The following is a 42963-nucleotide window of genomic DNA, read 5'->3' on the forward strand; positions in this document are numbered from 1 at the left end:
ATGAAGGTTCTCGCCATCCTGTCGCAGAAAGGCGGCGTCGGAAAAACGACGCTGGCGACATGCCTTGCCGTGGCGGCCGAGCAGGCAGGCAAGGAAACCGCGATCATCGACCTAGACCCGCAGGCGACAGCCTCGTTCTGGAAAGACGTGCGCCAGCTCGACACGCCCGCCGTCGCTTCAATCCAGCCGGTGCGGCTCGCGGCGATGCTCAAAGCCTGTGCCGACGGCGGCACGGAGCTTGTGGTGATCGACGGCGCGGCCGTCGCGCGCGATGTTGCCTACGAGGCTGCGCGGCACGCCGACTTCATCCTCGTGCCGACGAAGACGGCGGTGTTCGACACGATGAGCATGACGCACACGCTGGATGTGGTGCGGCAGCTCGATCGCGCCTTCGCCGTCGTGCTGACATTCGTCCCGCCCCAGGGACAGGAGACAGGAGATGCGATGAAAGCGGTTGAGGAGCTGGGCGCGGCGGTCTGTCCCGTGACGATCGGTAACCGCAAGGCGTTCTTCCGCGCGCAGGCCGCAGGCCAGGCGGTGCAGGAGTTCGAGCCGAACGGCCCGGCCGCAGCAGAAATCAATCGTCTATACGAGTATACGGCTATACGTTTATACGACAAAGTGGAGGTGGTGTGATGGCGAAGGGCAACACGCTCCAGGCGATGCTCGACCGCGCCAAGGTCGGCGGGGACACGCCAGCGACCCCCACCCCGATCGTTGCGCCAACCATTCCCAAGCCGGCGCAGGCCGGGCGGCAGGGGACCAAATTGATAGGCGGACATTTTGCCCCCGAGGTCAGCACGCAGCTTCGCATCCTTGCGGCCGAGGAAGGAACGACGGTGCAGAGCCTGCTAGGTGAGGCGCTGGACGACCTTTTCGTTAAGAAGGGCAAGGGCCGCGTCGCGCGCGGCGTATAGGAGTATACACATATACTACTATACTTGGATCAGCGAAAAGTGAGTTTTGGGGTAGCGGCTCACCTTTGCGCGGCGGGCGTGTTGAAATCCACCAGCACCGGGAATTCGGGAATCCCGCCACGCAGCTTGGCGCGTCGCACGATGCTGTGCTGGTCGATCAGGTTCTGTGCGTCGCGCTTGCCGCTGGACGTTTTCGGGAACCAGTGGAGCGCCACCCGTTCGACCTTGCGCCCGTTCTTGATCGGCGTGAAATCGACATAGAAGGGGCAGAGCTTGTTGATTTCCTCAACGGCGACCTTGAGGCAGTATTTGTTCAGATCAGCAAAGCGTTCGAGTTTGCCATCAGGCACGTTGAGCAGGCCGCGCAGCTCCTCAATCGTGAACTCCTCTTTCTGCTTGTATTCGAGGCCGATGCGCCGCTCGATCATCTCATAGAGACAGAGGGCGTATTTCGACTCGAAGCAATACATCACCTGCGTCTTGAGACGGGCATAGACCTGACTGTTCCGCAGTATCTCGATCAGCTCTTCCGGGATGCGGTAATGAAGGAAGCCGTCCTTTTCGAGGCTCTCATCGCTCGGGCCGAGGAGCTGGACACGGCGCTTGTAGCTCTTGCCGTCCTTGCGGATCGTGACGATCGCGATGGTCCCCATGAGACGCAGCAGCGAGCTTTCCACGCGCTCGTTTCCCTGATGCGTCCCTTTCAGTCCCGACTTCGCGATGCGATGGATGATCGGCTCGCCAATGCGCTCCCAGGCATTGGCAATCAGCAGGTTGTAGATACGACGATCGGCAAGGGTAAGAGGACTTAGCTCTACAATATCGACCAGCTCGCCGGGCTTGACGATTTCCCCGTAATTGGCGGGATCAAAAGGATTGCCGCGCCCCTTTTGGGCCAGTGTGCGGAACGACATATCGACCACGGCAGGTTGCGACATAGGCTTGACCAACGGTGAGCAAGAGGGACTTACTGCCTCACCTTAACCACGAAAAGTGAGCTAGGCAAATGTTCCGGCTCCCCGATGGAGCGGTAAGACGGCTACCCCAAAACTCACCGTCACTCCCGACCCTGTTGAACGGCTACCCCGAAGCTCACCGGACCCGGCCCGAACACTCACCTTTATCGGCCCCAAAGCTCACCGCACGCTACCCCGAAACTCACGCGACTCGACCCCAACGCTCACCGTTGGAAGCGTTTTCCCGCAGAAATCCGCGCCTTTTAGCGCCCTGAATCTTGAATAAGAAGAATTAGAGAATCTGAACTGGGAAGGGTGAGTTTTGGGGTAGGCCAGCCTGTGGATAACCAACGTCAGGATATAACAACGGAATCGGCCTATTGGCCGATGCGCTATTTGCTACGTGCCGGCTACGCCGTCAAAGGAACGGCGCAAGCGCCGCTGGCTAGGCGGAAAGAAATAGGGAAAGGGAGGGTCGGGATTACCCGCCAGGCCCGCCCAGGAACGTAGTAAGGGCAGGAAAGGAGCTTTTAGCTGTCACAGATACCGATCGCCGCAAATGTCGCCAGCAGGGTTTAAATTAGCTATTTCGTTTCCCGGCTCCATCCGGAGCGGTGAGGAGCTACCCCAAAACTCACTTTTCGCCGTCGCAGCGGTGTTCGTGCTTTCGAGGATCAATCACGCCGGATCGAACCGCCCGGTAAACTCGCGATCGGCATAGTAGCGCAGCCTGGCGGCGACGATCGGGCGCTGTCCGGCGAGGAACAGGAGCTGGCGATCGGGGCGGAGTGTGCGGACCTCATCCGGGGTGAGCAGGGCGCGGCCGACATGCTGCTGCCCGTAGGAGAGGCCGCTTTCCTCCGCGTCGATCGCGCGGCTCATGGTCTCGAACACGACGGTTTCCTGCCCCGCCAGATCGGAGACGAGCTTGGCGCTGTCCTGATCGTTGACCCCGAACACCTGGAGGATCGGCCAAAGCTGGACGCCGTAACCGGCCATCAATCCCATCGCGCGTTCGACCGGTTCGAGACGGCCTAGCGCCGCGAACTCATCGAGCAGGAACAGCACCGGCCAGGGCGGGCGACCCGGCGCGCGGGCCAGCTCTGTCAGGGCTTGCGCGACCATCAACCGCAGCCAGCGCGCATAGCTGGCGAGCCGATCGGGCGGCAGTACCAGGAACACGGTCGCGGGCGCATCCTTCAGCCCGGCGAACGTGAAATCCAAGTTTCCCAGGACCGCCGTCATGCGCGGAGAATCGAGGAAGTGAGTATGGCGCTGCGCGGCCGACAGTACGCCGGCCGCTTCGCGGTCGGATTTGCCGAGCTGACGATTGGCGGCGCGCGCGACCAAGCCACCTTGCGCCTGCATCGCGGCGAGCTGCGCCGCCAGTGCGGCCGGAGCGAGCGTCAGCCGGTCGCGCAGCGTTTCCAAGGTCCGCGTCGCGGGCGGTTCGGTGGCAACGATGAGGAGCAGGATACCGGCGATCAGCGCCTTGGCTTCCTCGTTCCAATGCGCGTCGCCGGCTTCGCCGGGCGCGTCGTGAACCAGCGCGTCGGCGAGCGTCATGCAATCGTCGGCAAGATCGAGGCCATGCGGGTCGATGCGATCGAGCGGGTTGAACGCAGCCGAGGCGAGGCCGGTGACACCGAACGGATCGAGGATATGGACCGCGCCAAAACGCCCACGATGGCGCGCGGCGATACGGGCGTTCTCGCCTTTGGGGTCGATGCAGACGACCGCGAACGGATATTCCAGCAGGTTGGGGATGATCGTGCCGACACCCTTGCCGGTGCGTGTCGGCGCGATCGTCAGCAGGTGCGCAGGGCCGGCATAGCGCATCGGCTTACCGGTTTTCACGTCGCGGCCGATCAGCAGGCCGTGATCGTCGTTCAGGGCTTGGGCTTCCCCGGCGGTGGCGAAGCGGGCCGAGCCGTGCGTATCGGCGCGATCGTCATAATCGAACCGGCGAATCAGCGGGAGGACGAACAACCAGATCATGACCAGCAGCACGGCGGAGCTGATGCCGATCATGCCGAGCTGAGCGACCGCGCCGTTCTTATCGATCTGGAAATACCAGATCGCGAGCCACAGCAGTGCGAACAATCCGAGGAACACCGCGAGCGCGAACAAAACCACGCCGATGATGTGACGGGCGAACCGGAAAGGAGCGAGCAGGACGCCCAGCAGTGCCCACATCGGATTGGCGCGGGCGGTGCGGGCGAGATTACGGGTGGCGCGACCGAGGCCCATGCTACCGGCTTTCGACGCCCGCGCTGGCCAAAGGCGTCACCGGCAAGGTGCGATCGGCGTCGGGATGATCGAGCAATCGGAGCAAGATTTGCGACACGAGGGGAGGGGCCACCCCCTCATCCAGCATCATGTCGAAAAACGCGTCCTCGTTGCGCGTCGGGGTCATGTTTTCGATGACGTGGTTGTGGCGCGAATCCTCGTAAGCCACGCGCCACTCGGCAACGTCGCCGGGCGTGCCGCGCACGTAATCCATTACCCGGACTTCCGCGCGGATCGCCTCGATATCGAAATCGCTCATTGCGCTTCGCTCCCTTCCGCTTCCGCATCGAACGCCCGCTTGCCGCGCCGCTTCCACAGCGCCAGCACGTCGCCGGCATCATCGCCTCGCCCACGCCCGGCGAGATCGAGCAGCGCGCCGTAGAGCGTGGCGCGATCGTCGTCGGTCAGCTCGACTAGGCCGGCTTTCTGGACCAGCCCGCCCAGCTCAATCAGGTGGCGTGTTCGTTCGCGGCGTTGCACGACCCAGCCCCTGCTATCCGTTCGACGTTCCGCCGCTTCCGCCCGTAGCGTTGCCGCCCGGTTCAGCCGAAGTGCCCGATCCGTCGATTGCAGCAGCGCCGCCACCTTTGCGCCCACGTCGCTGAAAGAAGGCCGCACCCTTCACGCGCCATGCCTCCTTTGCCGCAGTATCTTTTGATCCGATCGCATCGAGCAGCACGCCAGCGAGGGTTTCCGCATCAAACGCATCGGCGCCAGTCGCGGCAACGAGCTGGCCGAGCTGTTCGACCCGCTTCGCCTTGAGCGCACGGGCCTTGTCACCTAGTGCCTTCAGCTCGGCATCGTAATCGCGAACCTTTCGCATCGCCTTCACCCTTCCGCGTGTCGATCAGCAGCATCTTAGCGGTCTCGGCAGAGGGGTAAAGCTGGAACGATCTAGAAGCAGCACCAAATCAGTCACGAGAAGCGAAGCGGATTGTGAGTGCGCGCTTATACGTCGTTGCCGACGTGCGCTCAGAAATGCAATAAGCAGGGCGTCATGGCGATCTACCATTTTTCCGCAAAGGTCATCAGCCGCGCGAACGGATCGAGCGCCGTGGCGAGCGCCGCCTATCGTTTGGCGTCCGAGCTGCACGACGAGCGGCTAGGGCGCGATCACAATTTCAGCAACAAGGCGGGAGTGATCCACTCCGAGGTGATGTTGCCCGAGGGTGCGGCGGAGCGTTTAAACGATCGCTCGACCTTGTGGAACGAGGTGGAGGCAGGCGAGAAGCGCAAGGACGCGCAGCTTGCCCGCGAGGTGGAGTTCTCGATTCCGCGCGAGTTGAACGAGAAGCAGGGCGTTAGCCTCGCCCGCGACTTCGTGCAGACGCAGTTTGTCGATCGCGGGATGGTCGCGGACCTGAACGTGCATTGGGATCGTGCGAAGGACGGAAGCCCGAAGCCGCACGCGCATGTCATGCTGGCGATGCGCGACGTGGGGCCGGAGGGGTTCGGGAAGAAGAACCGGGACTGGAATAGCACCGAGCTGTTGAAGGACTGGCGCGAGGCGTGGAGCGCGCACGTCAACGAGCGCATGACCGAGCTGGGGCTGGAGGGCCGGATCGACCATCGCAGCTACGAAGCGCAGGGGATCGAGCTGGAGCCGCAGCACAAGATCGGTCCGGCCGCATCGCGCCGACCGGAGCAGGGGCTGGAAGCCGAGCGGATCGAGGATCACGCGCGCATTGCACGGGAGAACGGCGAGAGGATCATCGCCAATCCCGATATCGCATTGGACGCCATCACCCGCAGCCAAGCCACATTCACTATTCGCGACCTTGCGACGTTCGCGTTTCGGCACAGCGACGGCAAGGAGCAGTTCGACCAGGTGATGGGGGCAGTGCGTGCCAGCCCCGAGCTGGTTGCGTTGGGCAAAGACGGGCGCGACCAGGAGCGGTTTACGTCCCGTGCCATGATCGCGGTGGAGAACCGGCTTGAGCGCGCCAGCGATGAGCTTGCCGGGGCCGATCGGCACTTTGTCGCCGGCACCCACGTCTATCGCGCATTGGAGGCAGCCGAGGGTAGGGGGCTTACCCTCTCGACCGAGCAGCGGGACGCGCTCGGCAGGATCACCGAGCGCGACGGGCTGGCGTCCATCGTCGGCTATGCCGGCAGCGGCAAGTCGGCGATGCTAGGCGTCGCCCGCGAGGCATGGGAGGATGCCGGCTACACAGTTCGCGGCGCGGCCTTGTCGGGCATCGCGGCCGAGAACCTTGAGGGTGGGTCCGGCATCCAGTCCCGCACCATCGCCAGCCTTGAACACGCATGGGGGCAGGGGCGCGAGCAGCTAGGCCCCAGGGACGTGCTTGTCGTGGACGAGGCGGGCATGATCGGCTCGCGTCAGATGGAGCGCGTGCTGTCCCAGGCCCGCGATGCCGGGGCCAAGGTGGTATTGGTCGGCGACCCCGAGCAGTTGCAGGCGATCGAGGCGGGCGCTGCGTTCCGGTCGATCACCGAGCGCCACGGCGCGGCCGAGATCACCGAGATACGCCGGCAGCGCGAGGACTGGCAGCGCGACGCCACGCGCGCGCTGGCGACTGGACCTACCGGCGAGGCGGTTCATGCCTATGACAAGGCCGGCATGGTCCATGCGGCGGACACGCGCGACCAGGCGCGGGGGAAGCTTGTCGATGGCTGGGATCATGCGCGCCGGGCCGATCCGGACAAGAGCCGGATCATCCTGACCCACACCAATGCCGAGGTCCGCGAGCTCAACGAGGAGGCGCGGGGCCGCTTGCGGGCGAGCGGCGACCTTGGCGACGACGTGGCGGTGAAGGCCGAGCGCGGCGAGCGGCAGTTCGCGACCGGCGACCGCATCATGTTCCTTCGCAACGAGCGAGGCATGGGGGTTAAGAACGGGACGCTCGCGACGATCGAGCGGGTATCGCCCGAGGGGATGGCGGTGCGCCTCGATGATGGGCGCAGCGTCGCGTTCGACACCAAGGACTATGCCCATGTCGATCATGGCTATGCGGCGACGTTCCACAAATCGCAGGGCGTGACGGTCGATCGCGCCCACGTGCTGGCAACGCCGGGGATGGACCGCCACAGCGCCTATGTCGGCATGTCGCGGCACCGCGACGGCGTGCAGATCCATTACGGCCGCGACGACTTCGCCGATCAGCGCCAGCTTGTCCGCGCCCTGTCGCGCGACCGGGGCAAGGACATGGCCGGCGACTATGCGCGGCCGGAGCAGGCCCAGGCCCGCGCGTTCGCCGATCGGCGCGAGATCCGGTTCCCGGAACTCGCGCGCAAGGTGGTCGAGAAGGTGCGCGACAAGGCCAAGGGCATGTTCGATGGCTTCCGGCCGAAGCCGGCACCTGAGAAAGCGACGTCGCCGGAGCGCTTCGCGGCCGATCGGCCGCTCGCACCCTCGCAGGCCCGCGCGATCGAACGCTATGGGCGTGCCGCAGCCGATATGCACAGGATGCGCGAGAAGGGGTTGCCCGTGCTGGCGCACCAGGAGCAGGCGCTGGCGAAGGCTGGCGACGCGCTCGATCAGACCCGGCCCCACGCCGCGCGTGACCTTGCCAGCGCGATCGAGCGCAACCCCCGGCTCGCGCGCGACGCGGCTGAGGGCAACACGGGCGGTGCGGCCAAGGCGATGGAGACGGAACGCCAGGTCCGCATCGACCCGGAGAAGCGCGCGGGCCGGTTCGTGGAGCAGTGGCAGGGCATGAAGGACGCACGCGCCAGCATGGAGCGTGTCGGCGATCGTGCGGGTGCGGAGAGGCTTGGCAAGCGCATGGAGAGCATGGCGGGCGGGTTGCGCCGCGACCCGCAGCTCGAGTCCGTATTGCAGCGTCGCGCCCCCGAGCTGGCGTTGAGCATGGAGCGGGGCCGGTCGATCGGGCAGGAACTGGCGCAGTCGATTCAGCCTAGCCGCGACCGTGATCGTGGCATGAGCCGGTAGGTGACGATGGACGAGGATATTCCAGAGGGCGACGATCCGGCCGAGGCATTCGACCGGTTGCGTGCCGTGATTGAGGGCCAGGATCGCGAACTGGCGTTGCTACGCCGTGCCGTGGAGGGCTTGGCGGCCGAACGGGCGCATATCGACGCGCCGGACTATACCGAGACGCTGGGGCAGATGCAGCAAGGCGTGGAAGCCACAGCCGACCGGATCGCAGTCATCAACGACGTGATCGCGCGGAGTCCGGCGCTGGCGATCACGCCCGAGCAGATGGCGCAGCGGATCGCAGCAGCGGGCAACGTCGCCCGCCGTGAGGATCAGGCGGCGCTCGCCAAGGCGGGCGAGGACAAGGCCCGTGTCATGACCGAGCTTCGCGCCATCGCCGGGTCCGCATGGACTCGGGCGGACCAGAAGAACCGGCAGCTATGGTTCGGGCTGGGCGGGATGGCGATCGGCATCCTCGCATGGACGATCCTGCCCGGCCTCGTCGCGCGGGAGATTGCCCCGGCGAGTTGGCAATGGCCCGAGCGTATGGCGGCGCGGACGCTGAGCTTACCCATGTGGGAGGCGGGGCGGCGTATGCTGATCGCAGATTCCCCGAAGAACTGGAACGCGATGGTCGATGGCTGGAACATCGTTCAAGGAAATGAGAAGACCATCGACGGGTGCAGGAAGGCCGCGACCAAGGCGGGCGACCCAGTACGCTGCACGATCAGGATAGGGTCAGAGGAGAAACAGTAGGTATGACGCAAATGAGGAACTTTGATCCTAATACGATCATCGGGGAGTAGGTTTACGTTTGCACCGCAACCGGTTGGGCGTCTAATCCTGGTCGATGCAAGCTGAGAATGAGCATGACCGCATAGAGGCGGAGATCGACCGGACGGAGCTGAGCTCGGATCCGTTTGCCGCTGCGATGCGCGCGACCCGCATGCCGATGATTATTACGGACCCGAACCAACCCGACAATCCGATCGTGTTCGTGAATGATGCCTTCAGCAAGCTGACAGGCTACCAGCGCAGCGAGATTCTAGGCCGCAACTGCCGCTTTCTTCAAGGTCCGGATACCGATCCGGCAAGCATTGCCAAGATCAGGGAAGCGATAACCCAACTCACGCCCATCGAAATTGAGTTAGCAAACTACACGAAAGAGAAAACGGTATTCTGGAGCCGGTTGCTTGTATCGCCGGTATTTAATGACCGTAGCGAGCTGGTATATTTCTTTGCTTCGCAATTCGACAATACCGCCGCGCGCGTGGCGCATCTGGCGCTAAGTGAAAAGTCAGACCTGATCAAGACGCTGAACGATACTCTCGAACTGCGTGTCGCCGAGGCTGTAGGCGAACGTCTGAAGGCGGAAGACCAGCTTCGTCAGTCGCAGAAAATGGAGGCGGTCGGACAGCTGACCGGCGGCGTTGCGCACGACTTCAATAATTTGCTGACCGTCATTCTCGGATCAGCGGATATGCTTCGTCGGCCAGATCTACCGGAAGATCGGCGCAAAAAATACATCGATGCTATCGCAGACACTGCCGGCCGCGCTACGAAACTGACGAACCAACTACTGGCTTTCTCTCGTCGGCAAGCTCTCAAGCCCGAGATCTTTGACGCGGTAGATAGCCTGCGCGCGGTTCGCGATATGTTGGGAACGCTGACCGGATCGCGGATAAAAAATAGTATTGGAGCTGCGGGCGGACCCTTGTTTCGTGAATGCAGACCGCAGCCAATTCGATACGGCGATCGTCAACATGGCTGTCAACGCCCGAGACGCGATGGACGGCGAAGGCGATCTGAAGATCAAGGTCGATACCGTCGTTGGCATGCCCGCTATCCGCTCGCATTCTTGCGTGGAGGGGGCGTTTGTGACCGTCGCGCTCACTGATACCGGTTCCGGCATAGCGGCAGAGAAACTAGGCCGGATTTTCGAGCCATTTTTCACAACTAAGGGTGTCGGGGAAGGCACTGGGCTCGGCCTCAGCCAGGTATTCGGCTTTGCTAAACAGTCCGGCGGCGACATTCATGTGGCGAGCGTCGAGGGGGTGGGTTCGACTTTCACCATGTATCTACCGCTTGCGGATACACCTGACAAAAATGGCGGGCACGACACTACGGTCATGGGGTCTGCAATTGGAAAAGGTGCTTGCATCCTCGTGGTGGAAGATAATCCTGAAGTCGGCGAGTTCGCGACCGCGGCGCTTGGCGAACTGGGTTACAAAACAGCTCTCGCGATCAATGCGGAGAAAGCACTTACCGAATTGGCGGAGAGCGACGGCGGCTATGATGTCGTTTTCACCGACGTAATGATGCCGGGCATGTCCGGGATCGAGATGGGGAAGCAGATCAAGCGCCTATACCCACAGCTGCCCGTTATCCTGACCAGCGGCTTCAGTGATGTGTTGGCACAAAACGGAGCACACGGATTTGAACTGCTCCGCAAGCCCTACTCAATCGGAGAACTGTCCCGCGTCTTGGTCAAGGTTTCTGGCGGTTGAGCACTGGATATTCGACTCTGACAGTTTGCCCGATTTGAACGGGTATCGCTGCCGTTTGCTTGTTAGCCGATCGTTCATGGCCCAGAGTGTCACAACCGTTCGAGGCTGTTGAAAAAGTCGTCGATCGGAATGGCGCAGAATCTTTATGGGTTCGTGAGGCGACGAGGAATTGGTGATTGAGCTGCTCGATCAGGCTGGCGCTGCGCGGGTGGCGAGCAGTTGGAGGTTGTAGGCCGCTGCCGCCATGGTGAACTCCTCGGCCGCACCTTTGAGGCCTCTGAGCTTCAAGGATCTGAGATTGAGATTGCGCTTGAGGTGGCCGAACACGCGCTCAATGCGCTTTCGTCGCTGTCGCGAACGAGCGTAGGCTTCGGTGCTGGCAAGTGCGCGTACCTGGTCCCGCGCATCCTCGGAGACGAGGCGGGTGAGGCCCCTGTACATTATGAGGACACAGATTTCGGTAGGCTTCCAGAAAGCAGTTGCCGTACGGTTTGCCTACGCAATCGGTTTATGAAAGGTCGAAATCCGCACATTTCCGTCATTACTTTGCTACCTCCAGAACCGAGCGTTTTTGAAAGTAGCGCCTGTAATTCAGGTACTTGCCGCCAACCGTGAATCTGTGTCCGAATAATGTACGGAGGCCAAAATGCGGGCTTTCCTCAATAGAATGTCAGGCAGGTTCAATTGGGACATTGCAAACACGCTTAGCGTGTTAGCGTGTCATCCCGCCCTCTGCCGGAACCACCCCCAAGAGGCGCGTCCCCCACATCAATTAATCGGTTTATGACCCGATACGCCCGCAAAATTGGCTAGTGCGATCATTTAGAAGGTTGGGATCACGTCAGAACGCAGCATTTTATCGTCATTACTGCTAGAGGTATGGTCGCGCAAAACATGCGCAGAGGATAATCGCTATGACGAACGGTGCATCACGCCCGGCCGACCTTCCCTCTGCAAATGGGCCCCACGACGGTAAAGGATCGCCCACTGTCCAAGGACATACTCCGGCGGATGGATGCATATTGGCGGGCAGCCAACTATCTGTCAGTTGGACAGATCTATTTGCGCAGCAATCCGCTGCTCGATGAGCCGTTATCGATCGCGCATGTAAAGGCTCGGTTGCTCGGACATTGGGGTACGACGCCGGGGTTGAATATGCTCTACGTCCACCTCAATCGGGTCATCGTCGAGCGTGAGCTCGACATGATCGCGATCATCGGCCCCGGACATGGCGGGCCGGGACTAGTCGCAAACACCTATCTCGAAGGCTCCTACACCGAACGCTATCCCGCGATCGAGCGGAGCCGAGGCGGAATGGACCGGCTCTTCCGTCAGTTCTCCTGGCCGGGCGGCGTCCCTAGCCATGTCGCGCCGGAGACGCCGGGATCGATCCACGAAGGTGGCGAGCTAGGTTATTCGCTCGCCCATGCTTTTGGCGCAGTGTTCGACAATCCCGAGCTGATCGTCGCCTGCGTGGTCGGAGATGGCGAGGCGGAGACTGGCGCGCTGGCGGCGAGCTGGCACAGTAACAAGTTCCTGAACCCAGCGCGCGACGGCGCAGTGCTGCCGGTCCTGCATCTCAACGGCTTCAAGATCGCCAACCCAACCGTGCTGGCGCGGATCGGTCGCGACGAGCTGAGCGAACTGATGTGCGGCTATGGCTATGAGCCTCACTTCGTCGAGGGTGGCGACCCCGCTGAAGTACATCAACTGCTTGCCGCCACCCTCGACACCGTGCTCGACCGGATCGAGACAATCCAGGCGGAAGCGCGTTCGAGTGACGCGACCGGCGAACGGCCGCGTTGGCCGATGATCGTGTTGAAAACGCCAAAGGGATGGACTGGGCCGAAGATTGTCGACGGCAAACCCGTCGAGGGCACATGGCGTGCGCACCAGGTGCCGATCGCAGACTTCAAGGATCCCGAGCATCTTCGCCAGCTCGAAGAGTGGATGCGGAGCTACCGCCCCGACGAACTGTTCGACGAAGCAGGCAAGTTTCGCGACGAATACGCCACGCTTGCTCCGACCGGCCACCGCCGCATGGGATCGAACCCCCACGCTAACGGCGGGGAACTGATGAAGCCGTTGTCGCTGCCCGATTTCCGCACGTACGCGATTCCACAGTCGAGGCCCGGCGAAGTGAGAGCCGCCGCAACCGCAGCGCTTGGAGGCTATTTGCGCGATGTCATCGCGCTCAACGCCGGCGCTGCCAATTTTCGGCTGTTCGGCCCCGACGAGACCGCATCGAACCGCTTGCAAGCGGTTTATGAAGTCACGGGCAAAGCGTGGATGGCGGAGACAGAGGCAAACGACACCGATCTCAGCTGCGATGGGCGCGTGATGGAGGTGCTGAGCGAACATCTCTGCCAGGGCTGGCTAGAGGGCTATCTGCTCACTGGCCGCCATGGGCTGTTCTCGTGCTACGAGGCGTTCGTGCACATCGTGGATTCGATGTTCAATCAGCATGCGAAGTGGCTGAAGGTTACGCGCGCTATCCCGTGGCGCAAGCCGATCGCGTCGCTCAATTATCTCCTGACCTCGCATGTCTGGCGGCAGGACCATAATGGCCTTTCGCACCAGGACCCCGGATTCCTGGATCATGTCGCCAGCAAGAAGGCGGACGTGGTACGGATCTACCTGCCACCTGACGCCAACTGCCTGTTGTCGGTGGCAGATCACTGCCTGCGCAGCCGCAATTATGTGAACGTAATCGTCGCCGGCAAGCAGCCTGAGGCAAATTGGCTGAACATCGATGATGCGGTGCATCACTGCACCGCTGGCGCCGGGATTTGGGAATGGGCGAGCGACAGCATCACCGATGGTGGCGAACCGGATGTGGTGATGGCCTGTGCGGGCGATGTGCCAACGCTAGAGACGATGGCGGCGGTGATGCTGCTCCGCGACTATGTGCCCGACATTCGCATTCGCGTGGTCAACGTTGTCGATCTGATGGCGCTCCAGCCGCAGTCGGAGCATCCGCACGGGCTTGACGAGCGCGCGTTCGACGCGCTGTTCACGACCGACAAGCCGGTGATCTTCGCCTTTCACGGCTACCCCGCGCTGATCCACAAGTTGACCTACCGTCGCACCAACCATCACAATATCCACGTCCGCGGATATAAGGACGAAGGAACGACGACGACGCCGTTCGACATGGTCGTGCTTAACGAACTCGACCGCTACCGGCTGGCGCTCGACGCGATAGAGCGGATACCCCGGTTGAGCGACCGAGTGGCGGACGAGACGGCCCGCTACTGGGCTCTAATCGAGCGGCACAAACTGCACGTCTATGAAGAGGGCGACGATCTCCCTGAAATCCGCGACTGGCAATGGCGCCGATGAGCGCGAGGGGAGGCACGGGCGGGAACGACATCCTGACGCTTAACGAGGGATCTTCCTCACTCAAGTTCGGCTTCTATGAGGCCGGACCCGACGGGGTCGAAGAACGCATGGCAGGCGACGTGGAGGGTGCACAGCCGGCCGATATGTTCGACCGGATCGATGCAGCCCTGGACGGGGCGAGGCCCGCGGCGATCGGACACCGCATCGTCCATGGTGGGTCGGACCTGTTCGACCCTGTCAAAATCGACGCGAGCGTCCTGATGCAGCTAGAGCGGGCAACGACATTTGCGCCGCTGCATGGCCCGGCTGCGTTGTCGCTCATCCGCGCGGCACAGGCGCGTTATCCGAACGTGCCGCAGATCGCCTGTTTCGACACGGGCTTCCACGCGGATCTTCCCCAAGTGGCAGCGGTTCTGCCTATCCCGAAGGCATTCCGCGCAGACGGGGTGCGTCGATACGGTTTCCATGGCCTCTCCTGCCAATCTATCGTCAGCCAGCTAGGGTCGGACCTGCCAGAACGGCTTATCATCGCCCATCTCGGGAGCGGGGCCAGCATAACCGCAGTTCGCGATGCCAAGTCTGTCGACACCAGCATGGGCCTAACGCCGTCTGGCGGGATCGTCATGGCATCGCGTGCTGGCGATCTCGATCCGGGGCTACTGCTGTACCTCATGCGCGAACGGGGCATGGACGCGGCCGACATTGAGGATATCGTAGACCGACGCTCGGGGTTGCTCGGGATCTCAGGACTATCGCGCGACGTGCGCAAGCTACACGCCGTAGCCGCGACCGATGCCGACGCAGCCTTGGCAATAGAGATTTTCTGTCGCTCGGTCGCCAAGCAGATTGCCGCGATGATGGCGTCGCTGGGCGGCGCGGATATGATCGTCTTCACGGGCGGTATCGGTGAGAATGATGCCGTCGTCCGCTCTACGATTTGCAATGACCTTGGTTGGGCAGGTGTTCAAATGCTTCCTGCCGCAACAGGCAGACCACGTGTCATCGTGCGGACCCTGCCATCCCAAGAAGGCGCCGAGATAGCACGAGCTGTTTGGCGGCTTACAAGCACCGCGAGTTGCGCGCGCTAAGGCAACCGTTCGGTTGTGACCCGCGATCCCTTTGCGCGTCGCTGTACGATAAGCACCAAAAGGACAGGTAAGATTTGTTCATGCCAACTATTTTGCCAAGCGATCGATAATGGGGCAGTCGGGACGATCATCACCATGACATGAATGAGCAAGCTCAGTGAGAGCCCTGCGCATGATCTCCAAAGCACAAACCTTTCGGCCCAGCTCGGCAGCACGCGCCTCAGCTAGCGCTTTCACTTCCGCGCTCGACCGATCACGATCCGACCAGAGTCCCAGCAGCGTGCGGATTTCCTCGATAGGAAACCCGAGATCGCGGGCATTGGCGATAAACCGAAGGCGATGAACATCAGCGTCGGCATAGTCCCGGTAGCTACCGCGTCGAACTGGCGGGGGCACGAGGCCAATCTTTTCATAATAGCGGATCATCCGTTGCGAGACACCACTGGCATCCGATGCCGCCCCAATGTTCATAGCTTTACCGCGTTGAGCCGTAGCGCGTTGAGGACGACGGTAAAGGACGAGAGCGCCATCGCCGCGCCGGCCAGCATCGGCGAGAGCAGAATGCCCGCCACGGGGTAGAGCACCCCGGCCGCGACCGGCACGCCGATGCCGTTGAACAGGAACGAGAAGAACAGGTTCTGCCGGATATTCCGCATAGTCGCACGGGCGAGCTTGCGCGCTCGCACGATCGCCGAAAGATCGCCGCGCGTGAGCGTCATACCGGCGCTTTCAATCGCCACGTCCGTTCCCGTGCCCATTGCAAGGCCCACGTCCGCAGCCGCCAGCGCGGGGGCATCGTTGATGCCGTCGCCCGCCATCGCGACCTTGGCACCGGACGCTTTCAGCTCGCCGATGATGCGCGCCTTGTCTTCCGGGAGCAGACCGGCGCGAACGTCGTCGAGTCCGCCGACGGCGCGCGCGACTGCATCGGCGGTCGTTTGGTTGTCACCAGTCAGCATGATGACGCGGAGCCCCTGTTGGCGAAGCGTGGCGATTGCTTCCCCGGCATTGGCGCGAACCGGATCGGCGACCGCGAGCAGGCCGGCAAGAGCGCCGTCGATCGCCACCAGGATGACACCTGCGCCGTCGCTACGATGGCGATCGGCCGCTGCATCGAGTGGCTTGGGATCAGCGCCGACCCGGCTCATTTGCGCGGCGTTCCCGATCACGACCGAGCGGCCGCCCACCGTGGCGCTGACACCCAGGCCGGTTTGCGAGGCGAAATCGGCGACCGTCCCGAGCTGCAGTTCCCGTTCCTTGGCGGCGACGACGATCGCATGAGCGAGCGGGTGTTCGGATTGCCCTTCAACCGCGGCAGCGAGGGCGAGCATGTCGTTTTCCCCGACCGCGCCGACCGTCTCGACCGCGATCAGCGACGGCTTGCCTTCCGTGAGCGTGCCCGTTTTGTCGATGACCAGCGTATCGACTTTTTCTAGCCCCTGTAGGGCTTCGGCATTCTTGACCAGCACGCCGGCCTGAGCGCCACGGCCCGTCCCCACCATGATCGACATGGGGGTAGCGAGACCCAGCGCGCAGGGGCAGGCGATAACTAGGACGGCAATGGCATTGAGCAGCGCATGGGCCATGCGCGGTTCCGGGCCGACCAGCGACCACACCACGAAGGTTGTAATCGAAATCAGCACGACCAGCGGTACGAACCAACCCGACACCCGATCGGCGACCGCCTGGATTGGAGCACGGCTGCGCTGCGCATCAGCGACCATGCGGACGATGCGGGCGAGCATCGTATCAGAGCCGACCGCTCGGGCTTCCACGACCAGGCTTCCTGTGCCGTTGACCGTGCCCCCGGTGACGGTCGCCTCGACTTCCTTGAGGACGGGTGCGGGTTCGCCGGTGAGCATGGATTCATCGACCGAGGAGCGGCCCTCGACCACCACGCCGTCAACCGGGATCGCATCGCCGGGGCGAACGCGCAGCCGATCGCCGGTTGCCACGTCAGCCAGGCTGACTTCCTCCTCGGAGCCGTCCGATCGTACCCGACGCGCCGTCTTGGGGGCAAGATCCATGAGGGCACGTATTGCGCGCCCCGTCGCTGCCCTCGCTCGCAGTTCGAGAACTTGTCCGAGCAGCACCAGCGCCACCACCACCCCGGCCGCTTCGTAATAGACCGGGACCACGCCCCCGTGCATTCGGAAGGTCGGGGGGAAGATGCCGGGCGCGACCGTCGCGACCAAGCTGTAGAGGAAGGCGGCACCGACCCCGATCGAGATCAGCGTGAACATATTGAGATGGCGGGTGCGAAGCGAAGTCCATCCCCGCTGGAAAAACGGTAAGCCCGCCCACAGCACGATCGGCGCGGTGAGCGCGAGCTGTACCCAAGGCGATGCGGCAGGACTGACGACATGGACGCCGAGCATTTCGGCGACCATCGAGATCGCCAGCAGCGGCACGGCGAGCACGCTCGCCACCCAAAGCCGGCGCGTGAAATCGACCAGCTCAGGGTTAGGTCCGTCATCGAGCGACGGTTCTTCCGGTTCGAGCGCCATGCCGCAGATCGGGCACGTTCCCGGCCCTTCCTGACGGATTTGCGGGTGCATGGGGCATGTCCAGATCGCACCCGGCGTTGCCGTTGGCTCAGGCTTCGGCTTGTCGCCGAGATAGGCGTCAGGATTGACGACGAACTTGGTTCGGCACCCCGCGCTGCAAAAATGATAAGTTTGGCCGGCGTGGTCGGCGTGATGCGCCATTTTCGCCGGATCGACTGTCATCCCGCACACCGGGTCCGTGACTGTAGCCGCACTATCAGTGGCTTTGCCGCCGGAGCAGCAGCCGCCTGTTTTGCCGGTTTGATCGGCCGTCACTGGCGCGCCCGAGCAGCAGGACGAGGGCGAAACAGCCAGTTCCGCCGCTGGCTTTGCCGAGCAGCCGCAACCCCCGGCATGGGAATGGGAATGAGGGTCGTTCATGGGGTAAAACTCCTTCGACCCGAGGGTATGTAGGGTCTAACACCATGTCAGGGTCAAGGCCCGTTGTCGGCTATTCGCGATAGGGTCGCACTATATGCTACGCGGCAGGCGCGGCTTACCCTCGAATATGCGGGCCAGACGGCGATCATCGCGGCCTTACATGGCCGAGGCGGGGGGTGCGAGGGTGCCCAGCCACGCTACCAGTCCCAGGATCAGGATGATGCAGGCAGTTTCGACCGCCAGGCTGGCGCGTAACGTGCCGAGCGCGCCGCGGTGATCGTTGCGGGCAATGGACCGCGCGAGTGCCGGCGTAAGCCGGAAGCGGTTGAGGGAGGCAAGGCCCAGCATGAGGGCGAACAGGACCAGCTTTGCGATCAGCAGGCGACCGTAGGGTGTCCCGCCGAGGGTCAGGACATTGCCAGGTCCGACGAGCAACCAGGCGTTGACGAGGCCGGTGACGACGATCGTCCCCACCACGATCATTCCCATCGTCCCGAACCCGTGCAGGGCGCGGTGCGTCAGCATGAGATGAGGCCGATCGACTTGGGCGGGCGGGCGCGTGACCAGCAGGACGAGCCCCAGCAGCGCACCCACCCATACCCCGGCCGCGAGAAGGTGGAGAATATCGGCGACGAGGTGTACCCAGCCGATCGGGCCTTCGTCCATCGCGCCGTGCCCGGTCCATGCGAGCGTCGCGAGCGCGATACCCGAGGCGAGCGCGACCAGGCCGAGGCGGAAAGCACGCCCAGCCGCGACCAGGGCAACCACCGCCGCCACGACCAGCGCAGCCATGCGCGCTTCCCATGCCGTGCCCGTCGCGGACCCGGAGAGCAGCACACCGATCGCGTCGCGGTCGATCGGCCAAGGAGGCGTGCCCGCCATTGAGGCGGCGAGTAGCACAAGCGCGACGGCCGAAAGTAGCAGGCCAAGGACCGCGCTCCCGGCCAGCCAGGGCTTGAGCGCGAGCGTTTTCCCGCGCTCGCCGGCGCGCAGAGCGTAAAGACTGAATGCCGACAGGCCGAACAGCCCGCTCAGCACCCCATAGAGCGCGAAGCGGACCATGATCGGCCAGTCGGCATCCACCTTATTTCACCGCAAAAGCATAGTTTCCCGCGACCCGGTGCGTATCGACCGAGACGACGTGCCACGCGACGCTATAACTGCCCGTGGCGAGCGGCCCCTTCGGCGTAACCATGAGCGTGCGGCCGTCCGTGCCGACCGCCGCGATGCCCGCGACCTTTATTGGCGGATGGGATTTACCGTCATGCGCCGTCATCATCAGGTCCGCGCCCGAGAAGTTCGGCATCAGCTTCTCGCTGAAATGCAGATCGATCCGGCCGGGCATGGCGACAATGGCATTCGGCGCTGGCGTTGCGGACAGGAGCTTGGGATGTGCTTGAGCCGCGCTCGCCAAGCAGACGAGCGAAAGTGCAGCGGTGATAGCGACGCGACGCATAACGGTTACTCCTTGGTGTTCCCACGTTCCTACGCAGCCCGGCCGCTGATCCCTCGCCCCAACTTCAAGTGAGGGATGATGGGCAGCGCCGCGTAATCGATGGTAGAGGGGTGGGAGTGGACAGTATGGACGACCTGGACAGAGCATTGGCGAGGCTAGCGGGGGTACCCGCCCCGGCCGCGCTCGACGGCCTCGAAGCAAGAGTGCTCGCGCGGATCGGCGCGCGGCCGACCGTAGCCAAGGCCGGGTTCGGGATCGGCGTCGTGACAACGATCGCGGCGCTGGCAATTGGCGTCGTAGGTGCAGGAATGCCCGCGACCCCAGGACGGGCAGCAACGCTAGGCCCTCTTGGCGGCAGCTCCTCGCTCGCGCCCTCGACCTTGCTGATCGGGACCCCGTGAGTTCGACGGCGCGCCTATTCCTCTGCATCGTGCTCGCCTTCGCAGCGGCGATCAGCGGGGTCTTTGTCGGGCGCGCGCTGTTGCCCGCGCCCAAACAGCCGGGAACCGAGCTGCACCAGCTGTTGCATCACCGCATGGCGCTCGACGCGAACCAGCAAACGCGTTTGACGGTATTGGAGCAGCGGTTCGCGGTGCAGCGGCGAGCGCTTGAGCTGCAATTGCGCGCCGACAACGCCCGACTCGCCGAGGCGATCGAGGCCGAGCATGGCAACGGCCCGCGTGTCACCGCCGCAGTCGATCAGAGCCACGCCGCAATGGGCGAATTACAGAAGGCGACGCTGGCCCATATCTTCGCCATGCGTCAGCTCTTGCAGCCCAATCAGACCGCCGCGTTCGATCAGGCGGTGGTGAAGGCGCTCACCAACGATCAGCAGTGAGTCTCGATTGGGCGGCGCTGACCGATGGCGAGCTGGCGGCGCTCAGCATCGCGGGCCGGCAGGCCGCGTTCGTGGAAATCATGCACCGCCATCGTCAGCAGGTTTTCCGGCTCGCACGCGCTTGTATCGGCGACCCCGATGAAGCCCTTGATATCGTGCAGGAGACGTTCGTCGCGGCACATCAGGCGCTTCCTCGCTACGACGGTGAGCGGTCGATGAAGGCTTGGCTTTCCACCATTGCCATCAACAAGTGCCGCGATTGGGCGAGAAAGCGCAAAGTGCGGCGCTTCCTGGCGTTCGCCATGCCAATCGACGGTCAGGTCGAAGCCGTCGTAGACGACCAGGTGGCGATCGACGATGCCGCGGCCGATAGGCAGGAGCTGGACCGGGTAACGCGTGCCATCTCGACCTTGCCAATGAACTTGAAGGAAGCGCTGGTGCTCCGCACGATCGAGGGGCTTAGCCAGGTGGAGACCGCCGGCGTGCTATCGATCAGCGAGAAGGCGGTTGAGACTCGCCTCTACCGGGCACGTGCGCGTCTACTCGAAAAAATGGAGCGGAGCCAAGGGGTAGAGCGCGGGGCCGCGTAGAGGAAGGATACGGGGCTGCTATCGGCCCATTCCAGGAGTCTTCATGTCGCGCGTTCTAGATCGTCGCCAGCTTTTACGCGGAGCTGCGGTCGCGGGAAGCGGCCTCGCCTTTTCTGCCTCTATGCCGGCATGGGCGCAGCCCGTGTCGGGCGGAATCGTGAAGCCGCTTCCCACCGTGAGCGGCACCGAAATCGCACTGACCATCGATCGCTTGCCACTGATTATCGACGGCAAGCGAACGCCCGCGATCGGCGTCAACGGCACCGTGCCCGCCCCGCTCATCCGGTTGAAGGAGGGGCAGAACGTCCGGCTTGCGGTATCCAACAAGCTCGACGTAGACAGTTCGATTCATTGGCACGGGCTGCTGGTCCCGTTCCCGATGGACGGCGTGCCGGGGATCAGCTTTCCCGGCATCGCGCCGCGCTCGACCTTCATCTACGATTTTCCGGTCAAGCAGGCCGGCACCTACTGGTATCACAGCCATTCCGGTGCGCAGGAGCAGGAGGGGCTTTATGGTCCGATCGTGATCGATCCGGCCGGCCCCGATCCGGTCGCGTTCGACCGCGAACATGTGATCGTGTTGGCGGATCACAGCCCGATGCACGGCGACGAGATCTTCCGGAAGCTCAAGCAGCGGGCCGATTATTTCAACTACCAGAAGCAGACCCTGGCGGGACTTGTCGCCGGCCGCGATCAGCCGCTGAAAGAGCGGCTGCAATGGGGCCGGATGCGAATGGACCCGACCGACAACTCCGACGTGACCGGATCGACCTACACCTACGTCATCAACGGCTATGGTCCTCGCGACAACTGGACCGGGCTGTTCACCCCTGGCGAGCGGGTGCGGCTGCGCTTCGTCAACGCGTCAGCGCAAACGACCTTCAACGTCCGCATTCCTGGATTGCCCATGACGATCGTTCAGGCAGACGGGTTGAATGTGCGACCGGTCGAGACCGACGAGTTCCAGATCGCCGTCGCAGAAACCTATGACGCGATTGTGATCCCCGGCGACCGGGCCTACACACTCGTCAGTGAGGCGATGGATCGATCGGGCCTTGGGCGCGCGACGCTCGCGCCTCGCGTCGGCATGAGTGCACCTGTTCCCCCGCTTCGTAACCGTCCCGTCGTCACCATGAAGGACATGGGGATGGGCGACATGGCTGGGATGAAGGGCATGGCGCGACCGTCCGCGACGCGCGGTGCCGATCCCACGGCCGAACAGAACGCATCGGCAAAGCTCGCCCAAGCGACCGGATGGAGCGCCGCGGCCGGAGCATCGATCAGCTCGCCCACGAGCGGCGCGGGCATGACCAGCATGTCTGGGAGCAGCGAGAATCCGATGCCCGGCATGGCTGGAATGGACCACGGTCAGATGGCCGCAGGCGGCATGGCCGGGATGGACCATAGTCCGATGAGCGGCATGTCGGGCCAGGGCGGGATGGGCGGGATGGATATGTCCATGCGCGACCCGAAGAATGCGCCCGGCGTCGAGATGGGGCCGGGCGTGCAGACCATATCGCCCATGCCGACCGATCGCACCGGCGAGCGGCCGCAGGGCCTGGAAGAAGCCGACCACCGGGTTCTCACCTATCGTGACCTTGTGTCGCTGACGCCTAACCCGGACGTGCGCGCGCCGAGCCGGTCGCTCGACATTCACCTGACCGGCAGTATGGAGCGCTATATGTGGTCGTTCGACGGGGTAAAGCTCAGCGACCCCGCCGAGCCGATCCCGTTCCGCAACGGCGAGCGGGTGCGGGTGAACCTCATCAACGACACGATGATGCCCCACCCGATCCACCTTCACGGCCACTTCTTCGAGTTGGTGACGGGTCACGGCGACCATGCGCCGAGGAAGCACACCGTCAACGTCGCGCCGGGCGGCAAGGTGACTTTCGACCTGACGGCCGACGCGCCCGGCGATTGGGCATTCCACTGCCACAATCTCTACCACATGCTGGCGGGGATGATGCGTGTTGTGACCGTCCGGCCTATTGAGGGAGGGGCGGCATGATGCGCGCGTCCACCATTTTTGCCGCGACAGCCGTAGTCTGCTTCGCCGCGCCCGCCCTGGCGCAGGACCATTCGATGCAAGGGATGAACATGCCTGGCATGTCGATGCCGGCTGCGAAAAAGCCAGCGGCCAGGAAACCGGCAACCAAACCCGCCGTGAAGCGCAAGCAGCCGACCCGTATGACGCGCGCGAAAGCGGTTCCCCCGAAGCCCGCGCCGATGGAAGGCATGGACCACGGCGCGATGCAGGGAATGGATCACTCGACCATGCCCGGCATGGACCATTCGACGATGCCGGGGATGACCATGCCCGCCCAAGGCCCGCAGCCCGCCAAGGGCGAGCAGTCGATGCCGGGAATGCAGATGCCCGGCGACGCCCATGCGGGCCACACCATGCCTGGCATGGCGATGGAAGGGATGGCGCAGACCGGAACGGCGTTGCCTGCCGGGAACGCGCCACCCCCGCCCGTCCCGACCGATCATGCGGCCGATCACGTCTATGGCGCGGACGCAATGATGATGGGGCGTCACCATCTTCAACAGCATCACGGGGGCGGCAACTTCTACCAGATGATGTTCAATCTGGCGGAATATCAGTTCCGGAATGGCCGCGACGGCTATCGTTGGGACGGCGAGGCTTGGTATGGCGGCGACATCAACCGCCTGTTCGTCAAGACTGAAGGCGAAGGCAGTCTCGGCAAGGGCGTCGATAGCGCCGAGGTGCAGGCACTCTACAGCCGCGCGATCGGCCCCTATTTCAATCTACAGGTCGGCGTCCGTCAGGACTTGGGGCCGTCTCCCAAGCGTACTTATGCAACAGTCGGCTTCGAGGGGCTGGCACCGGGCCAGTTCGAGTTTTCCGGTGCGGCGTTCCTGTCCAACAAGGGCGACCTGCTAGGCCGACTTGAGGGCTATTACGACCAGCGCGTCACGCAGCGGTTGATCCTACAGCCGCGTGCCGAGCTTAATTTCGCCGCCCAGGACGTGCCGGAGAACCGCATCGGATCGGGCCTTTCCAATGCCGAGCTGGGATTACGGCTCCGCTACGAAATTCGGCGCGAGTTCGCTCCCTATGTCGGCGTGTCATGGGATCGGAAAGTTGGCGACACCGCACGTTTCGCCCGCGCGTCAGGCGAGGATGCGACAGCCCGAAGCATCGTCGCAGGCATTCGTGTTTGGTTTTGAGCAGTCGGGGCGACCCCAGCAGCAGGGAAGAGCATGATGGAAGATCACAAAGGCAAGATGATGGGGATGGGCTACGGCCGCTTCGCCGCGATGATAGCCACCTCGACCGTGGTGATGTTCGGCCTGATGTACCTGAACACCTACGCGTGGAGCCATATCGAATATAGCCAGACCCGCATGTGGATGGCCGTCGTCATGGGGGCGACAATGGCTGTCATCATGCTCGGCTTCATGTGGTCGATGTATAAGAACCGGAGCGTCAATCTGGCGATCCTGGCCGGCAGCGTCATCGCGTTCGCGCTCGCGCTGTGGCTGGTTCGCAGCCAAGAGACGGTTGATGACGTGAGCTACATGAAGGCCATGATTCCGCATCACTCGATTGCGATAATGACAAGTGACCGGGCGCACATCAAAGACCCCGAGGTTCGCAAGCTGGCGGACGGGATCATCGACGCTCAGGTTCGCGAGATCACCGAAATGAAACGGTTGATCGCTCGCCTTGAAGCCCACCCGACGCCGGACACCGCACCGGACCTCCCTTCCTATCGCGACAAGCAGGTTCCCCCACCACCGCCCGAGACTGACGAGAGTGCCGGCGTCAATACGCTACAGCCGATCAACTGAGCGGTGCGCCTTCGGTCGCGCGAGTGGAGTGAGGGGTAATTTCCCGGCTCGCGTAAAAGGCTGGAGCAACCAAGGAGAACGTAATGCGAATTACAGCAATATTTGCGGGCCTCGCGCTGATCGCCGCGCCCGCCTTTGCACAGCAGATGCAGGGCATGGATCACGGCAGCATGACCGGCATGGACCATCAGAAGATGATGGCCGGCAATCCTTACGGCCAGGCCGAAATGGATATGCACCAGAAGATGATGGCCGCGAAGCAGGGCGACGCGGCCGAAATGTGGACCCGCAAGATGATCGAGCATCACCGCGGCGCTATCGCCATGTCGCGCGTCGCGGTGCGCGACGCCAAGGACGCCAAGACGCGCCGCATGGCGCAGATGACGATCACGAAGCAGGAGAAGGACATTGCGGAGCTACAGGCTTGGCTTCGCAAACACGGTAAGCCCGCCCAATAACCGAACGTACGTCCTGCCCGCCTCTTGCTGGGGCGGGCAGGCTTTCAGGAGCCGACGATGACCCGACCCTTTCGCGCCGCGATAGCCGCGATCTTGATGGTGCTTCCGGCAACGGCAATGGCCGCGGTCGATATTGCCATGCACCGCGATCCTGGTTGCGGCTGTTGCGAGAAATGGGCGGCTCAGGTCCGCCAACAGTTCGGGCGCACGGTGCAGATCATCGACGATGCGAACCGCGTCGCCTTCCACCGCCGCTTCGGCGTGCCGACGCAGCTTGCGTCCTGCCACACTGCGATCATCGACGGCATGGCGTTCGAGGGACACGTCCCGATCGCTGACATGAAGCGCGTGCTGGCGCAGCATCCGCAGGGGGTGCGCGGCTTGGCCGTCGCCGGAATGCCGATGGGTTCCCCCGGCATGGAGGTCGCAGGCGTGAAGCCCCAAGCCTATGACGTGATCGCGTTCGGCCCGAGCGGCCAGCGCGTCTATGCCCGTCACGGCAGCTAGGGCTCACTGCACGAAAGTGAGCTTTACGTACGCTAGGCGCGAACGAAAGGCGAACGGCGAGGATTGGTGGACGGGTCTCGGACCGCTTTTACGCAGATGGAGGGCTAACGCGGCCTTTTTTTGGGGTATCACAACCGTTCGAGACTGTTGAAGAAGTCAGTGGCAGGATGGACGTTGCCACAGTAGGCCAAGGCGACAAAGAATTAGCAGCCGGCCGGCTTGATCACGCTGGCGCTACCCGATTGGCTAGCAACTGGAGGTTGTAGGCTGCTGCCGCCATTGTGAACTCTTCGGCGGCGCCCTTGAAGCCTCTGAGCTTCAACGATCTGAGAGCCCGACTCATAATTCGAGCTTTGTTATACGGCGCGTCATTCGCCTGATGGATGAGATGACCATCCACGCTTCGGACGATGCGATGGAGACTTCCCAGTCCTTGGCAAGGCGTCGACACCGGTTGAGCCACGCCAGGGTGCGTTCGACGACCCAGCGGCGGGGGAGAATGACAAAGCCCGCCAGGTCGGACCGTCTGATGATTTCGATCGTCAGCCGATCAATGTGCGCGACTGCCGCTTCGAGTTTCTGCCCGGCATAACCGCCATCGGCGAACAGCCTGGTAAGGGTGGGATACGCGTCGCAGGACCGCTCGATCAGGCCCGGAGCCCCGTCGCGGTCCTGAACATCGGCACCATGCACCGTGCCTTCCAGCATGTTGCCGAGCGTGTCGGTCACGATGTGGCGTTTGCGCCCTTTGATCTTCTTGCCGGCGTCGTAGCCGCGCGGCCCACCGGCCTCGGTGGTCTTCACCGACTGGCTGTCGATGATGCCTGCGCTCGGTTCGGACCTGCGGCCTTCCGCGACCCTTACCCATGCTACCAGCACCGCGTTGACGGCATCGAGCAGGCCGTTGTCGCGCATCCGGTAGAAATGATACTGCACCGTCGTAAACGGCGGGAAGTCCTTGGGCAGCTGCGCCCATTGGCACCCCGTCGAAGCGATATACTGGATCGCATCCCACAAGGTCCGCGCCTTGTGCTTGCGCGGCCGTCCCACCTTGGAGGTCCGCCTCAATAACGGCCGGATGACAGCCCATTCTTCATCGGTGCAGTCGCTTGCATAGCGCAGCCCGCTTCTGTCATGCTCGCGCCGAGCGGTTTTGGTCCAGCCCATGTGATCCTCGTGGTCTTCGCAAACCCCGGTGAATCACAAGCCACTGAAATCGCTCAACTCAATTTTCGGTCGAGCTCTGAGGTTCAGGTTGCGTTTGAGGTGCCCGAACACGCGCTCGATGCGCTTTCGTTGCTGTCGCGACCGTGCGTAGGCCTCGGTGTTCGCAAGTGCGCGTACCTGGTCGCGGGCGTCCTCGGTAACAAGGCGGGTGACGGCGCGCTGCCTCGCCGTTGTGCACTGCGGTTTAAGCGCGCACGCGGCGCAGTCCGCGGACGGCTGCGATAGGCACGGACCTGGCTCGCACGGACCGTGCCGCGATAAGTCAGCAGCTTGTCGCCAGGGCAGCGGTAAGCGTTGGTGTCAGGATCGTACCGGAAGGCGAAGAACTCGTCGCGCTGGCGGGTGCGGTCGATTAGCCGAGCGCGCCGAGCTGCCCGAGCAGCCGGATTATTCCGAGACGCTGGGGCTGATATCGAACAATCTCACCGCGACCGCGCAGCGGCTCGATGCGCTGACCAAAAAATGCGGTGCAGTCGATGACGCCCGCCAATATCGCCGATCGGATCGTGGCGGCGCAGTTCGAGGCGATTGTCGTGGACGACAGGATCATCAACGCGAACCGCGAGACGATCGAGAGATGCAGGAAAGCTGCGACGAAGGCGCGCAAGGTGGCGCGCTGCACGATGAACGTGAGCGCGCCATAATCCACTGCCCAGCTCAAACAGTAGTTGCTTGCAGCGAGTCCATTCCTTTTCCTTCATTTCGTCTCTCGATGTATCGGAACATCATTGCCGAGATCGCGGGCAACACCAGTAACGTCAGTGCCGTCGATGTAATGAGGCCCCCAATTACGACCGTCGCCAACGGTCGCTGGACTTCCGCGCCGGTGCCAGTCGCGAGCGCCATCGGCACGAAGCCCAGGCTGGCAACGAGTGCCGTCATTAGCACCGGACGCACCCGTTCCATTGCGCCGCCGGAGATAGCACCGTCGATCGCTTCGCCACCATCTAGGCGCTTGCCGATGGCGCTCATCATTACCAGGCCGTTGAGAACCGCGACACCGGACAGCGCAATGAATCCGACCGACGCGGTAATCGAAAACGGGATGCCTCGGAGCACTAAGGCAAAGACGCCACCAGCTAGCGCCATCGGCACCGCCGTGAACACAACGATAGCAGGGCCGAAGCCGCCAAGCGCCATGTAGAGCAGACCAAAGATCAGAACGAAGCAGATCGGCACCACGATCGTGAGCCGTTCTCGTGCGGATTGCAGGCTCTCGAATTGCCCGCCCCAGGCGGTGAACGTCCCGGCAGGCAAAGACACGTTCGCAATCTTTGCCTGCGCGTCCGTGACGAACCCACCAAGGTCGCGTCCCCGAACATTGGTCTGTACAACCACCATCCGCTTGCCATTTTCACGGCTGATTTGATTCAGGCCTTCTGTATAGGTGAACCGCGCGACTTCGCGTAGCGGGATCGAACGCGCGTTGCCCGCCCCGGCATTGGGTAGCATAACGGGGATCGACCCCAGCGTCTCGATATCGTCGCGTTGCGCGTCGGGGAGCCGAACGACCACATCAAATCGTCGATCGCCCTCAAAAAGCAACCCGGCTTGACGCCCGCCAAGGGCCGCCGCGACGGTGTTGGCGACTTCCTCGACGGACAGGCCGTAGCGTCCCGCAGCCTGACGATCGACCTTGATATCGAATGTGGGGCGCCCGAGGTCTGTTCGGCTTGCACATCGGCCGCTCCCGGAATCGTGCGCAACACGCCGGCGATACGCCTCGCCGCCTCGCTCATAGCGTCGAGATCATCGCCGTAGAGCTTGACCGCCACGTCCGAACGGACGCCGGCGATCAGCTCGTTGAAGCGCATCTGGATCGGTTGCTGGATTTCGGTTCGGTTGCCGATCAGCGGTTTCATCTTCGCTTCGATACGGGCGAGGATATCTGCTTTGGTGTTGACCCCATCAGGCCATTCGCTCTCAGGTTTGGGGATGACGTAGGTGTCCGATGCGTTGGGCGGCATGGGATCGGTACCGAGATCGGCGTTGCCGTTCTTCGAGAATACCAGCGCCACCTCAGGAAGCGATTTCAACGCATCCTCGATTTTGAGCTGCATCTGCGTCGATTGGTCGATTGAAGCCGACGGGATACGAAAGTTAGTGACGGTGATATCCTTCTCGTCGAGCTGCGGCATGAACTCTTCGCCCAGTGTGCCAAACAACAGCACCGCGAGCGCGAACACCCCCACGCCGCCGACCACGAACGGCAGCGGTCGAGCGATGGCCTTGGCGAGCGCAGGCGCGTATTTGCCCTTGAACCATCGGATTGGCTTCACTTCGGTTTCGCTGACCTTGCCCGTGATGACGAGCGCGATCATCGCCGGAATAAAAGTGATTGAAAGCACGAATGCCGAAGCAAGCGCCACCATCAGCGTAACTGCCATCGGCGCGAACGTCTTGCCCTCGACACCTTGGAAGGTCAGCAGCGGCACGAACACGAGAAAGATGATGGCTTGCCCGTAAACTGTGGGGCGCACCATTTCCTGAGCTGCAAGCGTGGTTTCTTCCAGGCGTTCGTGGCGGGTGAGCAGTCGGCCTTCGTGTTCCTGGCGTTCGGCGAGGCAGCGTAGCGCGTTCTCGACGATGATGACCGCGCCATCGACGATCAGCCCAAAATCGAGCGCGCCCAGGCTCATCAGATTACCCGACACGCCCAGTTCGTTCATGCCCGCTGCCGTCATCAGCATCGTGATCGGGATTACCGCAGCCGTGATAAGCGCTGCCCGGATGTTTCCGAGCAGCAGGAACAGCACGACGATGACGAGGAGAGCACCTTCGACAAGGTTCTTCTCGACCGTCGCGATCGTGGCATTGACGAGCTTGGAGCGGTTGTAGGCAGGTTCAGCGACCACATCGGGCGGCAGGGCCTTATTAATCTCGACCAGCTTGTCAGCGACGCGGTTGGCAACAATCCGACTGTTTTCTCCGGTGAGCATCAGAATGGTCGAAATGACCGCTTCCGAACCCGACTTGCTGCCCGATCCTGTGCGAACCGCGCCCCCGATCACAACCTGTCCGACATCGCGCACGCGCACAGGAACCCCGGCACGCGTGGTAATCACCGCATCCTCGATATCCGAGATCGAGCGCAACCTTGCATCAGCGCGGACGAGAAAGGATTCGCCTGCGCGACGCACATAGTTGGAGCCGGCCGAGAGGTTCGACCGCTCCAACGCATCGGCCAGTTCCGTCACGGAGACCCCGTAAGCGGCGAGCGAGGACAGGTTCGGCTCGACGACATATTGCTTCACATAGCCGCCGTTGGAATCGACCCCGGCGACACCCTGCACCGTCCGCATTTGCGGGCGGATGATCCAATCCTGCACCGTGCGCAGATAGGCCGCTTTGGCGAGCGACGTGGTAAGCGTCTCCCCTTCCGGCGTGAGATACGCTCCATCGGGTTGCCAGCCGGGCTTGCCCGCCTGTGTCGCTACGCCCTTCCCGTCAGGATGAGCGAAGGCGACGCTGAACATGAAGATTTCACCAAGGCCCGTGGTGAGGGGGGCCAGCTGAGGCTGGACGCCGGCAGGCAGCGCATCGGCCGCTTGCGCGAGCCGCTCCGTCACCTGTTGGCGCGCGAAATAGATGTTGGTGCTGTCCTTGAAGACGGCCGTGACTTGGCTGAATCCGTTGCGGGTCAACGATCTCGTCATTTCGAGACCGGGAATGCCAGCCAGCGCCGTCTCCACCGGGAACGTGACCTGCTTTTCCATATCGACCGGCCCGAGCGTTGGCACGAAGCTGTTGATCTGGACTTGCCGGTTGGTAACGTCGGGCACCGCGTCGATCGGCAGCAGGGTGATTTGCCAAGCGCCGAACAGCACGAGGAGGAAGGTTGCAAAGGCGACGAACCAACGTGCCCTGACCGAGAGGCCGAGGATGCGCCTGATCATTCTGCCGACTCCTTGCCGAGTTCGGCCTTGAGCAAGAACGCATTGGTGGTGGCGATCGGCGTGTTGACGGCGAGGCCGGCGACGACCTCGACCATGCCGCCGCTGCGCGTCCCGACGCGCACCGTCTGCGCCTTGAAACCTTGCGGCGTCCGCACGAACACCACCGTCCGATTGCCGAGGGTCTGGACCGCATCCTGGGGAACGGTGACGCCGCCGCGCGTTTCTCCCCCGCTGGCGAATATGCGGGCGCGGGCGATTTGCCCCGGCACGAGGGTGCTGCCACCGCCGGTTGGCGTCACCACCACCGTTGCCTGCCGCGTCTCGGGATTGACCACCCCGGTTGCCGAGCGGACCCGACCTTCGATCGTCTGCCCATCGTTCGTCGTAAGCTCGACCCGATCGCCTTCCCGCACTCGACCAGCATCAGCCGGAGGCAAGCTCGCCTCGATTTGCAGGCGGCGCGGATCGGCCACCCGGAATAGCTCGGTTTCAGCCTGGACGAATGCACCGAGGTTCCCCGGCGCGGACGTGATCCGGCCCGATATCGGGCTTACCACCGCCACGGAACGTCCGTCGCTCGCGACCCGTGCCGCCCCTGCGGCAGCGCTTGCGCGCCTTGCATCGGCCTGAGCGACGGCGAGATTGGCTTGTGCCGTCTCATAGTCCGCGCGGGGGATACGCCTTGATCCAGTAGCGTTCGTTCGCGCGCGAGCTGGCGGGAGGCCAGCGTCACCCGTGCCGCAGCCGCGCTGCGATCGGCGACGATTCCGGAAGCATCGCGGCTTTCGACGAGCGCGATCGTTTCGCCAGCGCGCACCGGATCACCAATCCGTTTGAATATGCGGGTGACGGTGCCAGCAGCACGGGCTGTCAGAACCGCTTCCGCATCGGGGGCTGCCTTGACCGTGGCGGAGGCCGGTATCGCTGCGTCGATTCCGCCGCCTGTGGCGGGCGCGACCGTGATTTCCGAGGTGCGAATACCGTCAGCCGTAATAACGATGACGTCAGGAGCAGCAGCGGGCTTTGCTTCTGCTGTTTCGACGGCAGGTGCGGACGGGGCGGTCAGACGGGCAATCCCGAAGCCCGTGCCCGCCGCAAGAACCAGCCCGATCGCAGCACCGGCATAAAGCCTGTTATTATTGTCGGTCATTGAATCGGTTCTCCGGCGAAGGTGCGGCCTGCCAAGCGAGCAAGGCTCGCGCGGGCTTCGAGACGGGCAATGCGCGCATCGAGGACGACGCCCCGCGCTGCCCCCAGGCCGTGTCTAGCGGCAAGCAATTCGACCAGCGGTGACTTTCCGGCCTGGTAGGCGATCCGCGCGAGCCGATATGTTTCGTAGGCCGTTTTCATGGCAGTGTCGGCCGCGGCCACGCGCGCGTATGCGGCTGTCAATTGTGCCACTCCAGCCTGTGCCGCCGCTTGGGCATCGTAGCGCGCCATCGCTAGTCGTGCATCGGCGGCGCGGAGTTCGGCTTGGGAGGCGGCGATGTTGCCGCGGTTGCGGTCGAAAATTCGCAGCGGGATCGAGACGCCGGCGACGGCCGCCGTGGCGTTGTCAAATTCGAGACGACGGACGCCGACAACGGCGGTGACATCGGCGTTGGTGCGCTTGCGTTCAGCCGTTACCCGGCGTTCGGCTGCGTCCCTTTCGGCCCGCGCCGAGAGATAGGTTGGGGCCTGTAGCGGGTCGATGGCCACCGCGATCGAAGCGCTCCCATCCTGATCGAGCAGCGATTCCGACAAGCCGGTATAAGGCTGTTCGACTCCGGCGAGCGCCGCAAGCCGGGCATAGGCCATGATGCGGTTCGCCTTGGCGAGATCGAGTTCAGCCGCAAGCGCATCGATCGCAGTTTCCGCCTGTAGCGAGCGCAGCCGGGCTTCCTTGCCCGCCCCTACTAAGGCGCGCGCGGCTCGTAGATCGGCCGTGGCTTCCTCTACCTCGTCTTCCGCGAGGCCAATGCGGCGATCCGAGATTTCTGCCGCCGCGTAGGCGCGCGCCAGATCATAGGCGTAAGTGACACGCGCATCGAGGTCGCGCGCACGCGCCGCAACGATACCAGCTTCTCCGGCCGCGATCCGCGCCGACCGCTTGCCGCCGATTTCAAACGGCTGGCTATATTGGAATGTCGTCTCGGCACCATTGAAGCCGCGATAGGGCGAGGAACCCGCCACATTCTCCGTTAATACACCGATCGTTGGATTAGGACGAGCACGAGCCTGTTCGGCGACACCTTGCGCGCGCTCGATTTCGGCTTCGCTTTCGGCAAGACGCGGGGCCGTGGTGCTCTGTCGCAGGAGAGCGGCGAATGGTGGTGCCGTTTGAGCACCTGCTGGGCTTACCAACGCTACGATCGAAGTCGCAGCCAGCAAGCCGGCGACCGCGAAGCGCGGCAGCCGGCCGATAAAGGCAGTCATGATATATTCCCTTTGAAGGCCGTCGTTCGATGCGCCGAAGGGGCGCGGAATCAGCTTCGCGGGGGTCGCAGCAGGGAGGTGGGATCGAGCGATCGTCCGAGAGTCATGGGCACTATCGACCAGATTGTTCGGATTGCGGGCATCGCGACCGTGAGGGCAATCGGAGGTGGGATATCTATCCCTCCCAGCACCGCATGAGCACTCAGGTGGATCGTATCTTCCGGGGCAGGCTGATGATGATCGCCGTCGTCATGGTCCAGTACCAAGGCATGGTCGGCGTCGTGAACATGGGGCTTGGCATCGTGCCACGTCGTCAGGCCGGACATCATCAACAGCGCCAGCACGGCCAGCAGCGTCGCGATCCGACGCCGCGCTTCAGTAGCATTGGCCCGCAAAGGATGATGGGCGGCAGTTCGCACGAATGCCGGTCTATCTCTCGAAACCCGGTGCGACAAGAACGAGCAAGCGTTCACCGTCGTGGCCAGCGTTGATGGAGATCGTCGATCACGAAGGCGTGCGCTCGCGCTTCATTGCCATGAAGCTCCCGCAGATGGGGATGGTCGGGCGCGAGGTCGCGATGATCGTGCTCAAGGGAGTCGGGATCGGCGCTGGGCCAGAGCGAGAGTGCCGCGATAGTCCCGAGCGCGGCAAGTGCCGCCATCGTGGCGAAGGCCGCTGACTGCCCGACATTGGCACCGAGCTGTCCGACCAGCGGGTAGCAAATCAACCAGGCACCATGACTGAGTGCGAATTGAGCGGCGAAAAGCGCCGGGCGATCGTCGGGATTGGCAGACCGGCGCAGCAGCCGCCCGCCGGGCGTGACGCTCATAGAATAGGCGATTCCGAGTGTGAACCACCCGACGAGCAGGATATGCCAGTAGGCGGGCGCACGCTCAAAGCTGGCGGTGAGGGCCGCAAGCACGGCAAGCCCAACCGTCATGGCTGCCGCCGCCCCGATCATGATCGTCCGATCGGAGATACGATCGAGGATACGGGGCAAGGTTAGCGCCGCGAGGATCGAGCCGCCGCCGAATGCCGCCAGCGTAAATGCCACGTCGCGTTGGGTAAGCCCGAGGTTCCCGCGCACGATGACGACGGTGTTGACGATCACCATCGAGCTGGCCGCAGCAGAGGCGAGCGTGACCGCCAGCAGGCCGCGCAGGCGAGGTGTTTTAAGGTAGATGCGCGTGCCGCGTGTTGTCTTGGCGTAAATGCCCCCCGCGCGTTGTTCCGATTTGGCGGCACGCGGCAGCACGCTCGTCACCACCAGCAGCGCCGAGCAGAGGAAGCCGATGGCTGTCCCTGAGAACAGCCAATGAAAGTTGATGACCGTAAGCAGGGCCGCAGCCAGGATCGGGCTGGTGAGACTTTCCATGTCGTAGGCGAGCCGGGAAAGCGACAAGGCGCGCGTATAGTCGCGTTCTTCCGGCAGCACGTCGGGGATGGTCGCCTGAAAGGTTGGGGTGAAAGCGGCCGAAGCAGACTGTAGAACGAAGATCAGCACATAGACCTGCCAGACCTGATCGACGAACGGGAGGCAGATCGCGACGGCCGCGCGAATGATGTCCATGCTGACGAGGAACGCGCGCCGGGGAAGCCGATCAGCGAATGCGCCAACGATCGGCGCGACGCCAATATAGGCGATCATCTTGATCGCGAGCGCGGTCCCAAGCACCGCGCCCGCACTGCCGCCGGCAATGTCATAGGCAAGCAGGCCCAACGCGACAGTCGCCAGACCCGTCCCGACGAGCGCGATCACTTGTGCCAGAAACAGATGGCGATAGGTGCGGTTGGCGAGAACGGCGAGCATGGAAAATCCTGTCGGAAGTCGCCTCCCCTATCCCCTAGGGGGGATATGTCAACGCATGGTGGACATGGTGCCGACCCGGTGTGAAGGAAGGGTATGAGCGACAATCATGTCCATTCGAGCCACCCCGCCATCGTCAAACGGCTCAACCGCGCCGATGGTCACTTGCGCAGCATTGTGGAGATGATCGAGGCCGGGCGGCCTTGCGTCGATATCGCCCAGCAGCTTCACGCGGTCGAGCGCGCAATCGCCAGCGCCAAACGCGCGCTCATCAACGATCACATTGACCAATGCCTCACCGACACTGCCGCCGGGGTTGGGGCCGGCAAGGCGATCGAGGAGTTCCGGACGATATCGAAATATCTATAGTCGAGCGAACCACTTAACCGCACGCGAAATATGCGGCCATGCCCACCATGTCGCCACGGTGAGGCCCAGGCCCCACGCCGCAACGATGATGACGATGGCGACCTTGCTGGAGGGTCGGTCGCGCCGCAACGCCGCAGCCGCGCGGAACTCGCTCAGTAGCGGCGGGGGAATCAGGCGGACCGCGAGAGCAATCCCGATCGGCACGAGGATCAGATCATCGAGATACCCGACAACAGGAATGAAATCGGGAATGAGGTCGATGGGCGACAGCGCGTGAGCGGCGACAGCGCCGGCGACGGAGGGGTCCGCGGATCGCGCGCGGCCAGCCACAACGCGATCACGTCGCGTTTCAGGCGTCGCGCCCAACGCTTAATGCTTTCGAGCATCGCGAAGTCATAGGTACACCTAGCTGACGTGTCGCCTACATGCGGACTGGATTGGGCAATGGTGTCACAACCGGTCGAGACTGTTGAAAAACCCGCGCTTGCGATAGCGGTGAGGGCGTGATTCACTGCGGGAGAGTGGCGAGGAGCGCGAGTATGATGGGTCGGCAGGTGGCGCAGGGCGCGCTGTTTTACGGGTTCCGGCTCGACGATCATGTGCCAGCCGACCACCTCCTACGTCGCATCGACGGGCTGCTCGACTTCAGCTTCGTTCGCGAGGCGCTGGCGACGAGTTATAGCGCGAACGGGCGACCCTCGATCGACCCGGAGCTGATGCTGCGGATGCTGCTGGTCGGCTACTTGTTCGGCATCCGCTCGGAACGGCGTCTGTGCGAGGAGGTGCATTTAAACCTCGCCTATCGTTGGTTCTGCCGGCTTGATCTGGCCGACCGGGTGCCCGACCACTCCACATTCTCCAAGAATAGGCATGGTCGCTTCCGTGCCTGCGACCTGCATCGCCTGCTGTTCGAGCAGGTGGTCGCACGGTGCGCTGCGGCCGGGCTGGTGGCGGGCCGCAATGTGGCGGTAGACGGCAGCACGATCATGGCCGATGCGAGCCGCGAGAAGAAGCTGAAGGGGGCCGATGCCGCGGACGAGCTTCGTGCCATGGAAAGCGTATCACGGCCCGTCGCCGAATATCTGGCGGCGCTCGATACCGCGTTGCCGCCAGATCCCGATGAACCGGCGCCTGTCGATCCAGCCAGCATCTCACCAACGGACCCGCAGGCGGCCCTTACCTGCAAGCACGGGCCGGCGCGCTACGCATACGCCATCAACCCGCTGCTGGACCTCGACACCGACTGCATCCTTGATGTGGAGGCCACGCCCGCACGCTTCTCGTCGGAGGTCGCAGCGACCCGCACGCTGGTTTCACGTGCCGGCACCAGGCTGGGCATCGCGCCCGAAAGTCTCGCGGCCGACAAGGCGTATGGCAGTGGCCCACTGCTCGGCTGGCTACTCAAGCGGAACATCACGCCGTACATCCCGGTCATCGACCGCAGCCGCCAGCGCGACGCCTTTTTAACCCGCGATGCTTTCCACTACGATCGCGAGGCCGACGCCTATCGCTGTCCGGCGGGCAAGCAGCTCAGCTACTGCGGCACCAGGCGCGCCAGTCAGGTCCGCGTCTACCGAAGCCATGTTGCCGATTGTGCTGGTTGCGAACTGAAATCCCAATGCACCACCGGTCGAAAGCGCAGCATCAGCCGCCTCGTCAGCGAGGATGCCCGCGACACCGTGCGCGCCCTTGCCGGCACCGACGCCTATGTGCACGCGCGGCGTCGAAGACAGCGGATCGAGCGCGTGTTTGGCCACCTGAAACGCAACCTGAAGCTACGAACACTTAAGCTGCGTGGCCTGTCAGGAGCTACTGAGGAGTTCACCATGGCGGCTGCGGCCTATAACCTCCAGCTGCTCGCCCGGCAGGTGGCGCCGGCCTGATACGAGCGCATCTTGCGGTGCCCGGCGTCGCCAGCCATCCGCTACGCCGTCACCACGCAAGCCTTTTTCAACAGTCTCCCTTGGTTTTGACACTGGGCGATTGGCTGCAATCGGTGGAAAACGCCTAGGCAGCTTTTCGGAGCCGACGGGCGGAGTCAGGACCTTCGATTAAGTAGTGCGGCGTCGCGGTACCCCGTGCGGCAACACTGAAACGTCAAACCACGAGTCCAGGACCCGCCGCTTTCGCGAGATGCACGCAATTTGCCGGCGTCGCGCCAAACGGCGTTATAGAGTCGTGCGCTTGGTCCGCATGTGTTATCTGTCGCAGATATCCGCGCAAATTGACGGTACGCATCTCCCCGGTCACCTGGCTTTCGCTTCGCGAGCCTCCGGTCTTACGAAGGGTAAGCAATGGCTACCCGGCCCCCAAACGATCTTGAAGACGCGGCTGTAAGCCTGACGCTGGCAGTCATTATTGCATCCCCGTCCCCGTTATTGCTGCTCGATGAAAATCTTGCCGTCGTGGGCGCGAGCGACTCGTTCTGCGAGGCATTCGGAATCGATCGGGCTACGGTAACGGGATGCGCACTGTTCGGCTTGGGCGCCGGGGAATGGGACGTCAGTCAGCTGCGTGCCTTATTGAGCGCGATAACCGCCGGCACACCGCAGGTCGTCGCATTGGAGATGGAACTCGAGCGCCCCGAAATTGAAGCACGATGCTTGATCATCACCGCACGACTCCTTGCGTATGAGGATATTGCCCAGCCGCGGGTTCTGTTTGCGGTCGCCGATGTGACGGATGCGCGCACCAATACAAAGGCTAAGGACGCGGCTATCGAGCACCTCGGCGTGCTTCTGAACGAGGTTCGGCATCGCGTCGCCAACAGTCTCCAGATCATCTCGGCCGTGCTGCTGCAAAACGCGCGGCGGACGATGTCGGCTGAAACGCGGGACCACCTGAAGGATGCGCATAATCGCGTAATGGCTGTTGCAACGCTCGAACGGAAACTCTCGGAATCTCCGAACGGTGGCGAGAGCGTCGAACTACGCACGTATTTCACAGATCTTTGCAAAAGCATCGCCGCATCCCTGATAAGCGACAATGACCATATTGCGCTGGTCGTAAAAGGTGGTGGACATGTCCCGTCGAGAGTGTCGGTCAGTTTGGGCCTCATCGTTACCGAACTGGTAATCAACGCACTGAAACATGCCTTCCCCAACGGTCGTGTCGGTAGGATCGAGATCGGCTACCAGGCTCATGGGCCGAATTGGACGCTGTCTGTCAGAGATGACGGGGTAGGAATGCCAAAGGAATTGCCCCTGACCCGAAGCGGGCTTGGCACCAGCATCGTTCAAGCCCTTGCCAGACAGCTTGAGGCAACAGTCGAGACGGTTCCTGCGGTACCAGGCACCACAGTTTGCATCGAGCACGTCCAGGTCGCGCTGGTAAGTGACCATGAGCCCGAACGTGCTCCCGCGATCTCCCCTGCCGAGGGGCTTTCGAGTGGGGAGCGCAATGCATCAGAAAGGTCGATCGCCAATGGATGCGCCACACTCCGCTGATCGCGGAAAAACGCTGATGATTGTGGAGGACGAGGTCCTTGTCGCAATGACGCTGCGCGATGAGTTCGAAGCCGCGGGCTTTCATGTTCTCGACTTGACTGACCGCCACGAACAGGCGGTCGCCGTTGCCCGCGAAAGCGCCCCTGACCTTGCGCTCGTGAACATTCAGCTGCGTGGCCGGGACGATGGAATCGGCCTGGCCAAGCATTTAAAAGCCCTAAAAATACCCGTGCTGCTGATCAGCGGGCAGGTTAGCCGTGCGCAATCTGCCAAGACTGTAGCTGTCGGATCGATGCCCAAGCCCTATAGCGCAGACGATATGGTCGAGGCCGTCACGTACCTCCTGGCTCATCTTCGTGGCGACGAGTCGCTGCCCCGCCCATCTGGGCTGGAAGTGTTCGACGAAACCACCGACAAACTAGAGGCGGCTCGATAGCAACGACTTTTGAGGATTGCGTAGAGCGGCCGGGCCGCACTCAGCCAACAGGGTCCAGATAATAAAGGGGTCGGTTCCGGGAGAGGGCGGAAAAGCACCCTAACGATATAAGTTCGGTTGATCAGCGGTTTACGAGGACCGTCCCAGTCGAACACATGTCTGTTTAGGACAGATCTTGGCCGCTAAAATCCGCCATTTCTCGACTGAAACACGGGATAGGTTCAACTGGGACATTGCAAACCGGCTTAGCGTGTCATTCCGCCCCCTGCCGGAACCGACCCCATAAAGCGTCCTAACGGGGCAGATTTGAGATATCGATCCGCATCGGTGGATTGAGCCAGTCTGGCTCGTAATATAAGTGGCAATCCTATGACGGTGTCAAACTGAACGGTGTGACACCAGCCCTTTTGACCTCGCAGAAACGGTCGTTCGCGGGAAGCGTCGACAGGGCAGTCGCAGCCAGCTCGCCCCAATCCCGAGCAGCATCTCAAAACCGTCTCCTGCATCGAGGCAGGATTCACACGCTCCACTATCTATGATAATGTCCTTTATCGGATGTAGAAATGAGGTAAAGAGCGGTCATGAATAGCTCCGAGGATCCCAAACCCCTCCCGGTCATCCAAGAGGCCCGTGCGCTGGCATTGATGCGCGGCGCGCTTGTCCTGCTTGATGAGGCGGGAGCGACGCTTGCCGCCTCCCGGCTTCAACACGCTATCGACACGCTCGATCCGCCACAGCCGGTTGAGCCCGAAGAATGAGCGCTTCGCCTTACCGCGTCCAGCTCACTCCACGGCCGATCGTCATCGATGCAGCCGGCCTGCCCGTCGCCAACTCGCACGTCGTCGAGATTACATTCCCCGGCGACGCGATCGAGACGATGCAAGGCCGGGTGAACACGATCGTCGGGCCGGGGGTCGCGAAGATCATTGTTGGCGATGCGACCGTTCGAGGCGTGCCGCTGTGTTGAACATCCGCCTTGCCGAACCCACCGACTTGGCTGCAATCGCAGCGTTCGATGCCTTTCCGGGTGATCGCATCATCGAGATCGTCGAGCGCCGCATGCTCGTCATCGATATCGACGGCCGGGCGCAGGGCTACACCTCATGGCAAAAGAACGGCTGCATTGGTAAGGACTATGTCAACAAGCTGGTCGTCAGCGAGGCCTGCCGGGGCAAGGGCTTGGCCAAGCAACTGATTGCGGCACTCAATACGGTTTTGGTCGGCAGGGTGTTTATTTCTACGCCCGCCAACAACATCGCAGCTGTCGGATTGCTGGATGCCACCAGCTGGGTGCCGGCAGGTGAGATTGTAGGCCTTCTTCCTCTCGGAGAAGCCGAGGTTTTCTTTTACAAAGACTTGTGGCCGGAGCAGGCGTCATGAACCAGCTCGTCGCCCTGCCCTCGCCTGCGTTCGTGCTGCCGACATTGGTCGCCGCAGCCGGCGATCGTGCGCAGCTCCGATTCGTCGAGTTCTTCGCCGTCACCATCCGCAACCCGCATACCCGACGCGCCTACGCGCGGGCTGCGGTCGAGTTTCTGGCATGGTGCGAGGTGCGCGGCGTGGCGTCGATGGCTGAGGTACAACCGCTTCACGTTGCAGCGTGGATCGAGCAGCTCGGGCGCGAGGTGAGCGCGCCGACCGTGAAGCAGCGGCTCGCCGGCGTCCGTCACCTGTTCGACTGGCTGGTAACGGGTCAGGTCATACCGACGAATCCGGCCGCATCCGTGCGTGGACCAGCGCACAGCGTCCGGCGCGGCAAGACACCGGTGCTGGCACCCGACGAGGCGCGGCGGTTGCTCGACGCGATCGATGTTGCCACGCCGGGAGGGCTTCGCGATCGGGCGCTGATAGGGTTGATGGTCTATTCGTTCGCGCGGGTCGGCGCGGCGCTGGCGATGCGCATCGAGGACGTGTTCGTACAGAACCGTCGTTTGTGGGTTCGGCTGCATGAGAAAGGCGGCAAGCGCCACGAGATGCCATGCCATCACAATCTGGAGGAGTATCTGATAGCCTATATCGATGGGTGCGCGCTGCGCGAGGATCGAAAAGGACCGCTGTTCCGCACGATCGGGCGCGGCACCAAGCGATTAAGCAATAGCCCCCTGCCCCAGGCCAGCGCGTTCCAGATGGTTCGTCGCCGTGCCAGCGCGGCCAAGATCGAAACGGCGATCGGCAACCACTCGTTCCGCGCAACTGGGATCACCGCCTATCTGAAAAATGGCGGGACGCTGGAGCGGGCCGCAACAATGGCGAACCACGCCTCCACCCGCACCACCCAACTTTACGACCGCCGACCCGATGACGTGACGCTCGACGAGGTTGAGCGCGTGCTGATCTGATATACGAGTATACCCGTATACAGGCTTGTCGAGTGTGTATTAGATAAGTACGTCCAACCCGTGTTTCTGGACGACGGCCAGCAATCGACGCGCGACGCCGTTAGGCTTCATGGCTCCAGCTTCCCACCGTCGAACCGTGCCGGGGCTGACGTTGAGGAGGTGTGCGAACGCTCTTGGCCCGGCGTCGTTGTCCTCGCGGAGCCGTCTTATGTCCGCCGGAGAGAAGATCGGCGGCGGGGGCGGATAATCCTCGATTTCGGTCAGGAGCGCTGCTCGGAATGCTGGGTCCGCCTCGACTCGGGCGCGCACCGTATCATCGAAGTTGCGGGTGAGAGCCATCACGATAGTCCTTTGGTCGTTCACCTGCTCTTGTTCGAGACCGCGTGACGCGCCAATCGGTGCGGTTCAGGCCGCGGCCGTGAAGTTGCCAATCTCGACCGACCGATCGGGGAAGGTCGCGGTGATGTGCAGCTCGCCGCCCATCGCCGCGATCAGGTCGCGCAAGGTGCTGACCTTCATGTCGGGGCGGCGGACGAGCTTCGATATGGCGGGCTGCTGCACCTCCATCACGTTTGCCAGCTCCTCCTGACTGATACCCAGCCCCTCGCGCAGCTGTTCGAGGCTGACCATTTCAGCCGTCAGTTGCGTTTTGCGCGCCTCGTTACGCGCGCGGCGTTCGGGGCTCCAGTCCTTCGTGAGATCGGCAAACGGGCGATGTCCGCTCATTTCAACAATCCTTCCTGCCGCAGTTCCTTCAAATGCACGTCGTAGAGGTCGTCCGCGACCGGGATCATCCGCTCGTAGAAACGGTCGTCCCCGGTCTTGTCGCCCCCGATCAGCAGGATCGCCGATCGCCGCGGATCGAAGGCGTAGAAAATACGCAACGGCCGTCCTTCGCTTTGAATCCGCAGCTCGCGCATGTGCGAATGCCGCGAATTGTTGATCCCCGACGAGTGCGGGAAGCGCAGGCTTGGCCCCTGCCCGAGCAGCAGATCGACCGTGAAGTCGATCGCATCCTGGTCGGCTTCGCTCAGGTCTACAAACCAGCCGCCAAACTCGTCGGTATTCTCAACCTCCCAGTTCATTGGCGTGCATATTCCATACGTGGAATATAAGCGGGATTGCTTGCCAGATCAATAAGGGCCAGGCGCGCCCATGCGGGCCGCGCTCTATCTCCGCTGAAGCTCCGACCGAGCCGCCTAGCGGCGTCTCGTCCCTGACGGGCAACGATCGCTCGCGCGACGCGGGGCTACACCGTCGGGACCGCGCACAAATGGCTTGAGACAGCCGGCGCGCCGCTATGCCCAATCTTGGGCCATGGCGCATGCGGCATGATCCGCTGATGGTGACGACGATTCAGAGCAGTGATGCTCCCCCTTTCCTTTAGTATACTGCATCAGTATACAAGTATAAGATTATACCAGTAGGAGGGTAGC

Annotated in this window: 40 protein-coding genes and 5 pseudogenes; 24 read left to right on the forward strand and 21 right to left on the reverse strand. The window is 62.9% G+C overall.

Going from position 1 to position 42963, the window contains the following annotated elements; genetic code table 11:
* Complete coding sequence (locus tag HMP09_RS18015; protein ID WP_176501881.1) at positions 1-636, forward strand: nucleotide-binding protein; 636 nt, start codon at positions 1-3, stop codon at positions 634-636.
* Positions 636-917 carry a ribbon-helix-helix domain-containing protein gene (locus HMP09_RS18020; protein ID WP_232090913.1) on the forward strand — a complete coding sequence of 94 codons (282 nt, stop codon included), beginning with the start codon at positions 636-638 and terminating at the stop codon, positions 915-917. Before HMP09_RS18015 ends, HMP09_RS18020 begins: the two co-directional genes overlap by 1 nt.
* A 59-nt stretch (positions 918-976) precedes the next feature.
* Here HMP09_RS18020 and HMP09_RS18025 read toward each other — a convergent pair whose 3' ends face one another.
* The 5 genes from HMP09_RS18025 to HMP09_RS18045 all read right to left on the reverse strand — a co-directional run bounded on the left by HMP09_RS18025 (position 977) and on the right by HMP09_RS18045 (position 4985).
* The gene (locus HMP09_RS18025) at positions 977-1855 is read right to left on the reverse strand and encodes a replication initiation protein (protein ID WP_176501882.1); all 879 of its coding nucleotides are present in this window, start codon (positions 1853-1855) and stop codon (positions 977-979) included.
* A gap of 696 nt (positions 1856-2551) precedes the next feature.
* The gene (locus tag HMP09_RS18030) at positions 2552-4123 is read right to left on the reverse strand and encodes a type IV secretory system conjugative DNA transfer family protein (protein WP_176501883.1); all 1572 of its coding nucleotides are present in this window, start codon (positions 4121-4123) and stop codon (positions 2552-2554) included.
* Between the two features lies 1 nt (position 4124).
* Positions 4125-4421: a hypothetical protein gene (locus HMP09_RS18035; RefSeq protein WP_176501884.1), complete on the reverse strand. Its 297-nt coding sequence runs from the start codon at positions 4419-4421 to the stop codon at positions 4125-4127.
* The gene (locus tag HMP09_RS18040; protein WP_031393026.1) at positions 4418-4642 is read right to left on the reverse strand and encodes a conjugal transfer protein TraD; all 225 of its coding nucleotides are present in this window, start codon (positions 4640-4642) and stop codon (positions 4418-4420) included. The genes HMP09_RS18035 and HMP09_RS18040 overlap by 4 nt, the downstream gene beginning before the upstream one ends.
* 13 nt (positions 4643-4655) lie before the next feature.
* Positions 4656-4985, reverse strand: coding sequence for a conjugal transfer protein TraD (locus HMP09_RS18045; RefSeq protein WP_176501885.1), 330 nt, complete (start codon positions 4983-4985; stop codon positions 4656-4658).
* Between the two features lie 174 nt (positions 4986-5159).
* Here HMP09_RS18045 and traA point away from each other — a divergent pair, with 174 nt between their 5' ends.
* From traA to HMP09_RS18715, 3 genes and pseudogenes are all read left to right on the forward strand, one after another.
* Entirely contained in the window at positions 5160-8075 is a 2916-nt protein-coding gene (gene traA / locus HMP09_RS18050; protein WP_176501886.1) for a Ti-type conjugative transfer relaxase TraA, read from the forward strand.
* A 6-nt stretch (positions 8076-8081) separates the two neighbouring features.
* Positions 8082-8816, forward strand: coding sequence for a DUF6118 family protein (locus HMP09_RS18055; protein ID WP_176501911.1), 735 nt, complete (start codon positions 8082-8084; stop codon positions 8814-8816).
* Positions 8817-8910: 94 nt separating this feature from the next.
* Positions 8911-10567 (forward strand): annotated as a pseudogene (locus tag HMP09_RS18715) (PAS domain-containing protein).
* 189 nt (positions 10568-10756) lie between these two features.
* On the opposite strand, the pseudogene HMP09_RS18065 reads toward HMP09_RS18715, so the two are convergent.
* A pseudogene (locus HMP09_RS18065) lies at positions 10757-11002 on the reverse strand (transposase); the annotation flags it as partial.
* Positions 11003-11524: 522 nt separating this feature from the next.
* Here HMP09_RS18065 and HMP09_RS18070 point away from each other — a divergent pair.
* Both HMP09_RS18070 and HMP09_RS18075 read left to right on the forward strand, forming a co-directional pair.
* Positions 11525-13909 carry a phosphoketolase family protein gene (locus HMP09_RS18070; protein WP_176501887.1) on the forward strand — a complete coding sequence of 795 codons (2385 nt, stop codon included), beginning with the start codon at positions 11525-11527 and terminating at the stop codon, positions 13907-13909.
* The gene (locus tag HMP09_RS18075) at positions 13897-14997 is read left to right on the forward strand and encodes an acetate/propionate family kinase (RefSeq protein WP_232090916.1); all 1101 of its coding nucleotides are present in this window, start codon (positions 13897-13899) and stop codon (positions 14995-14997) included. Before HMP09_RS18070 ends, HMP09_RS18075 begins: the two co-directional genes overlap by 13 nt.
* Positions 14998-15084: 87 nt before the next feature.
* On the opposite strand, the gene cueR is transcribed toward HMP09_RS18075, so the two are convergent.
* The 4 genes from cueR to copC all read right to left on the reverse strand — a co-directional run bounded on the left by cueR (position 15085) and on the right by copC (position 19380).
* The gene (gene cueR, locus HMP09_RS18080; protein ID WP_176501888.1) at positions 15085-15468 is read right to left on the reverse strand and encodes a Cu(I)-responsive transcriptional regulator; all 384 of its coding nucleotides are present in this window, start codon (positions 15466-15468) and stop codon (positions 15085-15087) included.
* Positions 15465-17924 carry a heavy metal translocating P-type ATPase gene (locus HMP09_RS18085; RefSeq protein WP_443026473.1) on the reverse strand — a complete coding sequence of 820 codons (2460 nt, stop codon included), beginning with the start codon at positions 17922-17924 and terminating at the stop codon, positions 15465-15467. Before HMP09_RS18085 ends, cueR begins: the two co-directional genes overlap by 4 nt.
* A 156-nt stretch (positions 17925-18080) precedes the next feature.
* Positions 18081-18986 (reverse strand): copper homeostasis membrane protein CopD, encoded by a 906-nt coding sequence (copD, locus tag HMP09_RS18090; protein ID WP_176501914.1) that lies wholly within the window; start codon positions 18984-18986, stop codon positions 18081-18083.
* Positions 18987-19008: 22 nt separating this feature from the next.
* A complete protein-coding gene (gene copC, locus HMP09_RS18095; RefSeq protein WP_176501889.1) occupies positions 19009-19380 on the reverse strand; it encodes a copper homeostasis periplasmic binding protein CopC in 372 nt (123 codons plus the stop codon).
* 125 nt (positions 19381-19505) lie between these two features.
* Between copC and HMP09_RS18100 the strand changes: the two genes are divergently transcribed.
* The 8 genes from HMP09_RS18100 (at position 19506) to HMP09_RS18135 (ending at position 25592) form a co-directional block, all read left to right on the forward strand.
* Complete coding sequence (locus HMP09_RS18100; RefSeq protein ID WP_176501890.1) at positions 19506-19781, forward strand: hypothetical protein; 276 nt, start codon at positions 19506-19508, stop codon at positions 19779-19781.
* Positions 19778-20218: a periplasmic heavy metal sensor gene (locus tag HMP09_RS18105; RefSeq protein ID WP_176501891.1), complete on the forward strand. Its 441-nt coding sequence runs from the start codon at positions 19778-19780 to the stop codon at positions 20216-20218. Before HMP09_RS18100 ends, HMP09_RS18105 begins: the two co-directional genes overlap by 4 nt.
* A complete protein-coding gene (locus HMP09_RS18110) occupies positions 20215-20808 on the forward strand; it encodes an RNA polymerase sigma factor (protein WP_176501892.1) in 594 nt (197 codons plus the stop codon). The genes HMP09_RS18105 and HMP09_RS18110 overlap by 4 nt, the downstream gene beginning before the upstream one ends.
* Before the next feature lie 43 nt (positions 20809-20851).
* The gene (locus tag HMP09_RS18115; RefSeq protein WP_176501893.1) at positions 20852-22819 is read left to right on the forward strand and encodes a copper resistance system multicopper oxidase; all 1968 of its coding nucleotides are present in this window, start codon (positions 20852-20854) and stop codon (positions 22817-22819) included.
* Positions 22816-24003, forward strand: coding sequence for a copper resistance protein B (locus tag HMP09_RS18120; RefSeq protein ID WP_176501894.1), 1188 nt, complete (start codon positions 22816-22818; stop codon positions 24001-24003). The genes HMP09_RS18115 and HMP09_RS18120 overlap by 4 nt, the downstream gene beginning before the upstream one ends.
* Before the next feature lie 66 nt (positions 24004-24069).
* A complete protein-coding gene (locus HMP09_RS18125) occupies positions 24070-24627 on the forward strand; it encodes a DUF305 domain-containing protein (protein WP_176501915.1) in 558 nt (185 codons plus the stop codon).
* Positions 24628-24710: 83 nt separating this feature from the next.
* Positions 24711-25085 (forward strand): DUF305 domain-containing protein, encoded by a 375-nt coding sequence (locus HMP09_RS18130; protein ID WP_176501895.1) that lies wholly within the window; start codon positions 24711-24713, stop codon positions 25083-25085.
* Positions 25086-25142: 57 nt separating this feature from the next.
* Entirely contained in the window at positions 25143-25592 is a 450-nt protein-coding gene (locus HMP09_RS18135) for a DUF411 domain-containing protein (protein ID WP_232090912.1), read from the forward strand.
* Positions 25593-25931: 339 nt separating this feature from the next.
* Here HMP09_RS18135 and HMP09_RS18140 read toward each other — a convergent pair whose 3' ends face one another.
* From HMP09_RS18140 to HMP09_RS18165, 6 genes and pseudogenes are all read right to left on the reverse strand, one after another.
* Positions 25932-26759: an IS5 family transposase gene (locus HMP09_RS18140; protein ID WP_176501896.1), complete on the reverse strand. Its 828-nt coding sequence runs from the start codon at positions 26757-26759 to the stop codon at positions 25932-25934.
* Between the two features lie 33 nt (positions 26760-26792).
* A complete protein-coding gene (locus HMP09_RS18145) occupies positions 26793-27104 on the reverse strand; it encodes a transposase (protein ID WP_232090918.1) in 312 nt (103 codons plus the stop codon).
* Between the two features lie 67 nt (positions 27105-27171).
* Positions 27172-27480 carry a hypothetical protein gene (locus tag HMP09_RS18150; protein ID WP_176501897.1) on the reverse strand — a complete coding sequence of 103 codons (309 nt, stop codon included), beginning with the start codon at positions 27478-27480 and terminating at the stop codon, positions 27172-27174.
* Positions 27477-30715, reverse strand: a pseudogene (locus HMP09_RS18155) (efflux RND transporter permease subunit). The gene HMP09_RS18150 and the pseudogene HMP09_RS18155 overlap by 4 nt, the downstream one beginning before the upstream one ends.
* Positions 30712-31865 (reverse strand): annotated as a pseudogene (locus HMP09_RS18160) (efflux RND transporter periplasmic adaptor subunit). Before HMP09_RS18160 ends, HMP09_RS18155 begins: the two co-directional pseudogenes overlap by 4 nt.
* Positions 31862-33130 carry a TolC family protein gene (locus HMP09_RS18165; protein WP_176501898.1) on the reverse strand — a complete coding sequence of 423 codons (1269 nt, stop codon included), beginning with the start codon at positions 33128-33130 and terminating at the stop codon, positions 31862-31864. The pseudogene HMP09_RS18160 and the gene HMP09_RS18165 overlap by 4 nt, the downstream one beginning before the upstream one ends.
* 194 nt (positions 33131-33324) lie before the next feature.
* Between HMP09_RS18165 and HMP09_RS18170 the strand changes: the two genes are divergently transcribed.
* Positions 33325-33621 carry a hypothetical protein gene (locus tag HMP09_RS18170; RefSeq protein WP_176501899.1) on the forward strand — a complete coding sequence of 99 codons (297 nt, stop codon included), beginning with the start codon at positions 33325-33327 and terminating at the stop codon, positions 33619-33621.
* Here HMP09_RS18170 and HMP09_RS18175 read toward each other — a convergent pair.
* Positions 33600-34940 carry an MFS transporter gene (locus HMP09_RS18175; protein ID WP_176501900.1) on the reverse strand — a complete coding sequence of 447 codons (1341 nt, stop codon included), beginning with the start codon at positions 34938-34940 and terminating at the stop codon, positions 33600-33602. The two genes, HMP09_RS18170 and HMP09_RS18175, sit on opposite strands and share 22 nt — an antisense overlap.
* Positions 34941-35033: 93 nt before the next feature.
* Between HMP09_RS18175 and HMP09_RS18180 the strand changes: the two genes are divergently transcribed.
* Positions 35034-35306, forward strand: coding sequence for a metal-sensing transcriptional repressor (locus HMP09_RS18180; RefSeq protein WP_176501901.1), 273 nt, complete (start codon positions 35034-35036; stop codon positions 35304-35306).
* On the opposite strand, the pseudogene HMP09_RS18185 reads toward HMP09_RS18180, so the two are convergent.
* A pseudogene (locus HMP09_RS18185) lies at positions 35301-35692 on the reverse strand (YkvA family protein). The gene HMP09_RS18180 and the pseudogene HMP09_RS18185 overlap by 6 nt on opposite strands.
* A 153-nt stretch (positions 35693-35845) precedes the next feature.
* Here HMP09_RS18185 and HMP09_RS18190 point away from each other — a divergent pair.
* The 7 genes from HMP09_RS18190 (at position 35846) to HMP09_RS18220 (ending at position 41527) form a co-directional block, all read left to right on the forward strand.
* A complete protein-coding gene (locus HMP09_RS18190) occupies positions 35846-37189 on the forward strand; it encodes a transposase (RefSeq protein ID WP_176500306.1) in 1344 nt (447 codons plus the stop codon).
* A 411-nt stretch (positions 37190-37600) separates the two neighbouring features.
* Positions 37601-38752, forward strand: a complete 1152-nt coding sequence (locus tag HMP09_RS18195; RefSeq protein ID WP_176501902.1) for a sensor histidine kinase — start codon at positions 37601-37603, stop codon at positions 38750-38752.
* Complete coding sequence (locus tag HMP09_RS18200) at positions 38730-39188, forward strand: response regulator (RefSeq protein WP_176501903.1); 459 nt, start codon at positions 38730-38732, stop codon at positions 39186-39188. The genes HMP09_RS18195 and HMP09_RS18200 overlap by 23 nt, the downstream gene beginning before the upstream one ends.
* 581 nt (positions 39189-39769) lie before the next feature.
* Positions 39770-39946, forward strand: coding sequence for a hypothetical protein (locus HMP09_RS18205; protein ID WP_176501904.1), 177 nt, complete (start codon positions 39770-39772; stop codon positions 39944-39946).
* Entirely contained in the window at positions 39943-40155 is a 213-nt protein-coding gene (locus HMP09_RS18210; protein WP_176501905.1) for a hypothetical protein, read from the forward strand. Before HMP09_RS18205 ends, HMP09_RS18210 begins: the two co-directional genes overlap by 4 nt.
* Positions 40149-40568 (forward strand): GNAT family N-acetyltransferase, encoded by a 420-nt coding sequence (locus HMP09_RS18215; protein WP_176501906.1) that lies wholly within the window; start codon positions 40149-40151, stop codon positions 40566-40568. The genes HMP09_RS18210 and HMP09_RS18215 overlap by 7 nt, the downstream gene beginning before the upstream one ends.
* The gene (locus HMP09_RS18220) at positions 40565-41527 is read left to right on the forward strand and encodes a tyrosine-type recombinase/integrase (protein WP_176501907.1); all 963 of its coding nucleotides are present in this window, start codon (positions 40565-40567) and stop codon (positions 41525-41527) included. Before HMP09_RS18215 ends, HMP09_RS18220 begins: the two co-directional genes overlap by 4 nt.
* A 39-nt stretch (positions 41528-41566) precedes the next feature.
* Here the strand turns inward: HMP09_RS18220 and HMP09_RS18285 are convergent, their stop codons facing one another.
* From HMP09_RS18285 to HMP09_RS18235, 3 genes are all read right to left on the reverse strand, one after another.
* Positions 41567-41866, reverse strand: coding sequence for a helix-turn-helix domain-containing protein (locus tag HMP09_RS18285; RefSeq protein WP_197942511.1), 300 nt, complete (start codon positions 41864-41866; stop codon positions 41567-41569).
* Positions 41867-41932: 66 nt separating this feature from the next.
* Complete coding sequence (locus HMP09_RS18230; protein WP_176501908.1) at positions 41933-42253, reverse strand: XRE family transcriptional regulator; 321 nt, start codon at positions 42251-42253, stop codon at positions 41933-41935.
* Entirely contained in the window at positions 42250-42612 is a 363-nt protein-coding gene (locus HMP09_RS18235; protein WP_176501909.1) for a type II toxin-antitoxin system RelE/ParE family toxin, read from the reverse strand. Before HMP09_RS18235 ends, HMP09_RS18230 begins: the two co-directional genes overlap by 4 nt.
* Positions 42613-42963 lie beyond the last annotated feature (351 nt).

The sequence above is a fragment of the Sphingomonas sp. HMP9 genome, from assembly GCF_013374115.1.
In the GTDB taxonomy this organism is placed as follows: Bacteria; Pseudomonadota; Alphaproteobacteria; order Sphingomonadales; family Sphingomonadaceae; genus Sphingomonas.

Bases quoted from the DNA above. Each gene is read 5' to 3' on its own strand.
- HMP09_RS18230 (WP_176501908.1), bottom strand. From the start codon at position 42,253: ATGAGCGGACATCGCCCGTTTGCCGATCTCACGAAGGACTGGAGCCCC.
- HMP09_RS18020 (WP_232090913.1), top strand. From the start codon at position 636: ATGGCGAAGGGCAACACGCTCCAGGCGATGCTCGACCGCGCCAAGGTC.
- copD (WP_176501914.1), bottom strand. From the start codon at position 18,986: ATGGTCCGCTTCGCGCTCTATGGGGTGCTGAGCGGGCTGTTCGGCCTG.
- HMP09_RS18130 (WP_176501895.1), top strand. From the start codon at position 24,711: ATGCGAATTACAGCAATATTTGCGGGCCTCGCGCTGATCGCCGCGCCC.
- HMP09_RS18190 (WP_176500306.1), top strand. From the start codon at position 35,846: ATGATGGGTCGGCAGGTGGCGCAGGGCGCGCTGTTTTACGGGTTCCGG.
- HMP09_RS18115 (WP_176501893.1), top strand. From the start codon at position 20,852: ATGTCGCGCGTTCTAGATCGTCGCCAGCTTTTACGCGGAGCTGCGGTC.
- HMP09_RS18195 (WP_176501902.1), top strand. From the start codon at position 37,601: ATGGCTACCCGGCCCCCAAACGATCTTGAAGACGCGGCTGTAAGCCTG.
- HMP09_RS18140 (WP_176501896.1), bottom strand. From the start codon at position 26,759: ATGGGCTGGACCAAAACCGCTCGGCGCGAGCATGACAGAAGCGGGCTG.
- HMP09_RS18175 (WP_176501900.1), bottom strand. From the start codon at position 34,940: ATGCTCGCCGTTCTCGCCAACCGCACCTATCGCCATCTGTTTCTGGCA.
- HMP09_RS18075 (WP_232090916.1), top strand. From the start codon at position 13,897: ATGGCGCCGATGAGCGCGAGGGGAGGCACGGGCGGGAACGACATCCTG.
- HMP09_RS18100 (WP_176501890.1), top strand. From the start codon at position 19,506: ATGGACGACCTGGACAGAGCATTGGCGAGGCTAGCGGGGGTACCCGCC.
- HMP09_RS18200 (WP_176501903.1), top strand. From the start codon at position 38,730: ATGGATGCGCCACACTCCGCTGATCGCGGAAAAACGCTGATGATTGTG.
- HMP09_RS18045 (WP_176501885.1), bottom strand. From the start codon at position 4,985: ATGCGAAAGGTTCGCGATTACGATGCCGAGCTGAAGGCACTAGGTGAC.
- HMP09_RS18120 (WP_176501894.1), top strand. From the start codon at position 22,816: ATGATGCGCGCGTCCACCATTTTTGCCGCGACAGCCGTAGTCTGCTTC.
- HMP09_RS18220 (WP_176501907.1), top strand. From the start codon at position 40,565: ATGAACCAGCTCGTCGCCCTGCCCTCGCCTGCGTTCGTGCTGCCGACA.
- HMP09_RS18205 (WP_176501904.1), top strand. From the start codon at position 39,770: ATGAATAGCTCCGAGGATCCCAAACCCCTCCCGGTCATCCAAGAGGCC.
- HMP09_RS18015 (WP_176501881.1), top strand. From the start codon at position 1: ATGAAGGTTCTCGCCATCCTGTCGCAGAAAGGCGGCGTCGGAAAAACG.
- HMP09_RS18180 (WP_176501901.1), top strand. From the start codon at position 35,034: ATGAGCGACAATCATGTCCATTCGAGCCACCCCGCCATCGTCAAACGG.
- traA (WP_176501886.1), top strand. From the start codon at position 5,160: ATGGCGATCTACCATTTTTCCGCAAAGGTCATCAGCCGCGCGAACGGA.
- HMP09_RS18085 (WP_443026473.1), bottom strand. From the start codon at position 17,924: ATGAACGACCCTCATTCCCATTCCCATGCCGGGGGTTGCGGCTGCTCG.
- HMP09_RS18135 (WP_232090912.1), top strand. From the start codon at position 25,143: ATGACCCGACCCTTTCGCGCCGCGATAGCCGCGATCTTGATGGTGCTT.
- HMP09_RS18025 (WP_176501882.1), bottom strand. From the start codon at position 1,855: ATGTCGCAACCTGCCGTGGTCGATATGTCGTTCCGCACACTGGCCCAA.
- HMP09_RS18285 (WP_197942511.1), bottom strand. From the start codon at position 41,866: ATGGCTCTCACCCGCAACTTCGATGATACGGTGCGCGCCCGAGTCGAG.
- HMP09_RS18055 (WP_176501911.1), top strand. From the start codon at position 8,082: ATGGACGAGGATATTCCAGAGGGCGACGATCCGGCCGAGGCATTCGAC.
- copC (WP_176501889.1), bottom strand. From the start codon at position 19,380: ATGCGTCGCGTCGCTATCACCGCTGCACTTTCGCTCGTCTGCTTGGCG.
- HMP09_RS18170 (WP_176501899.1), top strand. From the start codon at position 33,325: ATGAGCACTCAGGTGGATCGTATCTTCCGGGGCAGGCTGATGATGATC.
- HMP09_RS18125 (WP_176501915.1), top strand. From the start codon at position 24,070: ATGGGCTACGGCCGCTTCGCCGCGATGATAGCCACCTCGACCGTGGTG.
- HMP09_RS18070 (WP_176501887.1), top strand. From the start codon at position 11,525: ATGGGCCCCACGACGGTAAAGGATCGCCCACTGTCCAAGGACATACTC.
- cueR (WP_176501888.1), bottom strand. From the start codon at position 15,468: ATGAACATTGGGGCGGCATCGGATGCCAGTGGTGTCTCGCAACGGATG.
- HMP09_RS18035 (WP_176501884.1), bottom strand. From the start codon at position 4,421: ATGAGCGATTTCGATATCGAGGCGATCCGCGCGGAAGTCCGGGTAATG.
- HMP09_RS18210 (WP_176501905.1), top strand. From the start codon at position 39,943: ATGAGCGCTTCGCCTTACCGCGTCCAGCTCACTCCACGGCCGATCGTC.
- HMP09_RS18165 (WP_176501898.1), bottom strand. From the start codon at position 33,130: ATGACTGCCTTTATCGGCCGGCTGCCGCGCTTCGCGGTCGCCGGCTTG.
- HMP09_RS18030 (WP_176501883.1), bottom strand. From the start codon at position 4,123: ATGGGCCTCGGTCGCGCCACCCGTAATCTCGCCCGCACCGCCCGCGCC.
- HMP09_RS18235 (WP_176501909.1), bottom strand. From the start codon at position 42,612: ATGAACTGGGAGGTTGAGAATACCGACGAGTTTGGCGGCTGGTTTGTA.